Below are 57,671 nucleotides of genomic sequence, written 5' to 3' on the forward strand. Positions count from 1 at the left end.
AACAGCCCGGCCCCGTGGCGGCGGCAGGCCTCGACCATCGGGTCGAGCGAGCCGAACCCGAGGTAGGGGCTGGCCGTGAGCGCGTCGGAGGCGAGCGGCGAGGTGGGGTCGAGGTAGGCGTCCGCGTAGGCCTGGCTCGTCGAGCCGATGTCGCCGCGCTTGGCGTCCATGAGGACGAGTGCGCCGGCGGCGCGCGACTCGGCGACCACCCGCTCGAGGACGGCGATGCCGCGGCTGCCGAACCGCTCGTAGAACGCGCTCTGCGGCTTCACCACGCCCACGACGGGCGCGACCGCCTCGACCACCGTCAGCGCGAAGCGCTCGAGCGAGGCGACGTCGTCGGCGAGGCCCCACTCCTCGAGGAGGGCGACGTGGGGGTCGATGCCGACGCAGAACCGGCCGCGCTCCTCGATGGCCTGGGCGAGGCGGGTGCCGAAGGGGGTCATGCGGTCTCCTCTGGTGGATGGGCGGCGAGGGAGGCCCGGAGCCGGGCGACGGTCGTGGGGTCGTGGAGCAGGGCGGTGCCGACCTGGACGGCCGTGGCGCCGGCCTCGAGGTAGGCGCGGGCGGAGGCGACGTCACGCACGCCGCCGCAACCGATGGTGGGCACGGCCGGGAGGGCGTCGCGCACGGTCGCGACGCACCGCAGCGCGATCGGTGCGACGGCCGGTCCGCTCAGGCCGCCGGGACGACCGTCGGCGAACGCGGCCGGCACCGCGTTGCCGACCACGATCGCGGTGGCGCCTGCCTCGTGGCAGGTGCGGGCGCCCTCGACGATCCGCGAGACGTCGGGCCGCAGCTTCGCCAGGACGGGCCGGTCGGCGGGGAACTCGCGTCGGACGGCGGCGACCACGCTGGCGGCGTGGTAGGGCTCGCGCACCTCGAGGACACCGGCGCCGGCCTCGTCGGGGGCCCCGACGTTGACCTCGATGCCGGCCACGCCGGGCGCGGTGCTGAGCCGGCCCGCGAGCTCGGCGTACTCCCCCATCGTCGCCCCGGCGATCGACACGTGCACGCGCACACCGGCCCGCACGAGCCACGGGAGCTCGGTGGCGAGGAAGTGCCCGAGGCCGGGGTTGGGCAGGCCGACGGCGTTGACGAGGCCGCCGGGCACCTCGGCGAGCCGCGGCCCCGGACCGCCCGGCCGTGGATCGAGGGTGATCGAGCGCGTGACGAGGTCGAGTCCGACGAGCCCGGCAGGACCGGCGTACGGCTCCAGCTCGCGGCCGGTGCCGCCGCAGCCGGCGGCGACCATCACCGGTCCGGGCAGTGCCGCGCTCACAGCGCGTCCCAGCGGACGCGGTCACCGCGGACGACCGGTCCCTCGGTGCACGCGCGGACGACGCGGTCGACGCCGTCCTCGCCGACCACGGGCAGCGGGCACCCGTGGCACAGGCCGGTCCCGCAGGGAGTGGGCGACTCGATCGCGACCTGGCTCCAGGCACCGGCGGCCTCGGCCGCCGAGGCGACGGCGTGGAGCACGTCGTGGGGTCCGGCGGCGTAGACGACGTCGGCCTCGCTGCGCGCGACCAGGTCGGCGGCGTGGTCGGCCACCGTGCCCCGCAGCCCGACCGATCCGTCGGCCGTCAGGACCGTCACCGACCGGGCCGAGCGTCGAGCCTCGAGCGCCGAGAGCAGGTGCGCCTCGTCGGGCGCGGAGACGACGAGCGAGACCGAGCAGCCCCGCTCGCGCAGGCGCTCGGCGAGCGGGAAGAGCGGTGCCGCCGCGTAGCCCTCGCCCACGAGCAGGCACGACACTGCGTCCTTGGGCAGCGCGAACGGTCGGCCGAGGGGTCCGGTGATCGCGACCTTCGCGCCCACCGGGAGCGTGGCAAGCCGGGCCGTGCCGCTCCCCCTCGTCTCGAGGACGACGTCGAGCGTGGGCCCGAGCGCGCTGAGGGCGCGCACGCGGTGCACCCAGAACGCGCGGCGCGTGACGTGGCCGTCGACAGTGAGCGCGACGAAGCTGCCCGCGCGGAACCGCTCGGGGATGCCCGGCGCGGTCAGCGTGAGGTGCCGGTAGCCGCCGATCCGCTTGGTGGCGACCACCTCCCCCTCGACGTGCACCGGGCCGTCAGGCATCCGTGGCGGGCCCCTTCGCGGACCGGGTGCCGAGGCCCGTGACGATCCGCCGCGGCCACAGCGGACCCTCGTAGACGAAGGCGGTGTAGCCCTGCAGGAGGTCGGCACCGGCCGCGAGCCGACGGCGCGCGTCGTCGACGGTGGTGATGCCGCCGACACCGACGAGCGTGAGGTCGGGGCCGACCCGTTCGCGCAGCAGGCGTACGACGTCCTCCGACCGCCGGGTGAGCGGGCGGCCGCTCAGCCCGCCCGCACCGATCGCCCCGACCTCGTCAGCCGGGCTGGCGAGCCCGTCGCGGCTGATCGTGGTGTTGGTGGCGATGATCCCGTCGAGGCCGCTCGCCAGCGCGAGGTCGGCCACCGCGAGCACGTCGTCGTCGCCGAGGTCGGGGGCGATCTTGACCAGCAGCGGCACCCGGTGGTCGGGGCGCACCTCGTCGGCGCGTCGGCGTACGGCCGCGAGGATCGGCTCGAGCTTCTCGACGGCCTGGAGGTTGCGCAGGCCCGGCGTGTTGGGCGAGGAGACGTTGACGACGAGGTAGTCGGCGTGGGGCGCCAGCAGGCCGGCCGACTTCTCGTAGTCGCGGGCCGCCTCGTCCTCCGGCACGACCTTCGACTTGCCGATGTTGACTCCGAGGATCGTCGACCTGCCGGTCGCCCGCCACGCGGCGAGCCTGCGCGCCACGACCTCCGAGCCGTCGTTGTTGAAGCCCATCCGGTTGACGATCGCGCGGTCGGCCTTGAGCCGGAACAGCCGCGGCTGCGGGTTGCCGGGCTGGGCCTCCCCCGTCACCGTGCCGACCTCGACGTGGCCGAAGCCGAGCGCGGCGAGGCCGTCGATGCCGACGGCGTTCTTGTCGAAGCCCGCCGCGAGACCGAGCGGGTGCGGGAAGGTCAGCCCGAGCGCGTGGACCGGCGAGGACGGCACCCGGACGGCCCGGCCGGTGAGCGGGGCCGCCACCCGGATCGCCCGGAACGCAGCGTGGTGGATGCGCTCCGGGTCGAGCCGGGTCAGCGCCTGCTCGAAGAGGAGGTCGTAGGCGCGCACCGTCAGGCGTCCCCGCGGGAGCGGGCCAGTTCGGCCCAGTCCTGGAGCGAGCGGACGCCGATGTCGCCGCGCCGCATCGCCTCGAGCCCCTGCACCGCGGCGCCGAGGCCCTGGATCGTGGTGATGCACGGGATGTCGGTGAGGACCGCGGCGGTGCGGATCTCGTAGCCGTCGGCCCGCGGCGAGCCGCCGCTGGTGGCGCCGTGGGGCGTGTTGATCACCAGGTCGACCTCGCGAGCCAGGATCCGTCCGACGATCGTCGGCTCGCCGTCAGGCCCCTCGCCCTCGGACTGCTTGCGGACGACGGTGGACTCCACGCCGTTGCGGCGCAGCACCTCCGCCGTACCGGCGGTGGCGAGGATCTCGAAGCCCATGTCGGCGATCTGCTTGACCGGGAAGATCATGTGCCGCTTGTCGCGGTTGGCGACCGACACGAAGACCTTGCCCGACAGCGGCAGCGAGCCGTAGGCGCCGGCCTGGGCCTTCGCGAAGGCGGTGCCGAAGACGGCGTCGAAGCCCATCACCTCACCGGTCGAGCGCATCTCCGGACCGAGCAGCGCGTCGACCGTGCGCCCGTCGACGGTCTTGAAGCGGTCGAAGGGCATGACCGCCTCCTTGACCGCGATCGGCGAGCCGTCGGGCAGGTGCCCGCCGTCGCCGGTCGCGGGCAGCACGCCGGCCGTCCGGAGCTCGGCGATCGACTCGCCGAGCATCACCCGGGCCGCGGCCTTGGCGAGCGGCGTCGCGGTGGCCTTGGAGACGAACGGCACCGTGCGCGAGGCACGCGGGTTGGCCTCGAGGACGTAGAGCACGTCGGAGGCCAAGGCGAACTGGATGTTGAGCAGGCCGCGCACGCCGAGTCCGCGCGCGATCGCCTCGGTCGAGCGGCGGATCCGCTCGATCTCCTCGCGCCCGAGCGTGATCGGCGGCAGCGCGCACGACGAGTCGCCGGAGTGGATGCCGGCCTCCTCGATGTGCTCCATCACGCCACCGAGGAAGAGCTCCTCGCCGTCGAAGAGGGCGTCGACGTCGATCTCGACCGCGTCGTCGAGGAAGCGGTCGACGAGCACCGGCTGGCGCTCGTTGATGAGGCCGTTGGCGACGTACTTCTCGAGGTAGGCCTCCAGCGCCGCGTCGTCGTACACGATCTCCATGCCGCGCCCGCCGAGGACGTAGGACGGGCGCACGAGCACCGGGTAGCCGATCTCGTGGGCGATCCGCTGCGCCTGGGGGTACGACGTCGCGGTGCCGTGCTTGGGCGCCGGCAGGCCGGCGTCGGCGAGGACGCGACCGAAGGCGCCGCGCTCCTCGGCGAGGTGGATCGCCTCGGGCGTGGTGCCGACGATCGGCACGCCCGCGTCGGCGAGTCCCTGGGCGAGGCCGAGCGGCGTCTGGCCGCCGAGCTGGCACACGACACCGGCGACGGGGCCGGCCAGCTGCTCGGCGTGGACGATCTCGAGGACGTCCTCCAGCGTGAGCGGCTCGAAGTAGAGCCGGTCGGAGGTGTCGTAGTCGGTGCTGACCGTCTCCGGGTTGCAGTTGACCATGATCGTCTCGTAGCCGGCCTCGGCGAGCGCGAGCGAGGCGTGCACGCAGCTGTAGTCGAACTCGATGCCCTGGCCGATGCGGTTGGGCCCGGAGCCGAGGATGATCACGGCCTCCTTGCCCTCCGCGCGCGGCTGCACCTCGGTCTCCTCGTCGTAGGACGAGTAGTGGTACGGCGTCTGCGCGGCGAACTCGGCCGCACACGTGTCGACCGTCTTGTAGACGGGCCGGATGCCGAGGGCGTGCCGGACGCCGCGGATGACGTCGGCCGACAGGCCGCGGATCTTGCCGATCTGCTCGTCGGAGAAGCCGTGGCGCTTGGCCAGGCGGAGCAGCTCGGGCGTCAGCTCGACGGCGTCGATGACCTGCACCGCGACCTCGTTGATCAGCGCGAGCTGGTCGAGGAACCACGGGTCGATCTTCGTGGCGTCGAAGATCTCCTCCGGGGTGGCACCCGCGCGGATGGCGTCCATGACCTTCTTGAGCCGGCCGTCGTGCGGGACCGCGATCTCCTCGAGCAGCGCTGCCTTGTCGAGGTCGACGTACTCCTTGTGCCAGTCGAAGGGGGCGTGCTTGCTCTCCAGCGAGCGGAGGGACTTCTGGAGCGCCTCGGTGAAGTTGCGGCCGATGGCCATCGCCTCGCCGACCGACTTCATGTGGGTGGTGAGCGTCGGGTCGGCCTCGGGGAACTTCTCGAAGGCGAACCGCGGCACCTTGACCACTACGTAGTCGAGCGACGGCTCGAACGACGCCGGGGTCTCGCGGGTGATGTCGTTCCGGATCTCGTCGAGCGTGTAGCCGATGGCGACCTTGGCGGCGATCTTGGCGATCGGGAAGCCCGTGGCCTTCGAGGCGAGGGCCGACGAGCGCGAGACGCGCGGGTTCATCTCGATGACGATCAGCCGGCCGTCGGCCGGGTTGACGGCGTACTGGATGTTGCAGCCGCCGGTGTCGACGCCGACCGCGCGGATGATGTCGATCGCGAGGTCGCGCATCTTCTGGTACTCGCGGTCGGTCAGCGTCATCGCCGGGGCGACGGTGATCGAGTCGCCGGTGTGGACCCCCATCGGGTCGAGGTTCTCGATCGAGCAGACGATCACGCTGTTGTCCAGGCGGTCGCGCATGACCTCGAGCTCGTACTCCTTCCAGCCGATGATCGACTCCTCGAGGAGCACCTCGGTGGTCGGGCTCGCGGCGAGGCCGGCGCCGCCGATGCGGCGCAGGTCGGCCTCGTCGTAGGCCATGCCGGAGCCGGTGCCGCCCATGGTGAAGGAGGGGCGGACGACCATCGGGTAGCCGAGGTCGTCGGCCGCGCCGAGCAGGTCGTCCATCGAGTGGCAGATGACGCTGCGGGCCGACTCGCCGCCGAGCTGCTCGACGATCTTCTTGAACTGCTGGCGGTTCTCGCCGCGCTCGATCGCGTCGATGGACGCGCCGATCAGCTCGACGCCGTACTTCTCCAGGACGCCGGCCTTGTCGAGGGCCATCGCGCAGTTGAGCGCGGTCTGGCCGCCGAGGGTGGCGAGAAGCGCGTCGGGGCGCTCCATGGCGATGACCTTCTCGACGTACTCCGGCGTGATCGGCTCGACGTAGGTGGCGTCGGCGAACTCCGGGTCGGTCATGATCGTGGCGGGGTTGGAGTTGACCAGGACGACCCGCAGGCCCTCCTCGCGCAGCACCCGGCACGCCTGGGTGCCGGAGTAGTCGAACTCGCAGGCCTGGCCGATGATGATCGGCCCGGAGCCGATGACCAGGACGCTCTGGATGTCGGTGCGCTTGGGCATGTCAGGCGTCCTTCCTGTCGCGCATGAGATCGCTGAACCGGTCGAAGAGGTACGCCGCGTCGTGCGGACCGGCGGCCGCCTCCGGGTGGTACTGCACGGAGAACGACGTGAGCGCGCCGTCGGCGTCGCGGAGCTCGAGGCCCTCGACGACGTCGTCGTTGAGGCAGACGTGGCTGACTGCGACCTCACCGAACTCGGTGGTCGTGGTGCCCTCGAGGGGCGCGTCGACCGCGAAGCCGTGGTTGTGCGCGGTGACCTCGACCTTGCCGGTCGTGCGGTCCATGACGGGCTGGTTGATGCCGCGGTGGCCGTACTTCAGCTTGTAGGTGCCGAAGCCGAGCGCGCGGCCGAAGAGCTGGTTGCCGAAGCAGATCCCGAAGTAGGGGATGCCGGCGCGCAGGGCGCCCTGGAGCAGCTCGACCTGGCGGGTGGTCGCGGCCGGGTCGCCGGGACCGTTGGAGAAGAACAGCCCGTCCGGGGAGACCGCCTGCACGTCCTCGATCGACGCGGTGGCCGGGAGCACGTGCACCTCGATGCCGCGCTCGCTCATCATCCGGGGGGTGTTGGCCTTGATGCCGAGGTCGACCGCCGCGACGGTGAACCGCTTGTGGCCCTGCGCGGCGACGACGTAGGCCTCCTGCGTGCTGACCGCCTCGCTGAGGTTCGCGCCGGCCATCTCGCCGGACTGCAGCACGCGGGCGAGCAGCTTCTGGGGGTCGGTCTCGGTGCTGGAGATCCCGACGCGCATCGCGCCGCGCTCGCGCAGGTGGCGGGTGAGCGCGCGGGTGTCGACGCCGCTGATCCCGACCACATCCTGGTCGCGCAGGTCGTCGGCGAGGCTGCGCACGCTGCGCCAGCTGCTGGGCACGCGGGCCGGGTCGCGGACGACGTAGCCGGAGACCCAGATGCGCGAGGACTCGGGGTCCTCGTCGTTCATGCCGGTGTTGCCGACGTGCGGGGCCGTCATCACGACGACCTGGCGGTGGTAGCTGGGGTCGGTCAGCGTCTCCTGGTAGCCGGACATGCCGGTCGAGAAGACTGCTTCGCCGAAGGTCTCCCCCTCGGCACCGAACGACTCACCGCGAAAGGTGCGCCCGTCCTCGAGGACCAGCAGCGCCGGTCGGACCTGGGCTGGGGCAGGCAGAGCCATGCCGTACCTCCTTCTCCGCCTCACGGGACGGATCGTTAAAGGATGTTCGAAGCGTGCCCGACACTACCAGCGCGACCGGCTGCTGCCCGCACCGCGTCCACGCGTCGGCGAGCGCGTCACCACGGCGTCAGCTCGAGCTCCGGACCGTCCCACCGGCGCCGCAGCCACCGGTCGTGGGACGCGAGGACGACGCCTCCCGGTGCGGTCGCAAGCGCCTCCTCGAGCTCGCCGGCGAGGGCCAGCGAGACGTGGTTGGTCGGCTCGTCGAGGAGCAGGAGGTCGGGCGCCGCAGCGATCGCGACCGCCAGCCCGAGTCGCCGCCGCTGGCCGACCGAGAGGCTGCCGACCGGCGTGCGGTGGTCGCGCGGGTGCAGCAGCCCGAGGTCACGCAGCCGGGGCGGGTCGGCGAGGTGCGCCACCGCGGCGTCGTACGACGACAGCGCGGAGCGCGACGGGTCGGTCACCTCCGGGTCCTGGGTCAGCTCGCGGACGGTGCGGGCGGACACCTCGATCGAGCCGCCGGTGGCGGTCAGCCGGCCGGACAGCACGCCGAGGACCGTCGACTTGCCGGACCCGTTGGGACCGGTCATGAGCAGGTGCTCCCCCGCCGCGAGGTCCAGGCGCTCGAGACGTGCGCGGCCCCGGACCTCCAGGTCGCGGACCTGCACGAGCCGCCCGGTCGCCGCGGAGGTGAGGTCACCGCGGAGCACGAGCGGAGCCGGCGGCTTGCGCACCTGCTCGCGCTCGGCGACCTCGAGGCGGCGCTGGGCGTCCTTCTTGCGCCGGGCGAGGGTCTGCTCCACGCGCGCGCCCTTGAAGGCGTAGATGAACTTGTCGCCGTCGGTCGGGCCCCGGTCGTGCGCGACCGCACCGGTGCCGATCCGGGTGGCGTCGCGCAAGCGGCCGAGCTCCTCCTGCTGGGCGAGGTAGGTCTCCTCCCAGCGGCGGCGGGCGTCGGCCCTGGCGGCCTCGTAGTCGCTCCAACCGCCGCCGAACCTGCGGCCGCCGTGCCCGTCGGTGCCGAGCTCGCCGGCGTCGAGGTCGACCAGGTCGGTGCACACGTCGTCGAGCAGCACCCGGTCGTGGCTGGCCAGCAGCACGACTCCCGGCAGCTCGCGCAGGAAGCCGGTCAGCACGTCGATCGCGTCGTCGTCGAGGTGGTTGGTCGGCTCGTCGAGGAGCAGGCACGCCGGGCGGGTCGTCATGATCGTGGCGAGCGCGAGCCGCGTGCGCTGGCCACCGGACAGCGTGCCCACCCGGCGGGTCGGGTCGATCCCGTCGAGGCCGAGCCGGGCGGCGGCGACCTCCGCGCGCCGGTCCGCGTCCCACGCGTCGTGGCTGACGGCGAGCTCCAGCGCCCGGGCGTAGGCCGTGTCGCCCTCGGGGGTGCCGAGCTCAGCGGCGAGCCGCTCGACGTCGGCGACCGCGTCGCGCAGCGGGGCAAGCGTCCTGGCGAGCACGTCGGCGATGCTCGCGCGGTCCGGGAACGGCGCCTCCTGCCCGAGGAGCACGAGGTCGTCGGGGGCGGTGACGGTGCCGGAGACCCGGGCCCGGGACGGCAGGCGACCGGCGACGGCGCGCAGCAGCGTGGACTTGCCGACGCCGTTCTCGCCGACGAGTCCGATGCGGCGGCCGGGCTGGGCGACGAGGTCGACGCCCGTCAGGACCGTGCGGTCGGGGTAGGTGACGGACAGGCCGGTGAGGGTCAGCGGTGCGAGCGAGCCGGCGGTGGGTGCGGAGAAGGGTGTTGACATGCGGACGTCCTCGGGAGTCGGGAGGGACTCGCCGGGCTGAGGGCGCACCTGGGAGATGGGCGGTGCGCCGCCGCGGACGCGAGTCGGGTCAGTCCTGGATCCACATGGTGCGACCAAGCCTAGGCGCCGCCGGCCGCCCTGGCCAACCGATATCCAGGGACGATCTGGTGGGTCCGGCGCCCGGTTCACCCACCAGGTCGTCCCTAGGTACCCGGCTGCGGACGAAGGTCAGGCCTCGGCAGCGCGGTCGGAGTCCTGGTGCTGCCACCAGGTCGCGGCGGCCCGCACGCGCCGGTTCGACCCGCCGTGGTCGCCGAGGTCGAGCTTGTCGAAGATCGAGCGCAGGTGCTGCTCGACGGTCCGCTCGCTGAGGAAGAGCTCGCCGGCGATCGCCGCGTTGGTGGCACCTCCGGCCATGGCGGCCAGGACGTCGTTCTCGCGCGGGCTGAGGCCGGGCACGCCGGCGGTCACCGGACGGGGCGCCGGGGCGTGGGACCAGTGCTCGTAGCGGGCGAGCCCTGCAGCAGTGGCGGCCAGGACGCCGACCGTGACCACGGCGACCGCGACGATCCCGAGCGTGAGCTGGCGCTCGACCGTCGGGCCGGCGATCCCGACGCTGAGGAGCACGACGGCGGCCGCGGCCCACGTGAACGCGATGACCCGCACCGCGACACGATCCGGTGACGAGGCCGCCCACGCCACGAGAGCGGCGAGCATGCCGATCGCGACGGTGTAGGCGACGCTGCCGGCGGTCGGGTCGACGTCACCCGGGCTGCGCAGCACGGCGAGCGCGTAGCAGCACACGACCAGGCACGGCGCGCACGACGTCACCGCCGCAGCCCGGGCCAGGCGACCGCGATCGACGACCGACGCCCGTCGGGCACGCAGGGCGACAGCGACGGTCGCGGCGACGAGCGCCAGGTTCCAGGCGGCCAGCAGCACCTCGGCGACGTACGGCACCACGTGGGTCCAGGCCTCGGGTGCGGCGGTCTCGATGCCGGCGAACGGCACCACCGGACGCACGAGGAACGCGCCGGCCAGGGTCGCGACCGCGGTGCCGACGGCGAGGGTGCGCGCCCAGCGCTCGAGCCCGGCGAGGGACAGCCCGACCACGGCCAGGAGGGCGTTGACCGGCACCCACGCCACCGACCACAGGCCGGCCGCCAGGGGTGTGGGCGTCGCGCTCGCCCAGGCACCGAGGAGGACCAGCGCGGCGAGCGAGGAGGCCAGGGCGACCAGCCATCCGTGCACGGGTGCCGGGACCCGGCCCGCGAGCCAGGTGGCTCCGGTCGTCGCGAGGGCCAGCGCGAGCACCGAGACCGGGTGGGTGACGAACGTGCGCTCGCCACCGAGCCACAGGACGAGGTTCGCGCCCACTCCCCCTGCGGCCAGCAGCACGACCGACCAGCGCCACGACACGGCAGCAGTATGCCCACCGGCGGGCGCCGCGGTGGCGAGTCGACGCTCAACCACGACGCGTCACCGCCCGGAGACCGGCCCAGCCGAGGTAGACCCAGACCGCGCGCTGGACCAGGCTCAGCGCCGGCACCAGCGGGTGGTCGAAGGGCAGCGCGAACTGGGCGACGACGAGCGCGAGCACGAGTGCGGGCACCCACCACCGCAGCCCGCCCGAGACGGCGGCCCCGACGACCGCCACGAGCACTCCGAGCGCGACCAGCGCCATCGACCCGAGGACGTAGGGCACGAAGGCGTCGAGGTGGTCGTCGTACGCCGCGAAGAGCGCCCGCCCCTGCGCCTGGTCGACCACCGTGGGGTCGGCCGCCCACGCGAACGGCAGCGCCTCGGCGGTGATGACCAGCGCGAAGACGAGACCGCCGAGCAGGTGCAGCACGCAGCCGACCAGCGCCAGGACGACTCCGCGACCCGCGCCGAGGACGGCGAGGAAGACGGTCGCGGCGACGGTGCCGACGGCGTACGCCGGTCCGCCGAGGAGGACGTTCATCGGCCAGTACGCCGTCCGGATCGGCGCGATGTCGTCGAAGCGGATCTCGCCGTCGAAGGGCGGCTCCCACAGGGTGAAGGCCACCACGGCGACCTGCGAGAGCACGAGCAGCGCGAAGGTCACCCGGGCCGCCGGCACCAGGCTGCGGTCGGGTGCCCGGACGGGGCGTGGTGGGGCAGCGGTCGTCGTCATGGCGACCACGCTGGCCGAAGCCCCGCTTCCGGGGGATCCGTGCCACCACGCAACCTGCAGGTTTCCGCCGAGGACGCGCAGGGCAGCATGGCCGACATGTACTCCATGACGCCCGTCCTGTCCCGTGCCGCTGCGAGCCTCGCCGGCGCCCTCGCCGTCTCCGTCACCGCAGGGGCCGCCCTCGTCGCCGTGTCCGCCCCGGCCCACGCCGACACCGTCGTCATGGACTGCGCCGGCGGCCCCGTGACCATCCCGTCCACGCTCGACGACGTCACGCTCACCGGGACCTGCACCGACGTCCGCATCGACGCCTCCAACATCACGGTCGTCCTCCCCGCCGCGACGTCCCTCACGGTGACCGGCGGCAACCTCGAGGTCACCGCCACCGGCGCGATCGGCGTGGTGGACGTCAAGGGCGGCAACAACACCGTGCGCGCCGTCGAGGCCGGCGCCCTCCAGGTCTCGGGTGGCAACAACGAGGCGATCCTGAGCGGGACCGTCGGCTACGCCGAGGTCCGGGGCGGCAACAACAGCGTCAAGGCCAGCACGTTCGCCGAGCTGCAGCTCCGCGGCGGCAACCACGAGGGCACTGCCACGACCATCGGCACCGTCGTCATCAAGGGCAGCAACGCCACGGTCAAGGCGTCCAAGGGCGTCAAGGTCCAGGCGCGCGGCGCCAACAACACCCTGCGCTTCACCAAGCTGCGGGTGCTCACGATCGTCGGGGCCAACAACACCGCGACCGTGAAGAAGGGCACCACGAAGGTGAGCATCAAGGGCGCGAACAACCGCGTCCGCGTCAACAAGCGCGCCTGATCAGGCCACGAACACGCAGAAGACGTGGCCCTCGGGGCTGGCGTAGGCGCGCAGGGGCTCGTCCGGGTCGTCGGTCCGGTCGAACCGCAGCTCGCCGCCCAGCGCCAGCACCCGCTCGTGCGTGGCGTCGAGCGCCTCCCGCGTCGGCACCGTCGTGTCGAGGTGCGAGACCGACGGGTGCCCGGGCTCCGGCCACCTGCTCTCGGGCAGCGAGGCAACCTCCTGGATCGCCAGGCACCGCCGGCCGTCGGCGCGGGTCAGCACCAGCCAGTCCGACGTACCGGTCTCGTCGCCCGGGCGGTAGACGAGCCCGAGCAGCTCGCGCCAGAACTCGGCCTCGCGCCTCACGTCGACCGCGTCGAGGACGGTGTGCAGCAGCTGCGGGACCTCGCTCACCCTGCGACTGTACGACGACCCGGTCCCGCGCCATGATCACCTCATGACAGCGCCGACGGGCTGGACCCAGGTCTTCCTCGACACCCCGGCCGACCGGTTCGAGGACGCTGTCTCGTTCTGGTCGGCGGTCACCGGGTGGCGGCCCTCGAAGCGGCGCGGCGAGGCCGGCCAGTTCCTCACGCTGCTGCCGCCGGCGGGGCCGGCGTACGTCAGGATGCAGGCCGTGCCGGGCGCGGCTGGTCTCCACCTCGACCTCGACCACGCCGACCGGCCATCGGCCGTCGGGCACGCGCGGAGCCTCGGCGCATCGACCGCGTGGGTCGACGACGACGTCGAGGTGATGCGCTCCCCCGGCGGCTTCGCGTTCTGCCAGACGCTGCTGGACGTGGACCCCGGGACGGGCCTGGTCCGCGACGGCTCCACGATCCTCGACCAGGTCTGCCTCGACGTCCCGCAGGTGCACTGGGAGCGCGAGGTCGCCTTCTGGCGCGACCTGACCGGGCGCGAGCTGCAGGAGGCGACGGCTCCCGGCTTCGTCCGGCTCGTCGCTCCCGGCCAGGTGCGGATCCTGCTCCAGCGGCTCGACGAGACCGACGGCGCCGTGCGCGCCCACCCCGACCTCGCGACCGCCGACCGCGAGTCCGACACGACGTCGCACGTGGGGCTGGGGGCCGAGGTCGTCTCTGTCAACGCGTTCTGGACCGTCCTGGCCGCACCCGGCGGTCAGGTCTACTGCCTCACCGACCGCGACCCGATGACCGGGGTCGTCGCGCCTCGCTGAAGTTCCACGTGCTCGCGTGGAAGTCCATTGCGGCCTGAGCGTGACCGGACGTCAGGCCAGGACGCCGTCGCGGACCGTCACCCGGCCGCCGTAGACCGTGTGCACGACGCGGGCGCCCAGCTCGCGACCGTGCCACGGGTTGTTGCGCGACAGCGAGGCGGAGGCCTCCCGGTCGACCGTGACGGTGGCGTCCGGGTCGACCAGCACGACGTGGGCCGGCGATCCCGTTGCGAGCGCCTGCCCCTGGTCGGGGAGACCGGCGATCCGGGCCGGCGTCACCGACATGACACGCGCGACGTCGGTCCAGGAGAGGTCCGGCATGGCGGTGCGGACGACGCCCAGCGCGGTCTCGAGGCCCAGCATCCCGAAGGCGGCGTCGACGAACGCGTGCTCCTTGTCGTGGCGCGCGTGCGGGGCGTGGTCGGTCGCGACGGCGTCGATCGTGCCGTCGGCCAGCGCGACCCGGAGGGCCTCGACGTCCTCCTGCGGGCGCAGCGGCGGGTTGACCTTGTAGGTCGGGTCGTAGCCAGCCAGCAGGTCGGTCGTCAGCAGCAGGTGGTGGGGCGTCACCTCGGCGGTGACGTCGATGCCCTGCGCCTTCGCCCAGCGCACGACCTCCACCGAGCCGGCCGTCGAGACGTGGGCGACGTGCACGCGCGAGCCGGTGTGGCGGGCGAGCATCACGTCGCGGGCGACGATGACCTCCTCCGCGATGCCCGGCCAGCCGGGCAGCCCGAGGCGCCCGGACAGCTCGCCCTCGTGGCAGCACGCCGCCGGACCGGCGAGTGCCGGGTCCTGGGAGTGCTGGGAGACGACGCCCCCGAAGGCCTTGACGTACTCCAGCGCGCGGCGCATGACGCGCGCGTCGTGGACGCACCTGCCGTCGTCGGAGAAGACCCTCACCCCGGCGCGCGAGCGGTGCATGAGCCCGAGCTCGGCGAGCTCCTCGCCGCCGAGCCCGCGCGTCACGGCGCCGACCGGCTGCACGTGCACGAGGCCGGCCTCACGGCCGAGCTCCCAGACGCGCGTCGCGGCCTCGGCCGTGTCGGTCACCGGGGAGGTGTTGGCCATCGCGAGCACCGCGGTGTAGCCGCCGAGCGCCGCTGCCTGCGACCCGGTGAGGATCGTCTCGGCGTCCTCGCGGCCGGGCTCGCGCAGGTGCGTGTGCAGGTCGACCAGCCCGGGCAGCGCGACCAGGCCGTCGGCGTCGATCGTCTCGGCCCCGGCCGGGGCGGAGTCGACGAGGACCCCGGCGTCGTCGACGTACAGGTCGGCGGTGGTCTCGCCGAGCAGCGAGGCGCCCTTGATCACGAGCGACATCAGAGTTCCTCCCCTGCGAGCAGGTGGTAGAGCACGGCCATCCGGATCGCGAGGCCGCTGGAGACCTGCTCCAGCACGACCGACTGGGCCGCGTCGGCGGCGTCGGCGGCGATCTCGAGTCCGCGGTTCATCGGTCCGGGGTGGCAGATCGGCACGTCCGGCTTGAGCAGCGCGAGGCGGTTGCGGGTGAGGCCGTAGCCGACCGTGTACTCCCGCTCGCTCGGGAAGTAGGCACCCGACATCCGCTCGCGCTGCACGCGCAGCATCATCACGGCGTCCGCGGTGGGCAGGACCGCGTCGATGTCGTACGACGTCTCGAACCCCGCCGCGGCCGACCACGCGCCGACGCCGCTGGGCATCAGCGTCGGCGGTGCCACGACGGTGACGCGAGCACCGAGGCGGGTCAGGCACTGGATGTTGGAGCGGAACACCCGGCTGTGGGTGAGGTCGCCGATGATCGCGACGTGCCGGCCCTCGAGCGAGCCGAGGCGGCGCTGGAGCGTGTAGGCGTCGAGGAGCGCCTGCGTCGGGTGCTCGTGCATCCCGTCGCCGGCGTTGACCACCGCGGCGTCGACCCACTCGCTGACCTGGACGGCCGCCCCGCTGGCCGGGTGGCGGATCACGAGGCCGTCGACGCCCATCGCGCAGACGGTGAGGACCGTGTCACGCAGGCTCTCGCCCTTGGACGTGCTCGACCCCTTGGCGCTGACGTTGATCACGTCGGCCGAGAGCCACTTGCCGGCGATCTCGAACGAGGACCGCGTGCGGGTGGAGTCCTCGAAGAACATGTTGACGACCGTGCGACCGCGCAGCGCCGGCAGCTTCTTGACCTCGCGGGACTGCACGTCGTGCATGTCGGCGGCGGTCTCGAAGAGCTGGTGGATCTCGTCGGTGCTGAGGTCGTCGATGGAGAGCAGGTGCTTCACGAGATCGTCACCTCGTCGCTGCCGTCGACCTCGCTGAGCCGGACGCTGACCCGCTCGGCCAGGGCGCTCGGGAGGTTCTTGCCGACGTGGTCGGCGCGGATCGGGAGCTCGCGGTGGCCGCGGTCGACCAGCACGGCGAGGCGTACGGCGCTCGGGCGGCCCAGGTCGGCGAGCGCGTCGAGCGCCGCCCGGATGGTGCGCCCGGAGAAGAGCACGTCGTCGACCAGGACCACGACCTTCTTGTCGATGCCGCCGGGCGGGAGCGCGGTCTTGTGCGCGCGCCGGGTGGGCTGCGAGCGCAGGTCGTCGCGGTACATCGTCACGTCGAGCTCGCCGACCGCGACGGGCGCGCCCTCCACGGCGGTGATCCGCTCGGCGATACGCCGCGCGAGGGGCACGCCGCGGGTGTGCAGGCCGAGCAGCACGAGGTCCGTGGCGCCCTTGTTGCGCTCGAGCAGCTCGTGCGAGATCCGGGTCAGCGCCCGGGAGATGTCACGGGCGTCGAGGACGGTGCGGTCCGCCCTCACGCTGTCGGTGCCGGGGTCGGCTTCTTCGGGGGCAGGCATCTGCGCGCCGGACCTCCTTCTCCGCCTCACGGGACGGCTCGTTAAAGGATGTCGATCGGGGCCGACCCTAGCAGTGGGGCGACGGCGGGGTGGACCGGAGTAGCGTCGGTGGGGATCGGTACTTTCCGGTCCGCAGGTCAGGAACTCCACATGGGCATCGGCTACTCCGTCGCATATCGCGCACACCACACCCCGTGGGAGAAGGCCGGCCGGCAGGGCCAGCCCTTCCTCGAGCTCCTCCTCGACCGTGAGGAGGCAGAACGGCCCGACCGCACCCGACGAGCCCTTGACCTCGGCTGCGGGCGCGGCGCCCACACGGCACTGCTCGTGGAGCGTGGGTGGGACGCCATCGGCGTCGACAACGTGCGCCAGGCCGTCGACGTGGCGGTGCGGCGCAACGGGCTCGACGACGCCCGGTTCGTGGTCGGCGACGTGCGCCACCTCGTCCACTCGGGCGTCGGCACGGGGTTCGACCTGTTCCTCGACGTGGGGTGCTTCCAGGGCCTCGACCGGGACGACCGGGCCCTGGTGGCCGACAACGTCACCGCCCTCGCCGCGCCCGGCGCCACCGTGCTGCTGCAGACCGGCGGGGCCGGGGCCTGGCCGGGACGGACCACGCAGACCGGCATCGACGACGTGAAGCGGGCCTACCCGGGCTGGAGCGTGCACGCGGTCGCGGACGCGCGGTCCGGCGCAGGGACGTGGTTCCGCCTCACCCGCGGCTGAGCGCTCAGCGCTCGAGGATCGCGACCACGCCCTGGCCCCCGGCGGCGCAGATGGAGATGAGCGCGCGCCCCTGACCCCTCTGCGCGAGCAGCTTGGCGGCGACCGGCACGATCCGGCCACCGGTGGCGGCGAAGGGGTGGGCGGCTGCGAGCGAGGAGCCGTTGACGTTGAGCTTGTCGCGATCGATCTCGCCGAGCGGGGCGTCGAGGCCGAGGCGCTCCTTGCAGAACACCGGGTCCTCCCAGGCCGCGAGCGTGGAGAGGACCTGCGAGGCGAAGGCCTCGTGGATCTCGTAGTAGTCGAAGTCCTGGAGGGTCAGGCCGTTGCGCGCCAGCATCCGCGGGACGGCGTACGCCGGAGCCATCAGCAGGCCCTCGTGGCCGTTGACGTAGTCGACCGCGGACGTCTCGGCGTCGACGAGGTGCGCGAGCACGGGCAGCCCGCGCTCCTCGGCCCACTCGTCGCTCGAGAGCAGCACGGAGGAGGCGCCGTCGGACAGCGGGGTGCTGTTGCCCGCGGTCATCGTCGCGGCGGAACCCTTGCCGAAGACGGGCTTGAGGGTGGCGAGCTTCTCGACCGAGGAGTCCGGGCGCATGTTGTTGTCGCGCTCCACACCGCGGAACGGCGTGACCAGGTCGTCGTGGAAGCCCTCGTCCCAGGACCGCGCGAGGTTGTGGTGCGAACGGGCGGCCAGCTCGTCCTGCGCCTCCCGGGTGATGCGCCAGTCGAGCGCGGTCAGCGCGGCGTGCTCCCCCATCGACATCCGGGTGCGGGGCTCGCCGTTCTGCGGGATGTCGAGGCCGATGTCACCCGGCCGGATGGACCCGAGGGCCTTGAGGCGGCTCGCGGTGTCCTTGGCGGCATTGACCCGCATCAGTTTCTTGCGGAGCCGGTCGCTGACGGCGACCGGCGCGTCGGAGGTGGTGTCGGTGCCACCCGCGACCCCGGCGTCGATCACGCCGAGCGCGATCTTGTTGGCGACCTGGATCGCCGCCTGGAGCCCGGTCCCGCACGCCTGCTGGATGTCGGTCGCCGGCGTCTCGGCCGCGAGCTTCGAGCCCAGGACCGACTCGCGGGTCAGGTTGAAGTCGCGTGAGTGCTTGAGCACCGCACCGGCCACGACCTCGCCGAGGCGCTCGCCGCGCAGGTCGAAGCGGTCGACCAGTCCGTCGATCGCGGCGGTGAGCATCTCCTGGTTGGAGACGCCCGCGTAGACGGTGTTGGAGCGCGCGAAGGGGATGCGGTTGCCGCCGACGACTGCGACGGGGCGGGTGGTGGGCTGCATGTTCCTATCCTTGCCTGTGGAGGGCTCCCGGCCAACGGTGTGAGGGGCTCGTCACGAAGAATGGACTCAGAGTGTAAACCTGAGTTACATAGTCACGTCCATCCGAGCACCCGACAAGGACCTGCCACCCATGAGCGACCGCTACCAGGGCTTCGTGTCCTCCCCGATCGGCCGGCTGTTCGTCAAGAACCTCGGCCTCCCCGACCCCACCCCCCTCGAGCGCTGGACCGGTGGCGACGCGCTCGTCGACGGCCTCGTGCTGCTCGGCGGCGCAGGTCGGCTCACCGAGGTCCTGCCCACGACCCTCGACGGACTCGGCATCGCCTCCGCGCCCGGGCTCGACGACGGCGCCCGCGCCAAGGCGCTCGTCTTCGACGCCACCGGCATCACCGACCCGTCCGGACTGGTCGCGCTCCAGGAGTTCTTCACGCCCCTCATGCGGCGCCTCGAGACCTGCCCCCGCGTCGTCGTGCTGGGCACGCCGCCGGAGACGACCACCGGTGCCGAGCGGATCGCCCAGCGCGCGCTCGAGGGCTTCACCCGCTCGCTCGGCAAGGAGATCGGTCGGGGCGGCACCGTGCAGCTGGTGTACGTCGCTCCTGCCGCCGACGGCGCGATCGCCTCGACGCTCGCCTTCCTGCTCTCCCCCAAGTCGGCCTACGTCTCGGGCCAGGTCGTGCGGATCGGCGCCCACGGGTCCGCGTCGACCGACCAGGTCGACGACTGGTCGCAGCCGCTCGCCGGCAAGGTCGCCCTGGTGACCGGCGCCAGCCGCGGCATCGGCGCGGAGATCGCCCGCGTCCTGCACCGCGACGGAGCGAAGGTCGTCGGCGTCGACGTGCCCCAGGCCGCCAGCGAGCTGACGGACCTGATGGCCGAGCTCGACGGCGACCACCTCGTCCTCGACATCACCCACCAGGACGCCCCGCAGCGCATCGCCCACCACCTGCGCGAGCACCACGGCGGCGTCGACGTCGTCGTGCACAACGCCGGCATCACCCGCGACAAGAAGCTCGCCAACATGGCCGAGGACCGCTGGAGCACCGTGATCGCGGTCAACCTCACGGCTCCCGAGCTGATCAGCCGCGAGCTGCTCGACGCCGGCGTGGTCAACGACGGCGGTCGCATCATCGGCGTCGCCTCGATCGCCGGCATCGCGGGCAACGTCGGCCAGACCAACTACGCGACCTCCAAGGCCGGCGTCATCGGCCTGGTCGAGAGCCTGCGCGACGAGCTCGACCGCGGCATCACCGTCAACGCCGTCGCCCCCGGCTTCATCATCACGCAGATGACCGCGGCCGTGCCGTTCGCGACCCGGGAGGTCGGCCAGCGGCTCAACGCGATGTCCCAGGGCGGCCTGCCGGTCGACGTCGCCGAGACCATCGCCTGGTTCGCCGGCACCGGCTCGGGCGCGGTCAACGGCAACGTGGTGCGCGTGTGCGGCCAGATGATGCTGGGCGCCTGATGGCCGACCCCAAGCCCCTGACCGGCGAGCCCGGCGGCCTGTCGACCCTCGTGAGGGCCGCGCTGCCCGTCGTGCCCGGCGTGAACCGGCTCCCGGGCGTGCGGAAGGCCCCGGCCCGCGACTTCAGCGGCCTGGCCTACTCCCGCGAGGACGTCGTCGTCGAGCGCGCCCGCGTGGACGCGTACGCTGGTGTGTGCGGCTTCCCGCGCAAGGACGTCGTACCGGTGACGTATCCACACCTGCTCGCCTTCCCGCTGCACATGGCGATCATGGGCGACCCGGCGTTCCCCTACCCCGCCATCGGGATGGTCCACGTCGAGAACACCATCACCTCCCACCGCGCGATCGGGATCGGCGAGCGGCTCGACGTCACCACGTCGGTCGGCGAGCCCCGCCCGCACGCGCGAGGCGTGCTCCTCGACTTCGTCACGAGTGTCTCGGCCGACGACGGGACGGCGTGGGAGTCCACCTCGACCTACCTCCGACGCGGGCGCACGATCGACGGCGACCCGTCCGCCGGCCTCGAGGTCCTCGACCCGCCGACCGGCGGCGTGCAGTGGCGGCTGCCCGCCGACCTCGGCCGGACCTATGCGTCCGTGTCGGGGGACGCCAACCCGATCCACCTCTACCCCCTGACCGCGAAGGCCCTCGGCTTCGAGCGCCAGATCGCGCACGGGATGTGGACGCTCGCGCGCTCCGTGGCCGCGATCGAGAACCGGCTGCCCGGGGCTGTGACCGTCGAGGTCGCCTTCAAGAAGCCGGTCTTCCTCCCGGGCACGGTCTCCTACGCCTCACGCCGGGACGACTCCGGCTGGACCTTCGCGATGACCAGCCCGAAGGACGGCTCGCCGCACCTGCTGGGTCGTACGACGCCGGCCTGAGCTCGCGCGCCGGTCCGGGTCCCTGCCCCGCCGGGCCCGTCTACGCGCGGCCGTCGTGGCGACGGATCAGGCCCTCCTGGGCCACCGTCGCGACGAGCTCGCCCGACTGCGTGAACACGCGCGCCAGTGCGAGGCCGCGCGCGCCACCGGCGAACGGCGAGAACTGGTCGTAGAGCCACCACTCGTCGGCCCGGAACGGCTTGTGGAACCAGATCGTGTGGTCGAGCGAGGCGGGCTGCAGCTTCGGGGACCCGATCGTGATCCCGTGCGGCACGAGGGCGGCGCCGAGCAGGGTCAGGTCGCTGGCATAGGTGAAGGCGGCCGCCTGCACGGTCGGGTCGTCGGACAGCTCGCCGGCCACCCGGATCCAGATCCGCGCCCGGGCGGGCCGCTCGGGGTCCTCCGCGATGCCCATCCCGGTGACGCCGACGTGGCGCACGTCGAGCGCCGCCCACTCGCGCACCCAGTCGTCGGCCGCGTCGGCACCCTGACGTCGTACGAGGTCGGCGAGCGGGATCCCGTGCTCGGGGCCGGGCACCTCGGGCATGCCGTCCTGGTGCTCGAAGCCGTCCTCGGGCACCTGGAAGTTGGCCGTCATGTAGTAGATCGGCCTGCCGTGCTGGCGCGCGGAGACCCGCCGGGTCACGAACGAGCGGCCGTCGCGGATCCGCTCGACGTCGTAGACGATCGGGACCGTCGTGTCACCCGGGCGCAGGAAGTAGGAGTGGAGCGAGTGCATCGCAAAGGCGGGGTCGACGCTGCGACAGGCGGCGACCGCGGCCTGCGCCGCGACCTGGCCGCCGAAGACGCGCTGGCGCTCGGTGCGGGCCTGCTTGCCGCGGTAGAGGTCCACCTCGAGGCGCTCGAGGTCGAGCAGGTCGACGAGCTCCTCGGCACTGCCCGCCATCAGCGCTCCTCCCAGCCGCCGGCGTCGTCGCCGTCGTTCTTCGACTGGTCGTCGAGGTCGGCGAGGAAGGCCTCGAAGGCGTTGCCGATCTCCTCGCCCGTCGGCAGCTGCTCGTCGCCGGCCAGCAGGGACGAGCCGGCGGCCTCGGCCTCGCGGAAGGAGTCGTACTGCTGCTCGAGGCCGCGCACCACGTCGCCGACCTCGTCGTGGGAGGAGAGGTAGCGGTCGACCTCGGTCTCGGTGATCTCCGCGGCCTCGCGGAGGTCACCCAGGTCGATCGTGAGCCGGCCGCCGATCTCGAGGTGCTCGAGCAGGACGAGGGCGGCCTGGGGGTACTCCATCTGCGCGAGGTAGTGCGGGATGTGCGCCACGAAGCCGAGCGCGTCGATGCCCCACTCGCCGAGCCGGATCTCCAGCAGCGCCTGCGCGCTCGCCGGCACGCGCAGCTCGCCCTGCCACGGGCTCTCCCCGGGGACGAGCTCGGGGCGGTTCGCGTGCGGGGTGATCGCGATCGGCCGGGTGTGCGGCACGGCCATCGGGACGGCACCCATGCCCACCACGCGCGAGACGCCGAAGTGCTCGACGACCTCGCGGACCGCGCGCGCGAAGGCCTCCCAGCGGATGTCGGGCTCCGGGCCGGTCAGCAGCAGGAAGGGCGTGCCGCCGGTGTCGCGCAGGGCCCGCACGACCAGGCGCGGCGCCTCGTAGTCGACGTAGTGGTCGCGGATGAAGGTCATCGGCGGGCGGCGGGCGCGGTAGTCGTGGAGCGCGTCGACGTCGAAGGTCGCGACCACCTTGCCCTCGGAGAGGTCCGCGAGGTGCGAGGCGGCGAGCTCGGCTGACTTGCCCGCGTCGAGGAATCCGGTGAGCACGCAGACCATCGTGAGGTCACCGGCGTCGGCCAGCACCTCGGCGTCGTCGACGATGTGCACGAGTCTGTCGGCCATGGAGGCAGCCTAGGGGTTGGGCCCGCGTGACCGGGCACACACCCACCCCGGTGGTCAGGCCTTGTTACTGATGGGTAGCCTGAGCCCGCCCTGTCACCCGAGAGCCTGGGAGTACACCGTGCCCCGTCCACAGCGTGAGGTCGTCTTCGTCGACGGCGTGCGCACCCCGTTCGGCAAGGCCAAGGGCCAGTACGCCGAGACGCGCGCCGACGACCTCGTCATCAAGGCCATCCGCGAGCTGATGCGCCGCAACCCGTCGCTCCCGCCGGAGCGGGTCGACGAGGTCGCCATCGCCGCCACCACCCAGATCGGCGACCAGGGCCTGACCCTCGGTCGCACCGCCGCGCTCCTCGCGGGCCTCCCGCAGAGCGTCCCCGGCTACTCCATCGACCGCATGTGTGCCGGCGCCATGACCGCGGTGACCAGCACCGCGTCGGGCATCGCCTTCGGTGCCTACGACGTCGCCATCGCCGGCGGCGTCGAGCACATGGGCCGGCACCCGATGGGCGAGGGGGTCGACCCCAACCCGCGGATCCTCTCCGAGCGCATCGTCAACCCGGACGCCCTGGTGATGGGCAAGACCGCGGAGAACCTCCACGACCGCTACCCCACGATCACCAGGCAGCGCGTGGACGCGTACGCCGTCCGCAGCCAGCAGAAGACCAAGGCGGCCTACGACGCCGGCAAGATCCAGCCCGACCTGGTGCCGGTCGCGACCCGCTCCGCCGAGGCCGGCTGGGGCCTGGCCACGCTCGACGAGCCGATGCGCCCCGAGACGACCCTGGAGTCGCTCGCCGGGCTCAAGACGCCGTTCCGCTCGCACGGCAACGTCACCGCCGGCAACGCCGCCGGCATCAACGACGGCGCCACTGCCGCGCTGCTCGCCGACGAGGAGACCGCGCGCGAGCTCGGCCTGCCGGTGAAGATGCGGCTGGTGACCTACTCCTTCGTCGGTGTCGAGCCCGAGGTGATGGGCGCCGGCCCGATCCCGGCCACCGAGAAGGCGCTCCGCCTGGCCGGACTGAGCATCGACGACATCCAGGCCTTCGAGGTCAACGAGGCGTTCGCCGTGCAGGTGCTCGCCTTCCTCGAGCACTTCGGCATCGCCGACGACGACGAGCGGGTGAACCCCTACGGCGGCGCGATCGCGATGGGCCACCCCCTCGCGTCGTCCGGCGTACGCCTGATGAACCAGCTGGCACGCCAGTTCGAGGAGCGTCCCGAGGTCCGCTACGGGCTCACGACCATGTGCATCGGCATCGGCATGGGCGGCACCGTGATCTGGGAGAACCCGCACTGGAACGGCACGACCTCCGAGTCGACGGGAGACGACAAGTGACTGACATCTTCGAGCGGGCGCGGGGCATCGTCTCCGACGCCGAGCGGGTCACGCAGGCGCACCTGCGCAAGGTGAGCCTCCCGGGCGTGACCTTCGGCCTGATCAGCCTCGACAACGGCGAGGACCACACGAAGCCCAACACGTTCGGCCCGGGCTCGCTGCTGGCGCTCGACGAGGCGATCGACACCGCGCTGGCCGACGACACCATCGACGCCCTCGCGGTGACCGGCAAGCCGTTCATCCTCGCCGCGGGCGCCGACCTCACCTCGATCCAGGGCGGCGGCCCCGACGCCGTCCGCATCGTCGGCGAGCTCGGCCACGCGACCTTCCGCAAGCTGCAGGACGGCGGCAAGACGTCGTTCGGCCTGATCAACGGCCTCGCCCTCGGCGGCGGCCTGGAGGTCGCCCTGCACTGCACCTACCGCACCGTCATGGACTCCGCGCCGGCCCTCGGCCTGCCCGAGGTCATGCTCGGCCTGGTGCCCGGATGGGGCGGCGCCTACCTCGTGCCGAACCTCGTCGGCGCCGACAAGGCGGTCACGCTGATCCTCGAGAACCCGCTCAACCAGGGCAAGACGCTCGGCGGGCAGGCGGCGTACGACTTCGGGCTGGCCGACGCGGTCTTCAACGGCGCCGACTTCCTCGAGCAGTCACTTCTGTGGGCGGCCTCCGTCGTGCGCGGCGAGGTCGTCGTGGAACGGCCCGAGGTCGACCGGGGCGAGGCCTGGGACGCCGCCGTCTCGCGGGCCCGAAGCATCGTGGCCGCGAAGACCGGTGGTGCCTCTCCGGCCGCTGCGAGGGCGGTCGAGCTCATCGCCGCCGCACGCGACTCCGACCGCGACGCCGGCTTCGCGGCCGAGGACGACGCCCTCGAGGCGATGTCGCAGACCGCCGAGCTGCTCGCCTCGCTCTACTCGTTCGACCTGGTGCAGAAGCGCGCCAAGCGACCGGCGGGCGCGCCCGACAAGTCGCTCGCTCGGCCGGTGACCAAGGTGGGCATCGTGGGTGCCGGCCTGATGGCCAGCCAGCTGGCGCTGCTCTTCGTACGCCGCCTCGAGGTGCCCGTCGTGCTCACCGACCTCGACCAGGAGCGGGCCGACAAGGGTGTGGGCTACGTCCACGCCGAGATCGACAAGCTGCTCGCCAAGGGTCGGATCAGCCAGGACAAGGCCAACCGGCACAAGGCGCTGGTCTCCGGCGAGACCGACAAGCAGGTCGCGTTCGGCGACGCCGACTTCGTGATCGAGGCAGTCTTCGAGGAGATGTCGGTCAAGAAGACGGTCTTCGCCGACGTGGAGAAGGTGGTCTCGCCCGAGTGCGTGCTCGCGACCAACACCTCGTCGCTGTCGATCACCGAGATGGCGTCCGACCTCGCGCACCCGGAGCGGGTCGTCGGCTTCCACTTCTTCAACCCGGTCGCGGTCATGCCGCTGCTGGAGATCGTGAAGGGCGAGACCACCGACGACGCCACACTGGCGACGGCGTTCGCCACCGGCAGGACGCTGAAGAAGACCACGATCCTGGTCAACGACAGCCCGTCCTTCATCGTCAACCGGCTGCTGGGTCGCTTCATGAGCGAGGTCGGCCGGATCGTCGACGAGGGCACGCCGGTCTCGGTGGCCGATGGTGCGTTCGCCGGGATCGCGCCGATGCCGCCGTTCGTCCTGCTCTCGCTGGTCGGTCCGGCCATCGCGCTGCACAACAACGAGACGCTGAAGGGCGCGTTCCCCGACCGCTTCTACGTCTCCCCCGCCCTCGAGCGGATCGTCGCGGCCCGCAAGCCGGCCTACTACGGCCCGGACGGCCAGCTCGACCCGTCGGTGGAGGAGCTGCTCGAGAAGCCGGACTCCCCCGTGGTGCTGACCGCCGAGGAGGTGCGCGAGAAGACGCTCGCCGGGCTCGCCGAGGAGGCGCGCCTGATGCTCGACGAGGGGGTCGTGGCCGCGCCGCAGGACATCGACCTGGCGATGATCACCGGCGCCGGGTTCTCGTTCTGGAACGGGGGCCTGACCTTCATGCTCGACGTGAAGGGCATCTCCGAGAAGGCGACGGGCCGGCGCTTCCACTGACCGTTCTCTATTGGTTGCGCCGTTGGGCGGTGAGTGAGCCACATTCGGAGCGTCCCGAATGTGGTTGTGGCACCGCCCTTCGGCGTGGCGGCGTACGACACACCCGTGGGCGGTGAGTGAGCCACATTCCGAGCGTCCCGAATGTGGCTGTGGCACCGCCCCTCGGCGTGGCGGCGTACGACACACCCGTGGGCGGTGAGTGAGCCACATTCCGAATGTCCCGAATGTGGCTCACGCACCGCCCGCCGCACCACCCGGCGCACCACCCGGGCTCGGAGGGCCTCAGTCGCGCCGGGAGTAGTCCTTCGCCGGCTCGCCGGCGCCCTGGCCGACACGGCTGTGGCGGTAGCCGTACCCGAAGTAGATCGCGAAGCCGAGGGCCATCCAGACGAGGAACCGCAGCCAGGTCTCGGCGGTGAGGTTGAGCATCAGGAAGACGCAGATCGCGGCGGAGAGCCACGGCAGCCACGGCGAGAACGGCACCCGGAAGGACCGCTCGAGGTCGGGGCGGTTCTTGCGAAGGATCGGCACGGCGATGGAGACGAGGGCGAACGCCGACAGCGTCCCGATGTTGACCATCTCCTCCAGCTTGCCGATCGGGGTGAGCGACGCGACCAGCGCGACGACCAGCCCGATGGCGAGCGTGATCCGGACGGGCGTGCCGGTCTTCGGGCTCACGTGGGCGAACGCCGTCGGCATCAGGCCGTCGCGGCTCATCGCGAAGAAGACGCGCACCGCACCGATCATCAGCGTCATGACCACGGTCGTGAGGCCTGCGACGGCTCCCGCGGAGATGAGCGTCGCGTAGCCGTCCTTGCCCTGGTCGATGAAGGCGGTGGCCAGCGCGGCGTCGGGGTTGATGTCGTCGTACTTGACCATGCCCGTGATCACCAGGGCGACCGCGACGTAGAGGATCGTGCAGACGACCAGCGAGCCGATGATGCCGCGCGGCAGGTCCTTCTGCGGGTTGCGGGCCTCCTCGGCGGTGGTCGCGACGACGTCGAAGCCGATGTAGGCGAAGAAGACGAGCGAGGCGGCGAACAGGATGCCCGCGACGCCGTAGACGCCCGGTGCGCCGAACACCGTCTGGATCAGCGGGGTGTGCAGCCAGCCCTCGCCGGTCGTGCCGGGTGCGCTCGCCGGGACGAACGGCTTGTAGTTGTCGGTGTCGATGAACTGGATGCCCATCACGATCACGAAGAGCACGATGAAGAGCTTGAGCGCGACGAGCACGAGGTTGACCCGGAGCGACTCCTTGATCCCGAAGGCGACGAGCGCGGTCAGGATCACGACCAGGAGGAACGCCGGCAGGTCGAAGGTGTCGCCGTAGCCGAGGCTCTCGGGCCAGCCGAGCCCGATCTCGCCGAGGAACGTCTCGAAGTACGACGACCAGCCCTGCGCCACGACCGACGCGCCGAGCATCAGCTCGAGGATCAGGTCCCAGCCGATGATCCAGGCGATCATCTCGCCGAGGGTGGCGTAGGAGAAGGTGTACGCCGACCCGGACACCGGCACGGTCGAGGCGAACTCGGCGTAGCAGAGGGCGGCGAGGCCGCAGCAGATCGCGGCGACGATGAACGAGAAGACGACGCCGGGCCCGGCGTAGGCCTGGGCCACGCGGCCGGTCAGCGTGAAGATCCCGGCGCCGATGATGACGCCGATGCCGAAGACGGTGAGGTCGAGGGCGGTGAGGCTCTTCTTCAGCTTGAACTCGGGGTCTTCGGTGTCGGCCATCGAGAGCTCGATGGACTTGGTGCGCCAGATGCTCATCCCAGCAACGTAGACCCGCGACGTGCCGCTCGTCACTCTGGCCACGCGTGTTGCGAGATCGGGCGAACCATCGCGGGTGGTGGGATCGTCGGTAGTGGTGACCCGCTCCCGAGAAGTCAGGACCACCGATGCCACGACGCGATCCGGCGGCCTTCGCCGAGTTCGTCGCCGCCCGTTCGGCGCCGCTGCACCGCACGGCCTACCTCCTGGTCGGCGACCGCGGCCTCGCCCAGGACCTCCTCCAGGAGGCGCTGACCAAGACGTACGTCGCCTGGCCGCGGCTGCGCGACCCGGGCAGGGCCGAGGCCTACACCCGCAAGGCGATCACCACGACCGCCATCTCGTGGTACCGCCGCCGCAGCTGGGGCGAACGCCCCACCGACACCGTGCCGGAGAGCGTCACCGGCGGCCACGCTGACCACGTCGCGACCCGCGACCTGCTGTGGCAGGCGCTCCAGTCCCTGCCGCCGCGCCAGCGCGCCGTGATCGTGCTGCGCTACTACGAGGACCTCACCGAGGCCCAGACCGCCGCGGTGCTCGACTGCGCCGTCGGCACCGTCAAGAGCCAGGCCCACGCCGCGCTCCGCAAGCTCCGTGACGACCTGGGAGTGCACGGCGACGCCGACCTGCTCCCCCTGCACCTGATGGAGGCGACCCGATGACCGGGCTCCTGACCGACCTCATGCACGACCGCGCCGACGAGCTCGACGCACCCACCGTCGACCTGCTCGCCATCGCCCGTGAGGGCGAGCGGCGCGTGCGTCGTCGTCGTACGGCCATTGTCGGCGGCGTGGCCGCGGCGTCGGTCGCCGCGGTGCTCGCCGGGGCGGCCGCCCTCGGCCGTACGCCGTCCGACACCACCGTCGCGGACGGCACCACGGCCTCGCCGCAGGCCCTCGCATGGGTCACGGGGAGCACGCTGCACCGCGCGGACGGCTCGTCGGTCGACCTCGGCACGCACGTCCGCGCGTGGGTCTGGGTCGGGGACGCGATCGCCTTCACCGACGCCGCGCACCAGGTGCGGGTGTGGTCCGCCGGCACGTCGGAGGTCGTCGGCCGCACCTCCGCCCCCGAGGCCGACGACCCCGAGATCGTCAGCGACGGGAGCTTCGTGGCCTGGGCCGACGCCGACGGGCGGGTGGTGCGCTACGACACGGCGACGGGCTCGACCGAGCGCGCACCCCGGCTGCCCGGCGCGGCTGCGCGCGTCACCGCGGTCGACGGCGCGCTGGTGTACGTCGCCGACTCCGCAGGCGCGTACTCATGGCAGCCGTCTGCTCCCGACGGCTACGAGAGGATCAGTGACGACCTCGGTGACGTCGTGCTCGACGCGGAGTCCGGCACGGTCGTCTCGCGCGGGGCGGACCGCACCCTCCGCATCTCGCGGGCCGGGTCCACGGTCGAGGCGACGGTCGACGACTTCGCCGACCTCTCCCCCGACGGCAGGACGCTGGCGGTCGAGGCCGACGACGAGGGCCGGCTGCTCGACGCCGCGACCGCCGAGTCCGAGCCGTTCGACCACGGCCACGAGTGGGCCGTCGGCTACGACTGGCTCGACGCGACGACCGTCGCCGTGCTGGCCTTCGACCAGCTCGACACCGCCGGCGAGCAGGCGTCGCTCCTGACCTGCGACGCCGTGGCGGGCACCTGCGACGGTCCCGGCATCCCGATCGAGGGGCCGGTCGGTGCGTTCCAGCTGCCGATCGGGGTGCACTTCACGTCGTGAGCGCGACCGTCGTCGGAGGGCGGTGCGTCAGGCGGAGTGGTCGACCAGCGACAGCCCGCGGTCGAGGGCAGTGACGTCCTCGACGATGGCGCGGGCGAGGGTCTGGGCGTCGAGGCCGATGCGGGCCAGGATCGCGTCGCGCTTGGCGTGGTCGAGGAACTCCTGCGGGATGCCGTGCAGCCGGAACGGCGTCCGGACCCCGGCGTCGTTGAGCGTCTGCAGCAGGACCGCGCCGCAGCCCCCGACGCGACCGTTGTCCTCGACGCTGACCACCAGCCGGTGCTCGGCAGCCAGGGCCACGACGGCCGGGTCGACCGGCTTCACCCAGCGCGGGTCGACGACCGTGACGCCGATGCCCTGGTCGGTGAGCCGCGAGGCGACCTCGACCGCGGTGGTGGCCATGGAGCCCACGGCGACGAGGAGCACGTCCTGCTCGCCCTCGCGGACCAGCACGTCGGCCCGGCCGACGCGGTCGATCGCAGGGACGTCCGCCGGGGGCGGTCCCTTGGGGAACCGCACCACGGTCGGGGCGTCGTCGACCTGCACGGCCTCGTCGAGGAGCTCGCGGAGCCGCGTGACGTCGCGTGGCGCGGCGAGCTGCAGGCCCGGCACCACCTGCAGGATCGACATGTCCCACATGCCGTTGTGGCTGGCTCCGTCGTCGCCGGTGACGCCTGAGCGGTCGAGGACGAAGGTCACGCCGCAGCGGTGGAGCGCGACGTCCATCAGGACCTGGTCGAAGGCGCGGTTGAGGAAGGTCGCGTAGACCGCGAAGACCGGGTGCAGCCCACCCATCGCCAGCCCGGCGGCGGACGTCACGGCGTGCTGCTCGGCGATGCCGACGTCGAAGGTGCGCGCGGGGTACTTCTGGGCGAAGGCGTCGAGACCGACCGGGTGCATCATCGCCGCGGTGATCGCGACGACGTCGTCGCGTCGCTCGCCGACCTCGAGGATCGCCTCGGAGAAGTGGTCGGTCCAGATCTTGCCCTTGGGCTTCTCGGCACCGGTCTGCACGTCGAAGGGACCGGGCGCGTGGAACTGGTCGGCCTCGTGGCGCAGGGCGGGGTCGTAGCCCTGGCCCTTGCGGGTGATCGCGTGGACGATGACGGGTCCGTCGAAGCGCTTGGCGTTGGCCAGCGCCTGCTCCATCGCGGCCCGGTCGTGGCCGTCGACGGGGCCGACGTACTTCAGGCCGAGGTCCTCGAACAGGCCCTGCGGGGCGAGGGCGTCCTTCATGCCCTTCTTGACCGCGTGGAGCGCGTCGTAGGCCGCGTGCCCGACGCCGGGGACGGCGTTGAGGCGCTTCTTGACCAGGTCGAGGACCTGCTCGTAGCGCGGGTTGGTGCGCAGCGAGGTCAGCGCGGTGGCGAGGCCGCCGATCGTCGGGGTGTAGGAGCGCTCGTTGTCGTTGACGACGATCACGAGGCGGCTGTCCTTCGCGATCGCGATGTTGTTGAGCGCCTCCCAGGCCATGCCGCCGGTCAGCGCGCCGTCACCGATCACCGCGACGACGTGCCGGTCCTCGCCGCGGATCGCGTAGGCCTTGGCCAGCCCGTCGGCGTACGACAGCGACGTGGAGGCGTGCGAGTTCTCCACGATGTCGTGCTCGGACTCGGCCTGGCTGGGGTAGCCGCTGACGCCGCCCTCCTTGCGGAGCGTGCCGAAGTCGGCGTGGCGCCCCGTGACGAGCTTGTGGACGTAGGACTGGTGCCCGGTGTCGAAGACGACCCGGTCGCGCGGGGACTCGAAGACGCGGTGGATGGCGAGGGTCAGCTCGACGACGCCGAGGTTGGGCCCGAGGTGCCCGGAGTTGGTCGCGACGGTGCGGATCATCAGGTCGCGGATCTCGGCGGCCAGCTCGTCCAGCTGGTCGGCCGAGAGTCCGCGGAGGTCGCTCGGCGACGCGATCGAGTCGAGGAGTGCCATAACGCCCGAGTCTATTTCATGACAGGTCGAGGACGGCCACCGCCGGCTCGTGGAGGCTGCCCATCCACACCCGGCCGTCGTGCTCACGGACACCGGTGACCATGTGGTAGCCCGGCCCCCGCTCGGGCTGGGGCAGGTCGAGGTCGTGCACCAGCCGGCCGTCGTCGTCGTACGCCTGCACGCGGATCGTCACCTTCGGCTTCGGCTGGAGCGCCTCGGGGATCCTGGTGACCGCGCGCCGCAGCACCATCGGCGCGGACCCGAGCCGCTCGACGAGCGGGTCGACGGGACTGGCGATGGTCACCCAGATGAGGCCGTCGCTCCCCCGGCTGATGTTGTCGGGATAGCCCGGCAGGTCGGTGACGAGGTGGTCGCGCTCGCCGGCCCGCGGGCCGGCGAGCCAGAGGCGTACGACGGTGCGCCCGCGGCACTCGGCCACGGCGACGTAGGACTCGTCGGCGGCCAGCGCGACCCCGTTGGAGAACCGGAGCCCGTCCATCACCACGGTCACGGTCCCGTCGGGATCGCGGCGGACGAGCCGCCCGGTGCGGGTGTCACGGACGAAGTCGTCCTTCCACTCGAGGACGCCGTGGTGGAGGGAGGAGTCGCTGAACCAGATGGTGCCGTCGACCGCGACCGCCGCGTTGTTGCAGAACCTCATCGGCGTGCCGCCGATCTCGCCGACGAGCACCTCCACCGCGCCCGACCCGACAGACACCTTCAGCACGCCCCGCCGGGCGTCGCAGACGAGGAGGTCGCCGTCGTCCAGCAGCTCGACGCCGAGCGGGCGACCGCCGGTGTCGGCGACCCGGCGGGTGCTGCCGGTCGCGGGGTCGAGCGCCCAGATCGCACCGTCCTCGGTGCCGGTGTAGACGGTGCCGTCGGGCCCGACGACGACGTCCTCGGCACCGGGGCCGGGGACGGGGTGCACGGTGAGGCTGCCGGTGTGGTTCATGGCGCCATGCTGGCGTAGAGATCGCTGCGGAGGAAGGCCGGGACGATGGCCTCGCCGCCCTTGGTCAACGTCAGCTCGCCGACGGTGGACGGGTCGACGAAGACGATCTGGCGGCCCTCGCGGCAGTCGATGTCCTCGTCGGTGAGGTCGACCGCGGCGGCGTAGACCCACATCCGGTCCCACGTGCCGTAGGACGCACGGTGGTCGGTGGCGAAGGCGCCGACGTCGTGCAGGTCGCCCGGCTCGAGCCGTACGCCGGTCTCCTCCGCGAGCTCGCGCAGCGCACCGGCGCGCGGCTCCTCGCCGGGCTCGAGATGGCCGCCGGAGAGACCCCAGCAGTCCGGGTCGATCCGCGGGTTCGAGTCGCGCTCCTGGAGCAGGATCCAACCCCGGCGGTCGACGAGCACGACCCCGGCGAAGCCGCGCGCGTCCGGCGGCGGGACCGGCGCGTGGTCGGCCGCCCAGGCGCGCACGGCGTCGAGCGCGATCGCCGTCGAGTCGACGAGGGGCAGTCCGCCGACGGTCTCCGGGTCGACGAAGACGATCTGCCGGCCCTCGTGGCAGTCGACGTCGTCGTCGCCGAGCTCGGTCGGGGCCACGAAGACGTGGTAGCGGAAGCGCCCGTGTGGGCTGACGACCTCGAGCTCACCGAGGTCGTCGACCTCGTCCACCACGATGCCGGTCTCCTCGACCAGCTCGCGCACGGCTGCGTCGCGCGCGGTCTCCCCCGGCTCGACCCCGCCGCCCGGGAAGCACCACATGTCCGGCCAGACCGGCGCGTGCTCGTCACGCTCCTGCATCAGCAGCCACCCGCGCGGATCGACGAGGGTCAGGCAGACGTAGTCGGTGCGGACGGTGGGGTCGACCATCCCGCGACCCTAGCCACGGCCTACATGCGCACCCGGTAGCGACGGCCACGCAGCGCGTCCTCGACCAGTCCGACCTCACGACGTACGCCGAGCAGCCGGGCGTCCTCGAGCTGGAAGGTCTGCACCGCCGCCTCGACGACGGCCTGCTCGGCCACGTCCTTGAGGTCGCCGCGGATCTCGCTGAGCCCACGTCGCGTGGCGAGCTGCTGGGCCTCGACGTGCAGCACGGCGAACCGCGCGAGGACCACGACGTGGCGCCTCAACCCGGCGAAGCGCCGGTAGTCCGGCGGGCACAGGTCGAGCAGCCAGCTCGCCGCGGTGACCTCCCAGTCGGGCGCGTCGGGCGGACGCACCTGGCGCGGCCACCCCGGCGGCGCGACCCCCGCGTGCCCCTGCGGCGGCGTCGGCCGCTTGCGGGGTTGGGGGGTCGGGAACACCCGACCACTCTATCGAACACGTGTTCGATGGTCAGCCGGTGCCGAGCGCCTTCTCGACCTCCGCCAGGTCGGGGTCACGCAGACCGGTGGAGTCGTGGCGCCACCAGACGTCGGGGTAGACGACGCGACCGCTCAACCAGTCGGGGACCTCGCTGAGCAGCACCAGCTGGAAGGCCGGCGCCGGGACGCGCACCGACGGGGCCTCGAAGCCGTACGTCGCTGCCGGCTCGAAGCCGCGCCTGCCGTAGAAGTCCGGGCTTCCCTCGAGGAAGATCGCCGGACAGCCGAGCTCGCGTGCCGCCTCGACCGCCGCCGCGACGAGGGCCGTCCCGATCCCCCGCCGCTCGTGCGCGGGAGCCGTGCTCAAAGGCGAGAGCATGCAGGCCTCGACGAGCTCGCGCCGCGCGTCGATCCAGCACCGGCTGACCCCGACGTGGCCGACCACCTGGCCGTCGAGGACCGCCACCCGCTCGGCGAGCAGGTGGTCGCTGGCGCGCACGTCGCCCCAGAGGTCGGCGACCTTGACGCCCCCATCGGGGTCGTGGGCACCGAAGGCCGCCCGGACGACGCCCAGCACCGCATCGGCGTCACGCGCCTCGACAGGCCGGATCTCGAGGTCGGTCACGGGTGCCACGCTAGCTGGCGAGACGCTCCCGGAGTCCCGCGGCGAGGCCGCTGATCGTCAGCGCGTCGAAGAAGCCCCCGGCGTGGGTCGCCAGCCGGCGCCGCTTCACCGGACCCAGCCGCAGCCGCAGGTGCACGCGGGAGCCGCGACCCGTCTCCGTCACCTGCAGGCACCAGGTGAGCTCGGTGCGACCGCGACGCGACGTGTAGAGCAACAGCGCGGGTGGCTCGATGGCGGCGAGGGTGAACGTGGCGTCGGCACCACCCCAGTCGGGGATCACGTCGCCCACGTGGTGCTCGAGGAGGCGCGGCTCGATCCGTCGCAGCGCCCACCGCGACCTGGGCACCCATCGCTCGACACCGGCAGGGAGGTACCAGCCCGCCCTCCGCTTCCCCAGCTGGACCAGCCACGGCCACACCTCATGCGGAGGCGCATCGAGGTCGAACGCCCGGTCCATCACCACGTCGGCCGTCACGAGGTCGTCGCCCGGCAGGACGGCGTCGCGCTCGGCTGGCGTCGGCCGCGCCCAGTCCACCTCAGCCGTCCGTCATCCCGCCAGGAACGACCAGCGCACCTCGCGCCGGGCGTTGTCGACGTTGAGGTCGACCAGGCAGATGCTCTGCCACGTCCCGAGGGCGAGCCGCCCGTCGAGGACCGGCACGGAGCAGTACGGCGGGACGATGGCCGGCATGACGTGCGAGCGTCCGTGCCCGGGCGAGCCGTGCCGATGCCGCCACCGGTCGTCGGCCGGGAGCAGGTCGCCCAGCGCGGCGAGGAGGTCGTCGTCGGAGCCCGCGCCCGTCTCGATGATCGCCAGACCCGCGGTGGCGTGCGGCACGAAGACGTGCAGGAGTCCGTCGCCCTCGCCGCTCACGAAGTCCGACGCGTCACGGGTGAGGTCGAGGACGACCTCGTCGCCGCCGGTGCGGTAGGTGCGGGTCTCGCTGCGCACGGCTCAGTCCGCCAGCGCGTCGTTGACCCGCTCGACCTTGGCGGCGAGCTGGCCGTCGTACCCGGGCCGGATGTCTGCCTTCAGCACCAGCCCGACCCGCGGGGACACCGCGGCGACGACCTCGACAGCCTGCTTGACCACGGCCATCACCTCGTCCCACTCCCCCTCGATGTTGGTGAACATCGCGTTGGTCTCGTGGGGCAGCCCCGACTCGCGCACCACGCGCACGGCCGCCGCGACAGCCTCGGTGACCGACCCCGTGGGGTCGCTGGACGTGGGCGAGATGGAGAACGCGACGATCATCCCGCCACGCTAGCGAACTCAGGCGTTCGTGCCCTCGCCGGGGAGCGCGCCCTGCGGGTCCGGCGTACCGCCCTGGCAGGAGACGCCGAACTCGGGGGCGGTGTGCCCGTCGCCGTACTCCTCGAGGAACAGCGGGAGCCGCTCGTCGTCGGCGCCGTCGAGCTGGAGCTGGGCTCCCCACACCGTCACGACGACCGGCGAGGGCAGCCCGTCGCGGGGCGACATGATCCCGTTGTCGGGCAGCAGGGCCTCGAGCTCGGCGAGGTCGCCGGCCGACAGGTCGGGGTCGTGGGTGATCCACGTCGTGCCGTGCTCGAGGTCGTGGACCGCGTTCTCCTCGCGCACCGGGACGTCGTAGACACCGCAGTCGAGCCAGATCGGCGCGTGGGCGCCACCGGCGGGCGGGTCCTGCGGGTAGTCGACGTCGTCGGTCGTGTGGGCCCGGTCCGTGATTTCCCACGTCTCGACGAGGGCCAGGTCGAGGGCACGCTGCGCCTGCTCCTCGCCTCGCAGGGCCTGATCGATCAGCGGCGCCACCAGTGCGGCACCGAGCACCAGCACCGCGCCCACGGTCGCGAGCACCAACGGGAGGGCAGGCCTGCCACGTGGAGCGGACTCGACGACCTCGGCCCCGGCGAACCTGTCGTCGGGGACGTCCGACCCGACATCCGGCTCTGCGGATGGCCCGAGGGGCGGCTCGACGGGCGGCTCCGGCTCGACCTGGTCCGGCCGCTCGTCGTCGTTCACGGCGTCAGGCTACCGACGGGCTGGGTGCGACCCGGACGGGATGGTGGACCCGGTGGCCGGGCGGTCCTCGCCGTCCTCCCCGAGCAGCACGCGCAGCCGCGCCAGCCCCGCGTGCGTCTGCGACTTCACCGTGCCCACGGAGCACCCCATCACCCTGGCGACCTCCCGCTCGGGCTGGCCCTCGACGTGCCGCAGCACGACAGCCGTGCGTTGCCGCGGCGGGAGCTGGCCGAGCGCATCGGCCAGCACGACCCGGTCGGGCACGGACGGGTCCGTCACCGCGACCCGGAATGTGTCGTCGTCGGCGTCGGTGGTCACCTCCCTCCAGCGTCGTCGCCGCCAGCGCGTGACGTTCTCACGCACCATGACCTTGCGCACGTAGGGCTCAGGATCCCCGCTGATGCGCCGCCATGCCGGCACGCACCGCGCGAGGGTGGTCTGGAGGAGGTCCTCCGCGTCGGCGCGGTGGCCGGTCAGGAGGTACGCCGTGCGCAGCAGCGGCTGGTAGCGCGCGGCGACGAAGTCCTCGAAGTCGTCACGGTCGGGCACGGCGCCTCCAGAGGGCCAGGCCACCCACTGTGCCGACGAGCAGCGCCACACCCAACCCGGCCACGACGCGCGGGTCCACGGGGTCGGACGGCTGGACGGCGTCGACGACAGGTGCGGTGAGCAGGCCCTCGGCCCAGTCCCACGCCAGCATGGACGAGCCGCCGGTGGTGACCGGCTCCGCGTCTCCCGTGGCGACGTCGATCGACACGATCTCGTAGTCGAGCTCGTCGGAGCCCACGGACTCAGGGCCCGAGGTCGTGCGGCGGACGACGACCAGGTGCTGCGCGTCCCGCCAACCGAGCACCTGGAAGGTGCGCTCCGTGCCGGGCACCACCTGCTGCCCCAGCACGGCGTCGTCGAGATCACCGAGCGTCACCTGGTTGGGGACGCGGCCCCCGAGCCCGGGACCGCCGATCTGCGCGAGCGTTCCGTCCTGACGCAGGACGGCATTGGACCCGGCAGCGCCGCTGGAGCCGGTGAAGCCGCGGCGGGCCACTCGGCGTACGTCACCCGTGGCCAGGTCGACGACGTCGCGGCCGATCAGGAGTCGCTCACCTGCGGCCTCGCTGAACGCGTCGAGCTCGCTGAACACCTCACCCTCGAGCTGGCGGAGCTCGCCACCGCGCGAGACGTCCCAGGCCCAGCTCGTGCCACCGACGGCCGAGGACTGGTCGATCGCGGTGCCGTCGGCGCCCGCCTTCCACTGGGCGAAGGCCCCCACGAGAGTCGTGGCGTCGGCCCACAGCAGGGCCGTCGACGTGATGCCGTGCTCGGTCGCGAACTCGTGACGGACGACTGCGCCGGTGACGACGTCGACGACGGCCACCGTCGTCACGCTGGTGTTGTGGCCCTCCCTCGTGCGCGGAGTCCCTCGCGGTGTGCCCGCGAGCCAGTAGGCCACCCGGCGGCCGTCCGGCGACAACGCGATCCGCTCGGCGAGATCCCCGTCGACGTCCAGGTAGAGGTAGCGACCCGATCCCGTGATGACGCTGATCGCGTTGACCGGGCCGCCCCAGGTCTCGCGCGTGGCGAGCTGCGCTGCGACGACGGGCTCTCGCGGCATCCCGACCGGACCCCAGGCAGGGTGGTCGTAGACCCGGTCCGGAAGCGTCGGTGCACTGCTGGGGGTGACAGCTGGCTCCGGGGTAGCCGCGCGCTGGAGGGTGACCGCGGACAGGGCGATCATCAGCACCACTCCCACCGCGGCCACGACCAGCGATCCAGCCCGCCGCCGCCGGCGCCACCGTTCGCCACGGTCCCAGAGAGCTCCCGACGGTGGGGTGGGCAGATCCGCGACGGTGTCACCCGCCACGCGCTCGAGCCCCTTCAGGCCGTCCTGCAGGTCCACTGGTCCTCCTCGTCGCCGGCATCCTCACAGACACCTACGCCACGAGCTCACCGAAAGGTTGGGTCCCGACCGACGCCACTCCCTACCTACCTTCCCCTGGCATCTAGGGACGTTCTGGTAGGCATCCCACCCTCCGGACCACCCAGAACGTCCCTAGATGCCGGGCGCGGGCGGGCGGGCGACACATGACAACGGCCGCGTCCGGGAGGTCCCGGACGCGGCCGTGTCTCAGCCGGTGCGTGCGGTCAGGCGCGCAGGAGGTTGCGCAGGACGTACTGCATGATCCCGCCGTTGCGGTAGTAGTTCGCCTCGCCGGGGGTGTCGATGCGGACGGTGGCCTCGAACTCCGAGACCTCGCCGAACGACTGGTCGGTGCCGGGCGCCGGCTCGACCTTCACGGTGACCGTCTTGGGCGTGGTGCCGTCGTTGAGCTCGGTGATGCCGGAGATCGAGATGATCTCGGCGCCGGTGAGGCCCAGGTCGTCGGCCGTCTTGCCCGCGGGGAACTGGAGCGGGATGACGCCCATGCCGATGAGGTTCGAGCGGTGGATCCGCTCGTAGGACTCGGCGATGACGGCCTTCACGCCCAGGAGCGCGGTGCCCTTGGCGGCCCAGTCGCGCGACGAGCCGGAGCCGTACTCCTTGCCCGCGAGCACGATGAGCGGGGTGCCGGCGGCCTGGTAGTTGGCGCTGGCCTCGAAGACGCTGGTGACGTCGCCGTCGGTCGTCGTGAAGTCGCGCGTCACGCCACCCTCGGTGCCCGGCGCGATCTGGTTGCGCAGGCGGATGTTGGCGAACGTGCCGCGGATCATGACCTCGTGGTTGCCACGGCGCGAGCCGTAGGAGTTGAAGTCACGCTGGTCGACCCCGTGCTCGGCGAGGTAGCGGCCCGCGGGGCTGTCCTTCTTGATCGCACCGGCCGGACTGATGTGGTCGGTCGTGACCGAGTCGCCGAGCTTGAGCAGCACCCGGCCGCCGACGATGTCGGTCACCGGCTCCGGCTCGTGGGGCATGCCGTCGAAGTAGGGAGGACGCCGGACGTAGGTCGACTCGGGGTCCCACTCGAAGGTGTTGCCCTCGGGGGTCGGGAGCGACTGCCAGCGCTCGTCGCCGGCGAAGACGTCCTGGTAGGAGTCGTTGAACATCTCGGAGTTGATCGCCTGCGCGATCGTCGCCTCGACCTCGGACGGGCTCGGCCAGATGTCCTTGAGGAAGACGTCGTTGCCGTCCTGGTCCTGGCCCAGCGCGTCGTTGAACAGGTCGAGGTCCATCGACCCGGCCAGGGCGTAGGCCACCACGAGCGGCGGGGACGCGAGGTAGTTCATCTTGATGTCGGGGTTGATCCGACCCTCGAAGTTGCGGTTGCCCGACAGCACGGAGGTGACCGCGAGGTCGGCCTCGTTGACCGCGGCGCTGACCTCGGGGATGAGGGGGCCGGAGTTGCCGATGCAGGTCGTGCAGCCGTAGCCGACGAGGTTGAAGCCGAGCTTGTCGAGGTACGGCGTCAGGCCGGCGCGGTCGTAGTAGTCGGAGACGACCTTGGAGCCGGGCGCGAGCGTGGTCTTGACCCACGGCTTGCGCGAGAGGCCCTTGTCGACGGCGTTCTTCGCGAGCAGCGCCGCACCGATCATCACGCTCGGGTTGGAGGTGTTGGTGCACGACGTGATGGCCGCGATGGTCACGGCGCCGTGGCCGATCTCGAAGGTCTGGCCGTCGAGGGTGACCGACGCCGTGGCGCCCTTGTCCTCGGTGTAGTCGTCCAGTGCCTTCTGGAAGCCCTCCTGGGCCTTGCTGACCTCGACGCGGTCCTGGGGACGCTTCGGGCCGGCGAGCGACGGAACGACGGTGGAGACGTCGAGCTCGAGCTGCTCGCTGTAGCGCGGCTCGGCGCTCGGGTCGTGCCAGAGGCCCTGCTCCTTGGCGTAGGCCTCGACGAGCGCGAGCTGCTCCTCGGAGCGGCCAGTGAGGCGGAGGTAGTCGACGGTCTGCTCGTCGATCGGGAAGACGGCGATGGTCGAGCCGAACTCGGGGCTCATGTTGCCGATGGTGGCGCGGTTGGCCAGCGGCAGCGCGGAGACGCCCTGGCCGTAGAACTCGACGAACTTGCCGACCACACCGTGCTCGCGGAGCATCTCGGTGATCGTGAGGACGAGGTCGGTGGCGGTCGAGCCCTCGGGCAGCTCGCCTGACAGCTTGAAGCCGACGACCCGCGGGATCAGCATGGAGACGGGCTGGCCGAGCATCGCGGCCTCGGCCTCGATGCCGCCGACGCCCCAGCCGACCACGCCGATGCCGTTGACCATCGTGGTGTGGGAGTCGGTGCCGACGCAGGTGTCGGGGTAGGCCACGCCGTCGCGGACCATGACCACGCGCGCGAGGTGCTCGATGTTGACCTGGTGGACGATGCCGGTGCCCGGGGGGACGACCTTGAAGTCGTCGAAGGCGCCCTGGCCCCACCGCAGGAACTGGTAGCGCTCGCGGTTGCGCTCGTACTCGATCTCGACGTTGCGCTCGAAGGCGGCGGGCGTGCCGAAGACGTCGGCGATCACCGAGTGGTCGATGACCATCTCGGCCGGGGCGAGCGGGTTGATCTTGGTGGCGTCGCCGCCGAGCTCGGCCATCGCCTCGCGCATGGTGGCGAGGTCGACGACGCAGGGCACGCCGGTGAAGTCCTGCATGATCACGCGGGCGGGCGTGAACTGGATCTCCTGGTCGGGAGCGGCGCTCGCGTCCCACCCGGCGATGGCCTTGATGTGGTCGGCCGTGATGTCGGCGCCGTCCTCGGTGCGGAGGAGGTTCTCCAGCAGCACCTTGAGCGAGAAGGGCAGGCTCTCGACGTCGAGGCCCTCACCCTTCACCGCGTCGAGGCGGTAGATCTCGTAGGACTGTCCGTCGACGTCCAGGGTGCCCTTGGCACCGAAGCTGTCCTGACTGGCCATCAGCCACATCTCCTCGGGATTTCAGCGGGTTCGCGTCCATCCTGCCGTCGCGGTCGGAGCGACGGAAAGGAAGGCGAACCTTACTTGGGGGGATTCTCGGTCTCTCGACATCAAGATACACGACGTCAAGGAGTGATTCCAGCGGACGCGCGTGCCGTGCGCCGTGCGGTGCCGTCGCTCAGGCGCTCACCCGGTCCAGGTGCTGCAGCAGGTCGTGGGCCGCGAGCTCGACGTCCTTGTGCCGCCACTCGGCAGCGCGGTAGACGCAGGCGATCAGCCCGCTCCGGTGCACCCGGCGCAGGTCGCCGTACACGAACGCGTGCCGCGCCTTGGTCTCGTCGTTGGCGCCCTCGGTCAGGCCCAGGAACCACGCGCCGTAGTCGTCCCACGAGTGCCGCTCGAGGTAGGCGTTCTCCGCCTCCGCGTGCGGCTGGACCTCGCCCCAGTCGCTGTCCAGGACGTACTGCCTCGCCTCGATCAGCCTCCTCGCGTGGGAGACGGCTGCCGTGTTCACCTCGTAGGTGGCCATGCCACCCACACTCTCCTGCTACGGCGCGCGCCACAAGCGAGCCAGTCAGAAGCCGAACATCTTGCCCACAGCGGAGAAGAAGGCATCAAACGTCCTCGCGATGGGATTGCTGGCGCCGTCGGCGGTGGACTTCTGCCAGAAGAGAGGGCTGTCGCCTTCGAACTCGTCCACAACGAGGGACGTCCTCCCGCGAAAGTAGGACGTGAAGACATCGGTTCGACCGACGCTTCGATCCAGGCGGGAGTCGAATCCCATCACCAGATTTCGGTCCATCCTTGCCGTTCCACCCTCTGGATTGAGAGCTACGACGTCACCGCTCCCTTGTACGAGCAGGCTTCCGGTTCCGGCGAAGAGGATGTAACGGACCTGCCACGTTGCCAGCGACTGCATGCCCCAACTCCAGCGCGTCGTGAGGTCGGGCGTCCCGATGATGCCCACGACGTGCTTGGGATGCATCACGACTCCCGGATGGTCAGCGAAGTCGATGCGCATCAGGTACGCGTCGGGGTCTGTCGGAGCCGTCAACTTCGCCGAGGTACCGCCGTCCACGCCCGTGATCCGACTGAGACCACGTAGGCCTGACGCAAAACTGATGAATGGCGATGTCTTGTCGTAGAGAAAGAGGTTCCGGGCTTTGCCACCGACCGGCCGCACGTAGTCCGAGCGCGCCGACAGGACCTCACCTGGATTCAGGTGGATCGTCAGGGTCCGCTCTGCAGGCGCCGAACGAAGTTGTGCGTCCTGATCGAGCGACCCTGCCGCCAGTCGAATTGGTTTGGGCACCCGCGTCACCAAAGGCATCAGCACGAAGTAGCCGATGATCCGCGAGAGCGCCGGCAGGCCGAAGAGAAGAAGAGCGGTTCCCACGACCCACTTCCACGTGTGTGCCCACGTAGCGACGATCCATCCGGCCCATGAGTTCTGCCGCTCTTCTAGGCTCTCCTGTTCCGCAGTTTTCTGGTCCAGCTCGGCCTGGGAGTTGTCGATCTCCCGCTCGACGACCGACTGCCCACCGTCGGCTCCGAGCTGGTCGAGCTTCTCTGAGTCATCGAGCTCAGGGTCCGTCAGAACGGCCAACTCACCTTCCGCCTGCTCAAGGTTCGTCTCCACCGTGGTCAGTGCCCCATCGGCGGCTGCGATCGCTGCCTCCGCTTCGTCGCATGCATTTCCGGGGAAAACCCAGGCCGCCACCTCGCCTCGCCAGCCGCAGATCTCGTGCTCCTCTCGCACGCGCTCGAGGTCATCGGCCTTCTCAGAAACAGCGAGTCGGCCCTCTTCGACCTCGGCCTGCACCGCTGTGGTCACTGATTCGACGGCGTTGCTCTGGCCCTCCTCCGCGGCGGCCTCGAGCTTCTGGATATCTGTCTCCAGAGATGCGCGCTCGTCCGCGAGCGCCTCAAGACGGTCGCGATCAGCGACCGCGTCGCGTAGAGCCGGAACCGCCTTCTGGACGAGCAGCATGCCCATGAACACGACCATCACGAGCGCCACGAATACGGCGACCTTTTCCAGCGCCCACTTGAGGACAAACACGATGAGATGCACGCGCCGGATCGTAGTGATGTATTACGACATCGCGGGTCCATTCCTCGACAAGAGGGCGACGCACTCCATGTGGTGCGTCATCGGAAACAAGTTCATGGCCCTGAGCGTAAGTGCGATCTTTTGTGAGCGACTGCGCTCACGAGGCCGAATGCGCCCCTGACCTGCAGCGATGCCGTTTGCGACGTCGGGTGACGACGGCACCCCGTTGCGTGCCTTTGCGAATCAAAGCGAGCCCAATCCGAGCCCTCGCGTCAGGCGAGGGCCGACAAGCACAAAGGAACGCAGACGGGGCCCTGCACCAGCGGAGCCGCAGGTCTCCGGGCGCTACACACCCCCGCCGACGAAAGGCCGGGTCAACGGGGCGCCAGCACGTAACTGCATCATCCGGCACGGGGTCGCCTCGGGATTGGCCGGGACGCGCGAAGGTATGGCCCGACGAGGGAGATTTGAACCCGAACCCTCTGGCTTCCTGCCGCCGCTACGGAAACGTTCCGAAGATCGTGGATCTCCTCGGGTTTACACGGGAAGACCTCACAGTCCACTACGGAGTGGATCGGGTGAGCACGGGGCAGGTCGGACCCGTAAGTGGCCAGTTTCCGCCAGCGATCGAATCGCTCTCACCCCTCCTTAGGCACTGTGTATCGCATGCGGTATGTGTCGACGTCGCGATCGATCTTGCCGTCCATACACAGCTGCACAGGGTCGATGAGTAGGTCCATCGCTGCCGGCGCGGCAGATCCCGGATCACGACGGACGGCGAGGACCGCGTACGCGGCGCGCGATGCGTCCGTCGCGCGCATTCGCTCAGCTCGGTCCCATTCGCCGCTGGAGAAGAAGAACGAGCCGGCAGCCGCCTTGACCTCCAGCGCGATCGGGTAGCCACCATCTGGCTCTGAGTCGTCGAGGATCCACCCCAGGACATCGAATCCGAATCCGTCGGCGAACGCTGAAACGTGAAGGAACTCGGTGAGCCGGTCGATGACGTCTTCCTGGTCGAGGTCGGCCTCGGTGGCGGCGCGGGCGAATCCATGGACTCGCTCTGTGGCGGTGCCCGTGAAGCCGTAGCTGTCGAGCATGGAGTCGATCGCCTCGATCGCCCGACGACGCGTCGCGTTGTCGAGGTCGAGCAGAGTCTTGGTCATGGCGGTGACCGCCCAGGACTCCGCCTCGTTGCCGATCTGCTTCTTGCGCCACTCGACCTCGACGCTGACCGTTCCAAGTGCCACGAACTTCCGCCCCTTTGACGGCATCCTCGGCGGCGGCGGAGGCGCCAGCTCGACGGGCGTCGTGACCTGGACGCCGCTGTCAATGAGAGTTCGGCTCTGGTGGGTGAACACTGCAACGCGTTTGCTCTGCTCGCGCCGGAGCGTCGCCAGCACCTGCTCGGCCGCCGCGCCAGGGAGCCCATGCCGCTCCGCCAGTGCGAGGATTGAGTGACGATCAGGTGGTTCGCCGGGGAGATCATCGACCAACAGCGTTGCGAGTACCCCGCGGAGCGCCTCGAACTGCTCCCCCGCCAGAAGCTCGTCCAGCACCTGAAGCAGGGCCGACGGTGATCGTGGCCTACCGAGCACCTCGTCGATCTGCCGGGCCTCGTCGCGGATCACGGCAGCGGATGCACCGCTGGTCCTGGCCAGGAGTGAGAGCAGTTTGATCTCGCGTGCCCACTTCTGGGCGAGGTCGGCCAGGCGAGCTGCGCGGGCCTCGTCGTCGTACAACTCGCGGACACGTTGGTCCAACTCGGCTCGTTGCCAACCAAGGGCTGCGGCGATCGCTTGCGGCGCGTCGAGTTCGAGGGCGACTGCCTCCAAACTCAGCCCGTGACGATGAAGCAATGCCACAACGGCGGCCAGGTATTGGCCGGCGGTGGGCTCCAGAACGAACTCCAAGTCGGCGGCCGCGGAGACGGCTGCTACCTCAGCCTTCGCCGCACCTTCGTCGACACCGTTGTGGGCCAAGGCTGCCACCAACCGCTGCGCATGTCGGTCGCACCAGTCCTTGAGTCGTTCGGCCGCCACCCCGATCGAGAGTCGGGGTTCGTGACGTTGCTCCAAGGCGGAACTGAGTGCCCCGAGGTCCACACCGTTGGCGTCCAGGGTCCGGATCACGGCACCGCGTCGGTCACCGGGCCTGTCCGCCGCGATCCCGTAGGCCACGGTTTCCGCGTCGGCACGCTCAAGGCCCGCGTCGCCGAGAGCAGTCGTCAGAGCTTCGTGATCCAGCACGTCTTGGGCAGTCGGTGCGGGGTGGCCCAGCACATCGAGCACCGCCCCCAGCCAGTTGGTCGTGCGTGCGTGGTCCGTGTCGGTGAAGATCCCGAGTTGGGACCGGATCTGCTGAACGTGCTCTGGCAGCACTCCCCAAGAGCGCAACAGATCCTCGCGGTCGTGGTCCTCGGCCGTCAGGAGGAGTTGGAAGGTATCGGAGTAGGCGCCTGCAACGTCGCTCAGAGTTGCGAGGTGGCCCGCGAGCCGACGCGAGAGGCGCGCTCGCCAGCCTTCTCCGTCGATGTCATGGAAGATCACGGGCCTGCCAGCGCGCCCGGTGTCGAGGTAGCTCTCGTCCCTGGTGGAGTCCCCCACAACCTCACGAACGGCCGGCATACCCACGACCGCGACGACGAGGACGAGGTCATTCAGGCGGCGCACTCGTAGGTTGCGGAGGCGATTCGCACGTTCTCTGAAGGCATCGCCGGTGGGGTCCAGCGGGTTGGTTCCACCGGCGTGGTGAACCATGACGGCGAGCAGCTCTGGGATTCGGTCGGTCAGTTCGTGACGGAGCTGTTCAGTGATGTCCACGCCCTCGTCGCTGCCTTGGCGCTCCACGACGACGTCGAACGCCGAAACTCCCAGGCCGCGAGCCACGGCTGTCTTGTCCCGCGCGAGTACGACGAAGGGCACACGACCGGCGAACCGCGGGCGGTGGGCAACATGCCGCCCATCATCATGCCGGCACAGATCCGGCCGGCGGTGTACGAGGGCGGTGCCGAACTCGCAGAGAACCTCGAGATCGTCGAGGAGTTCCGGATTCCTCTCCTTGATGCTCAAAGCCTCGTAAACGAGGCGATGCAGCCCGACGAAGGACTGCCTCGCACTTCGCGCGTAGTGCTCTGGAGACCCCTCTAGCAGCGTGCGTAAGGCGGAATGCAGTGCAACAAGGCGGGCTGGTGGGGCCTCGTCCAGCGTCTCGAGTCCACACAGTTCGCGCAGTGCGGGAGCCCAGTCGGATGCGTCGACCAGTGGCAGGTGTTGAAGCGGGCTGGTCCTCATCGTGTGGAGATCGAGGCCCCGGAGGTCGGCCCAGGCATCGTCGGCGGGGTGCCCGTCGGCCGGCACGCCGCCAACCGTCGTCGGCAGCCAGGCTTGCCTGTTGAGCTGCAACGCCAAGGTGCTAGGACGCCCCTCGCCGGGGTTCGTCCGATAGCGCTTGGAGTGGTAGTTGCCCGCGGGGGTCGTGCATCCGGGGCAGAAGGCTGAGGATCCGGCGAGGGACGCATACAGGGCGGAGCCGTCAGCGACGGCTCGCGACATCAGTTGGCGGAAGTTGTGATCTGCCCGTTCGAGGGGCCACCTGAATCGTGCGTCTTCGGCGACTGTGATCTTGCTGTGACCGGTGCCTCCCCAGTTCCAGGACTCGAAGTTCCATTCCTGCGGGTCCGTGTCGCGTGCCATCCCGTCGCGGACTTCCGGCCACGGCCAACTCTTGTCCGGGTCCGCGCGACCTGTCTGATGCCCTTCGACCGGAAGGATCTCCCAACACCCGAGGCGGAGGAGGAAACCGAATTGCTCGAGTGCTCCGCGTTCAGTGAGGGTGTCGAGTCCAGCGCTGGCCGAGCCTGGATCTGCGTCATCGGGGGGTGTGTGTTCAGCACCCTCCGCCTCTTCTGCCTCCTCGTCGTCAGCACCTTCCTCGCTTGGGAACTCATCGGCAAGGTTCTCGAGCGACGTCAGCGGCAGGTACTCAAGCACGACATCTGGTGCGGCGAGGAGGGACCCACTGCCCGGCGCCAACTCAGCCAGTCGGCGCATCGCTGCGGAGCGCCTCGCGGCGTCGGCATACGGCAGGTTCGTCTCGACCCAATCTGCCCAGTCGGCACCGAAGGTCAGGTGTGTTGCGGGTCTCCACGTCCCGTCCGCAGCGGGCAAGTGCACATGGGCCAAACTCCGCTCCCGTCGCTGCCGTTGCTGTTGACTGACGTCCGCCCTTGCCCGTCCTGGGACGAGCCAGAACCAGCGGTAGTTTGCGTAGGTCAAGGCACGCTCACTGCTGGCGAGCGTGCTGAAGTCGGATCGCCGCTCTCTGGCCAGCAAGTTCCATAGGAACCTGAGCAGCTCGGTCCGGTCCCTCTCATCAAGTCGCGCGCCAGCGGTGGTGAGCCTGTCCAGGACGGCATCAACGGTGAACGGGCGGACACCCAGGATCTCGGATCTGGCGCGTGTCTGCTCGTCGAGCAGACCGTCCGCCACGAACTCGACGTCCAGCGACCGCGGTGGCGTGAGCGGGCGCCTGCTCGCTTCACCGAGTCGGGCCATCACTGCGATGCCGCGCGCTCCCGGCTTGGAGCCGTCCGGGTCGGGAACGGGGACCAGAGCCCGGAGTCCATCAGGTCGCGTCACCGGGATCAGACAGGCCTCGTCGTCTCCGGTCAGGTTTCCGATGAGCTGGCCGCCCCGGAACGGATCCATACGCTTGACGGCGTCGAGGAGGTCGAGCAGCGACAGGAAGTGTCCGTCGGCGACGGCATCCGAAGGCCACGGCGAGGACGGCCCCGGTCGCAACAGCTCGTGAAGTGCTTCCCATAGCGTTTCCGAATCTTCGCGCCTCTCTTCAAGGAACCTGTGGACTTCGACGGCGAGGTCGGGGTGAGCGATCTCGCAGCCGGTTCGTGTGCGCAGGTAGTCCACAGGGAACGTTGCAAGCAGTGATGCGGTGACCTCCCTGTTCCCCGGGAGGAGGGTGACTGGGGCGACGCGTCTCGGTGACCCGGGCGCGCCGGGGAGCCATGCGACATGATCGAGGCCGGCCAGGACACGCGTATTGAAGTGCTTCGCGAGAGGCGTCTCTGGCGCGGGCGCAGTGGCAACGAGTTCGGCGAGGGCGAGGAGGTCCAGGCCCTCGTGGGTTTCGGTCAGGTGATCGACGGCTTCGATCACTAGGTCGGCGAGGGCGTCCATGATCACTTGGTTGGCTTCCATGGACCCGGCGTAGAAGCCCGTGCGGGCTGCGTCGACCTCGAAGTAGCCGTGGAGCAGGAAGGGCAAGCCGGAGCCGATCCGAGTCGGGAAGAAGAGGTGGAAGGGCGACGAAGCTTCTGGATCGTCGTGAGCGGCAACGGGCACCCTCGGATCGTCCTCGTCCAGGCGGAACGCGCTCGTGACCTCGGAAGCAAGGTCCCCGTTGTCCTCCAACTGCCGGTGGTAGCGCACCCAATTCGAGCTCGTCATTCCATCGCGTCGGATCGAGATCTGCTCGACCAGCATTCCGTGGACCGCGCTTCGCGAGTCGATGGACATGGAGATGTCCTGAACAGTGCCCGCGATCCGGTCCTCGATACGGATGCTGTCGAAGATTCTCAGAAGCACGAGGATCTGATCGCTGATGTCGTCCATGGATGCACGAACCTTGGCGACCCAGTTCTCCCGAGACCCGAGAGCTGCCGAGTGGCCGAGACGGACGACGGTGTCGTAACCCTCTCGGCCAAGCTCGGCGACGAGCCCGGGCACGTCCTCAACCCAGTCGGGGTAACGGAGGATCGGGACCGCCTGCAAGGGGGCAGCTTGGAACTCGCGTTGCTGGGCAACCCACTCGTCCCATATCGGTGACTGGGCTCGAATCGTGTCCCGGGCCTGCTCCGCGTCGAAACGGACCGCGAGTTGAGGTGACCCTTGGGAGAAGTCCGAATAGATCTCGGGGTCGGCAGAGATTTCAAGAGTCGACTTGAAGCCGATCCCCTTGTGTCCGATGGCCTCGCCCGCCTCCTTGGTGGACAGCCCGATCTGCCCCAGCGACTCGAGCACGACGGAGGCAGGGAACGGCCCCCCACGATTGGCCACCACCAGCGCGGGAGAGTCGTCAAGCACCACGACGAGGTCACACATCGAATCGCCCGGGTTCACCTTGCGCCAGGCGTCCGCCGCGTTCTGGAGCAACTCGATCAGAAACCGACCGTGGTACTCCTTGCCCAGCAATCGCTCCGCCCGCGCGAACGACCACGTGTCCTGCGCGCGAGAAAGCGACGGATGCTGCGCCCGTTCGAGAACCGTGTCCTCGGTCAGCGTGCGTGGGTCAACCACTCCCTCAGGGGCCACTCGTTACGTTCCTCTCCCGGCTTGCGCTGCTGTCCTCAGCCGCGAGCAGACCGACTCGAGCGTGCTCACTCGGCGTAGTAGTTGACGGCGAGGTCGGAGTTGTAGAACCAGTCGACCGTCTGGCCGCCCTTCTTGATGCCCTCGCGAACGTCCACGTCCTTGAGATTGAGTTTCTTCATCACATCGCCGATCTTGCTGAGCGCCTCGATGCGGTGAAACGTGTCGCCGTGCTCCTCCGCGAACGCAGCGAGTGCCTGGAGCTTCACCAAGGAGTCGTCGAGGTGGTGGCCGTGCGGATCGACGATCGACGCCTTGGCTTGGCCGTCGACCTCGTGGAAGAACACGAAGTCTGGGTGCATGGAACGCCAGTTGCCTGTCGTCTCGTCGCGGTACGCGATGCCGAGCGAGTCGGCCGTCTGGCGAGGCGGGTTGCGGTACCAAGCCAGCGCGCCGTCGCGGCCGATCTCGTGCTTGACGACCTCGCCCTCCCAGTCGTTGAGCTTCGTGATCGGGGCGTCGCCGTTCTCGTCTGACATGAGGTGCAGCTTCACGAGTTCAGCACGGCCGAGCTGGCCGTCCTTCTCCTCCACGTAGTCCTCGATGCGCGTCCGCGGACGACCGAGCCGGTCGATCTGCGGGGTCACAGCGAGCGCGTTGATGTCGCGGTACTCCTGCTGGCGGTCGTCGGGCAACTGCTGAATCGCGTCCGCGTGCTCGTCGAACAACCCCTGAGCCATCTGATCGGACTGCTTGTCGATCGCCTCGCGCACCTCGGGGACGCAGGCGAGAGCGGCCGCGCGCACATGCGCATCACGCAACGCATCGTCGCTGCCGTCGCCGTCAGTCAGGTGATCGAGGTATCCGTTCGCGATGTCCGAGCCGAACGCCTTGCGGGCGTCCTCGAATGCGTGGCGGATTGCGCGCTCGTCGGCCTGCTCAACGACGTCCACGTACTCGACGCCCTTGCCACCGAACTTCGCTGAGATCTCCTGGAGGCGCACGGCCAGGACCTCAGTGGTGGCCTTCTTCACGCGCTGGGCGTAGGTCACGGCAGCCTCGTCGAGCACGCGATGCATCCGGTCGGCAACCTCCTCCAGCGCTGCGTCCCGCACACCGTCGGTCGACAGCGCAAGGGCGAGGGACGCGAGGCGCTTCACGGGGGACGTGCCGCGCTGGGGAATCGTCATGGACGGCACCTCGTCCCAAGCCTTCCAGACGAAGTCTGGAACGGACTTGTTTGGCGTCATGACGCACTCTTCGAGGATCACCTTGCGACCGGACGGGTCCGGCACGCCGTCGATCTGAGCAGTCAGCAACTTCACGACGTCGCCCGCCGTCTTCCGGTCGAAGAACGGGAGCAGGCAATCAACGGAGTTGAGCTCGTCGTCGCCGGGCACCCTTCGTGCCAGGGGCGTACGGACCATGCGACCAAGCAACTGCTGAATGTGATCGTGGTCCTTCGCAGGGCGGAAAGAGACCAGCACCTCCGCGCGTGGGCAGTCCCACCCTGTCGAGATCGCATCCTTCGCGACGAGGATCCTCACGTGCGTGCGGTCCTCGACCACCTGAGGCTCGATCCAGTCGACTTGGTGCGCCCCGAATATCTGGGTTGAGTGCTCGCCGAGCACGTGCCGGATGGAGTCGGATCCGAGCTCCGGCAGCTCCTCGAAGATGACGTTCAGCGCTTCACCGATCTTGTCGTGATCCGGCGTGTTCGGCGCCTGCAGAACAAGGAGCGGTTTCACAACGTCGGGCAACCCCTGCGACTCGCAGTACTCCTGCCAGCGATCGGACGAGTGCTTCAGCTTCTTCGCGGCGCGCCGCACTAGCACCATGTCGATCGCCTGTGCCTCGGCAGGGATGTCTACCTTCACGAGGTCCTTGACCAGGCCCGACTCCTGCACCTGGAAGCCATCGACCTGGACCGGCGGCAAGTAGCGCCGGTCCCCTGAGACGTCCGCGTCGTCCATCGCCTCCTTGAAGTCGCTGATGGTTGCGGAGATGCCCCACACGACCGGAATCGGCGGCAGGCCAGCGTGACCGTTGACCAGCCGCTGAACGATCGTCGACTTGTCGCGTGTCGCCTTCGTGCCGAACCCTCTGTGCGCCTCATCGACGATCAGGTACAGAGTCAGGTCAGGGTCATCGATCGTGTTCGCGATGGTCTGCCAGATCGTGTAACCCTGAAGGTCGGGCTGGACCGAGGTATGCATGCCTTCAAGCACGTCGTCCTCGGCAACCACTTCATGCCCGCGAGTCAGCAGCGACGACTTCGACAACTTCTGCGTGTTGAGGAAGTACACCTTCCCGGCCTCGAGCTTCGGCTTCGAGAACGGCGGCTCGATGGTGACGAGGTCCGTCGACACGACCTGGTCGGACGCCTCCATGATCCGGAACCTGGTCTGCTCATTCAGGTTTGGGTCATCAGAGAACCAGATGACCACGGCACCTTCATCCGGCTCGAACTCGAAATCGTCGTTGCCGTAGAAGAGCGACTCGATCACGGCCGACGCGATGACGGTCTTTCCCGCACCCGTCGTCGCGGAAAGCGACACGGAGGTGGGCGACGACTCCCGCTGGTAGATCGTCTTCGCGCGGTCGAGCGACGCCAGCATGTCCTCCAGTGCGGTTCGCTGGTACGGCTTGAGAGTGAACTTCATCGGGCAGCCGCCCTTCCTGCCTCGATCTCAAAGTTGCGAAGGTACGACGAGTAGAGGCGGACTGGTTCGACGTGCTCAGGCAGTTGGCGAACCATCGCCTCGAAGAGTCGATCCTCGTCCGTGACGATGAAGGCGTGGGTCAGGCCATCCTCCGCCTCGACAGCCTTGATGAACTGCTCGCTTAGGTCCAGATTCGCAATGACGCCATAGGCATCCGCCACGTCCCATCCGGTCGAGATGTCGTCGATACGACGCCCCTCCGACCCTGCTCGCAACCAGAGGAACGGCGCGATCTTCGAGAATTCGCGGTGACTCGACACCCGCATCGCGGACTCGTATGTGAGCGTGAAGAACTCTGCGTTCTCCTCGAATCCAGTGGACATTGGGAAGTCGTCTATGAACCGGTAGTCACCGTTGACTGGATCACCGTCGGGCGTGACGCCGGTGATGGCGGCCTCAATTCGCGGCTTGGTGACGAAATCGCAGATGCCCCACTGCTCCCACCCGGGATCCCCTGGTCGCAGCCCCTCCGCTCGCAACCCCCTTTGCTCAGCTGCAGATACCTCGTTGTTCGTTACCGAAATGGACCTACGACGACCCCCGTCCTGCCTGTTCAGCCGCATGACAGCATGCGCTGTTGTTCCCGAGCCAGAGAAGAAGTCGACGATCGTGGCGTTCGGCTTGCCAGTCACGAAGAACCGAAGGGTGTCCTCGACGGCGAAGAGTGACTTCGGAAATGGGAACTTGCGCTCGGGAAGGAACCGGGAGAGAAGTGCCGTGCCATGTGCACTGGCGTCGTGGGACGGCATGAGCCACATCGTTTTCGCTTTCCGCGTGGCCAATGCCGTTGGCAAGACGTTCAACTTCCCTTCTGCGTCTCGACCATCGACCTCGAATGCGCCCGAGCGCACCAGCGCAAGGTCGCCACCCTTCAGATAGACGATTGACGCCGCGCCGATGGCTTCATCGGCACTACGCAACGCGGCGGTGCCCTCTTCGAGTTGCTCCCTGAGACGATCGGGTGAGACCTGCCACCTCCCCTCCTCGCGCCGGGGGTCCAAAGGCCAAGCAGCCCAAGTGCCCTCCGGCGGCTCGACCGTCTCGCGATCCTGAGCGAGAGGAATCGGGTCACCAACCGAGTGGATCGTCCCGTGCGCCACCGAGATGAAGATCGGGTAGAAGCCGTTTGGGCGGTGTGATCGCTTCCAGTCAGTGCTGCCGCGGCGCCGAAGACCCTGCCATGTGACTGTCGCAAGCTTGGTGTCCCCGTCGGCGTCCCTGAGCATGTCCGTCGTGCTGGTCGCCGGGTGACTCTCGCCAAACATCACGAAGAAGATGAACTCCTCCACACGGGAGAATTCATCTCCACGCTGTGAGCCTGAAGGCTTGATGGAAGACGTCACCATCTGAATGTTCGCCTCGGAGAAGCACTGCTCAAGCAGCAGCCCTAGGCGCAGGTATTCTTTCTCATCGATGGTGACGATCAGGACGGAATCGTCTGGGTTCAGCAGCTCCTTGGCCAAGAGAAGGCGGCGCTCCATCATCGCGAGCCACTTCGAGTGACGGTAGTGGTCGTCCGACTCGACGTAGTCGTTGTTGTACTTCCAGTCCTTCGCCCCTGTGTTGTAGGGCGGATCAATGTAGATGGCGTCGACGGCACCCCGGTGGGTGTACAACAAAGCCTGGAGAGCGTGGTAGTTCTCGGCGTTGATCACAGTGTGGAAGGGCTTGTTTCCCCCCCGCTCGACCTTCCCGGTGGAGACGAGGCCCGGGTAGATCGGGTCGCGGAACTCGGCGACCACGACGAGGTCCTCGACCGCAACGGACCAGCCCTCCTCGGGGTCGTCCACTGCCTCGACGTCCGCCCACATCGTCCCGTCTTCTGAGTAGGTCTTGATAACGCGAAAGAGGCGCTCGTCTTCCTGCTTCGGCGATTCGCCGCGGTCCGGGAGGACGCGCACTTTGTCGTTCTTGCGCACGGGACGACCGGGCAGCTCGACCGCCTCCGGAGTGTGCCGCTCGAAGTTGAGGCCGAACGCGCGACGATCCGCCAGCGCGTCGGTTTCGCGCTGCAGGTCCTTCGCGAGTTGGGCGTCCTTGTTGGCGACTTGACGGATGAGGTCGTTGAGGCGAGACACAGGTCGATTCTTTCTTAGGGGGTTAGGGGGACCGTAACGGTCCCTCGCGCGAACGAGGCGAGGATGCGCTGGTGGGTCTGACGCGGCAGATGCCTGTTCCCCGGTTCGCCGTACGGTGTACCCGGCCTGGCCGGTGCCTCTTGGAGCAGCTGGTCCAAGCCCGGTCGGGACAGCATGAGGAGCCCGTGGGTGGCACGCGTGCAGGTGACCGCCAACCGGCCGAAGTGGGAGTTGAACTCGTTGAGGTCCGCTGCGCCGGTGAGGGGGTGAATGGCGACCGTGATGCCGTTCGTCTGCCCCTGCCACGAGTCGATCGTTGAGGCCGTCAGGTCCTTTTCGGTCAGTTCGTGCTCCTTGCTGAGTCGCTCCACGGCGTCCCTCGCGTCATCGACAGCCTGGTTGCGGCTCGCGAGGATCGTTACGAGGGTGTCGTCTGGTTCGTCACCCGGCTTGACCGTTCGGGTTTCCCCGGTGGGCGTGCCGGTGCCGTCTCCCATGGCGGCCCACTCGAGCTCAAAGTCCGCTTCGAACAGAGCGTCGAGCAGGTCAGCTGCGAAATCGACGAGATGCGTGTCGACGTCGGCCGCTTCGGCGTCCGGTAGGCCTTCGACTTCGATCAGTGTCGGTATCCCTGTGGCGACCTGGTTCCAGACTTCCTTGGCGATCCCTTGGAGTCCGCCGAGCCTGATCCGCTTGTCACCGGGAGCGAAGATGCAGTTCAGCGACTCCCATTCCGGGTAGAATGCACGCCAGAGCCCGAGCTGTTCGCCGGTCGGTCTCCAGACGGCTGGCAACTCGATCTCTACGGTCTCGGGATCGCCGTAAAAGTTGGTGGGCCAGGCGCGGTAGGGGTTGAATCCAGGGTCGCCGCGCCACGGGTTCGTGCCGATCTCGAGCGGCGGGAGTTGGCCCACATCGCCGACGCCGACGGCAATCGGCGCTTTGTTCTCTATCGGGTCGAACAGGTGGTGGGGCAGCTGCCACGCCTCGTCGACGAAGAGGACGTCGAACGGCGCTGTCCCGTTCCGCGCGGGTCCGAGGTTCTTGAGCGTGCGGCCGTAGTCGCGGCCCAGCTTGTGTGAAGTCGAAACCACGACCCTGGTTTCGGGGGGGATGGCCGACTCGGTTTCGACCACGGTTGCCGCCGCGTGCACATCGTCCGGGACGAGCTCCGACTTGCCCTTGGCCGTCAGGAGCGTGACGCTCTCCTGTCCGAGGAGCGAGCCCAGATCTCGCGCGAGAGGCCACAGTTGGCGGTTCTGGAACGCGACGACTGCGACGCGCTGGCAGTCGACGTGGTTGACGGCGTCTTCGACAAGAGTCTTGAGGACGTAGGACTTGCCGGCCCCGGCGGCCGCCTTCAGCAGAATCCGTTTGATTTCGGTCTCGCGCGACAGCGCGGCACGGAGTTCGCCCTTGGCCGTCTCGGCGACGGCGGCGTTGCCGGCTGCGGCGCGGTCGTGGTGCTTGGCGTCCTGAATCGTCGGCGCCACGGGCGGGTTGAAGTCGATCGCCATGTCAGTCCAGGTCGTCGATCGTCAGGTTGTCCGGGACCGGCTCGGGAGCGGCTGCACCGGGGTCGCCCTGAGCTGTCCCGGTCGGTGCGATGTCGAACGCGTCGGCGTCGACGATCGGCGGCCAGACATCGGGGTTGAGGTCGCCGTTCTTGCGTCGTTCAGCCAATGTGTCGGACCACTCGGCCTCGATGTCGTCGTGCGGGCGGCAGCACCAGGCGTGGCCCACGGGGTCGTCACCCCAGCTGCCGAGCTCGCACGAGGCTTTCGGCGCCTGGTTCTCGTCGAACTTGAACTCGGCGACCGCCGTGGCCGTGTTGCGTGCGAAATTTCCGAGCCACGCGAAGTCAGCAACGACTACCTGATCCCCGACATCCAGCGTCGGAATGTTCGCCGGGTCCCAAGTGAACCTCCGAGGCTCATCGTGCCCGTCCGACGACAGCGGACCGATCGCCATCCCGGTGATCTTTCCGTAGCGGTCGAATCCGATCTCGGACCCCTCGACGCACGGCTCGCCGTTGCAGTGCAGCAGCACGATCCGCGACTCGTGCACGATCCTGCGTGACTTGATGTCCAGCACCAACGGCTCGGTCGTAACCACCGTCGCCATCGCCAGTTCGCGGGTGCCTGCGTCCTGCGCAGCGTCGGCGGCGACTTGCGGGTTGCCAAGTGCGCGGAGCTGGCGAACTGCCTTGTCGTCGGCCTCGACCACGTCCACCAGCTTGCGACGCCACTGACGGTTGGTGCGGCCGAACCGAACGAGATCGGAGGCACGAAAGGTCAACCGGCGGTACCAAATCTCCTGAGCCTTGCGCTCGGCCTTGCGGTGAAGAGCCGCAAGATTCGACTCCGGGAAGGTGGCCAGCACGTCGATCACTGCGGTGAGCACGTCCTGCTTGTAGGCCAGCTCGTCGAGCACCAGTCGCTCGTACTCCGCCGCGTGGGCGGGCCGAACCTCAGCGGTTCCGTCGCCGACGTACGACCGGTGGATTTCGTCCGACCGCGCGTTGCTAAGACGTGCACCCGGCGTGTGGACGAGCTTCTCGATCTCGTCAGAGAGTTCCCGGTGATTGATTGGTCGCTCGCGGGTCGCCTTCGCCCATGCCACTTGGTAGTCGAGTCGGAAGGCGTTGACGGCTGGGCCGCCAGGTACGACGTGTCGGGCAAGCACCGTGCGCGCGTCGACGATGGGGGTGCGCAACTGGAACGTGCGGGCTCGATCTTCTTCTAGGAGGAACGAAACCGCGGTGCGCTGCACCTCGCGCAGGATCGGCGGGACTTCGGCTGGCTCGCCGTTGAAAGTGAGCGCGGGACGCCCCATCTCCTTGTCACGATGCCAGCGGAGCCTGCTCAGTTCGATGCCTGCCATGTTGTCGGCGATGGAGACGAGCAGGTCGGCTGTGCCCTTCTCGGGGACGACCATGTGAATCGGGTCGGGCGCGTCGGGATTCAGGCGGCGCGCTTCGGCGAGAGCGGCAGTGAACTCCTTGCCGAGGATTGTCATGAGTGATCGACGAGTGTCGGCACCCATCGGATTCGAGAAGGCCGTGGCTTTCCACTCAGTCGGCCCGTCGGCGGTGATCCGCTGGACAGCCACACCGTGGACGCCCAGCGCGGCGCTGTCCGACTTGGCGATCACCACGTTGACCGTGCCGGGCTTGCCGATCGGATCGATTCGGTACTGCCCCGTCCGCTCTGCCACGCCCTCGGTTGTGGCCACGATGAGGGCCTGCAGCGAGCGCTCGAGCGGTCCGATCTCACCCGTGCCGTCAACGAGCCCGACGGCGTGTGGGCGAACGTCTGCGGGAACGCCGAGCTCGATCAGCAGGGCCGTCGAGTCGGAGGAAGTTCGAAGCTCGCTTCGGCAGTACGAGAAGAGGGTGCAGGTG

Annotated in this window: 45 protein-coding genes (2 of these 45 running past the window's edge); 9 read left to right on the top strand and 36 right to left on the bottom strand. The window is 70.2% G+C overall.

The genetic code is table 11. From position 1 onward, the window contains the following. From pyrF to EUA93_RS16890, 9 genes are all read right to left on the bottom strand, one after another. A protein-coding gene (gene pyrF, locus EUA93_RS16850) for an orotidine-5'-phosphate decarboxylase (RefSeq protein WP_129401470.1) crosses the window boundary here: on the bottom strand, window positions 1-446 show its 5' portion. Its footprint begins 379 nt before the window's first position; only the first 446 of its 825 coding nucleotides appear in the window; its start codon is at window positions 444-446; the stop codon falls past the left edge of the window. Continuing rightward, window positions 443-1,282 carry a beta/alpha barrel domain-containing protein gene (locus EUA93_RS16855; RefSeq protein WP_129401471.1) on the bottom strand — a complete coding sequence of 280 codons (840 nt, stop codon included), beginning with the start codon at window positions 1,280-1,282 and terminating at the stop codon, window positions 443-445. Before EUA93_RS16855 ends, pyrF begins: the two co-directional genes overlap by 4 nt. Then, on the bottom strand, window positions 1,279-2,082 hold the full coding sequence (locus EUA93_RS16860; RefSeq protein ID WP_129401472.1) for an iron-sulfur cluster-binding protein: 804 nt from the start codon (window positions 2,080-2,082) through the stop codon (window positions 1,279-1,281). Before EUA93_RS16860 ends, EUA93_RS16855 begins: the two co-directional genes overlap by 4 nt. Then, the gene (locus EUA93_RS16865; RefSeq protein WP_242497470.1) at window positions 2,075-3,130 is read right to left on the bottom strand and encodes a quinone-dependent dihydroorotate dehydrogenase; all 1,056 of its coding nucleotides are present in this window, start codon (window positions 3,128-3,130) and stop codon (window positions 2,075-2,077) included. The genes EUA93_RS16860 and EUA93_RS16865 overlap by 8 nt, the downstream gene beginning before the upstream one ends. A 2-nt stretch (window positions 3,131-3,132) precedes the next feature. After that, entirely contained in the window at window positions 3,133-6,459 is a 3,327-nt protein-coding gene (gene carB / locus EUA93_RS16870) for a carbamoyl-phosphate synthase large subunit (protein WP_129401473.1), read from the bottom strand. Between the two features lies 1 nt (window position 6,460). Next, complete coding sequence (carA, locus tag EUA93_RS16875; RefSeq protein WP_129401474.1) at window positions 6,461-7,609, bottom strand: glutamine-hydrolyzing carbamoyl-phosphate synthase small subunit; 1,149 nt, start codon at window positions 7,607-7,609, stop codon at window positions 6,461-6,463. A 116-nt stretch (window positions 7,610-7,725) separates the two neighbouring features. Then, window positions 7,726-9,363 (bottom strand): ABC-F family ATP-binding cassette domain-containing protein, encoded by a 1,638-nt coding sequence (locus tag EUA93_RS16880; protein WP_129401475.1) that lies wholly within the window; start codon window positions 9,361-9,363, stop codon window positions 7,726-7,728. A 228-nt stretch (window positions 9,364-9,591) separates the two neighbouring features. Beyond that, a complete protein-coding gene (locus EUA93_RS21835) occupies window positions 9,592-10,782 on the bottom strand; it encodes a LuxR C-terminal-related transcriptional regulator (protein WP_207208809.1) in 1,191 nt (396 codons plus the stop codon). A gap of 46 nt (window positions 10,783-10,828) precedes the next feature. Further along, on the bottom strand, window positions 10,829-11,518 hold the full coding sequence (locus EUA93_RS16890) for a hypothetical protein (RefSeq protein WP_129401476.1): 690 nt from the start codon (window positions 11,516-11,518) through the stop codon (window positions 10,829-10,831). Window positions 11,519-11,557: 39 nt separating this feature from the next. Between EUA93_RS16890 and EUA93_RS16895 the strand changes: the two genes are divergently transcribed. Continuing rightward, window positions 11,558-12,334 (top strand): hypothetical protein, encoded by a 777-nt coding sequence (locus EUA93_RS16895; RefSeq protein WP_129401477.1) that lies wholly within the window; start codon window positions 11,558-11,560, stop codon window positions 12,332-12,334. Here the strand turns inward: EUA93_RS16895 and EUA93_RS16900 are convergent, their stop codons facing one another. Then, on the bottom strand, window positions 12,335-12,730 hold the full coding sequence (locus EUA93_RS16900) for a VOC family protein (protein WP_129401478.1): 396 nt from the start codon (window positions 12,728-12,730) through the stop codon (window positions 12,335-12,337). A gap of 43 nt (window positions 12,731-12,773) precedes the next feature. Between EUA93_RS16900 and EUA93_RS16905 the strand changes: the two genes are divergently transcribed. Then, window positions 12,774-13,511 carry a VOC family protein gene (locus EUA93_RS16905; protein WP_129401479.1) on the top strand — a complete coding sequence of 246 codons (738 nt, stop codon included), beginning with the start codon at window positions 12,774-12,776 and terminating at the stop codon, window positions 13,509-13,511. 51 nt (window positions 13,512-13,562) lie between these two features. Here the strand turns inward: EUA93_RS16905 and EUA93_RS16910 are convergent, their stop codons facing one another. The 3 genes from EUA93_RS16910 to pyrR are packed head-to-tail and all read right to left on the bottom strand — an operon-like array spanning window position 13,563 to window position 16,323. Beyond that, complete coding sequence (locus EUA93_RS16910) at window positions 13,563-14,831, bottom strand: dihydroorotase (RefSeq protein WP_129401480.1); 1,269 nt, start codon at window positions 14,829-14,831, stop codon at window positions 13,563-13,565. Next, entirely contained in the window at window positions 14,831-15,757 is a 927-nt protein-coding gene (locus EUA93_RS16915; RefSeq protein WP_129401481.1) for an aspartate carbamoyltransferase catalytic subunit, read from the bottom strand. The genes EUA93_RS16910 and EUA93_RS16915 overlap by 1 nt, the downstream gene beginning before the upstream one ends. Continuing rightward, on the bottom strand, window positions 15,754-16,323 hold the full coding sequence (gene pyrR / locus EUA93_RS16920; protein WP_129401482.1) for a bifunctional pyr operon transcriptional regulator/uracil phosphoribosyltransferase PyrR: 570 nt from the start codon (window positions 16,321-16,323) through the stop codon (window positions 15,754-15,756). Before pyrR ends, EUA93_RS16915 begins: the two co-directional genes overlap by 4 nt. Before the next feature lie 150 nt (window positions 16,324-16,473). On the opposite strand from pyrR, the gene EUA93_RS16925 reads away from it, so the two are divergent. Beyond that, on the top strand, window positions 16,474-17,049 hold the full coding sequence (locus EUA93_RS16925) for a class I SAM-dependent methyltransferase (RefSeq protein WP_165355204.1): 576 nt from the start codon (window positions 16,474-16,476) through the stop codon (window positions 17,047-17,049). A gap of 4 nt (window positions 17,050-17,053) precedes the next feature. On the opposite strand, the gene EUA93_RS16930 is transcribed toward EUA93_RS16925, so the two are convergent. Beyond that, a complete protein-coding gene (locus tag EUA93_RS16930) occupies window positions 17,054-18,334 on the bottom strand; it encodes an acetyl-CoA C-acetyltransferase (protein WP_129401484.1) in 1,281 nt (426 codons plus the stop codon). Window positions 18,335-18,464: 130 nt separating this feature from the next. Here EUA93_RS16930 and EUA93_RS16935 point away from each other — a divergent pair, with 130 nt between their 5' ends. Both EUA93_RS16935 and EUA93_RS16940 read left to right on the top strand, forming a co-directional pair. Beyond that, window positions 18,465-19,799 (top strand): 3-oxoacyl-ACP reductase, encoded by a 1,335-nt coding sequence (locus EUA93_RS16935; RefSeq protein WP_129401485.1) that lies wholly within the window; start codon window positions 18,465-18,467, stop codon window positions 19,797-19,799. Next, window positions 19,799-20,680 (top strand): MaoC/PaaZ C-terminal domain-containing protein, encoded by an 882-nt coding sequence (locus tag EUA93_RS16940; RefSeq protein ID WP_129401486.1) that lies wholly within the window; start codon window positions 19,799-19,801, stop codon window positions 20,678-20,680. The genes EUA93_RS16935 and EUA93_RS16940 overlap by 1 nt, the downstream gene beginning before the upstream one ends. A 40-nt stretch (window positions 20,681-20,720) precedes the next feature. On the opposite strand, the gene EUA93_RS16945 is transcribed toward EUA93_RS16940, so the two are convergent. Together EUA93_RS16945 and EUA93_RS16950 are read right to left on the bottom strand one after the other, a co-directional pair. Further along, the gene (locus EUA93_RS16945; protein WP_129401487.1) at window positions 20,721-21,587 is read right to left on the bottom strand and encodes an acyl-CoA thioesterase; all 867 of its coding nucleotides are present in this window, start codon (window positions 21,585-21,587) and stop codon (window positions 20,721-20,723) included. Beyond that, a complete protein-coding gene (locus EUA93_RS16950; protein ID WP_129401488.1) occupies window positions 21,587-22,534 on the bottom strand; it encodes a PAC2 family protein in 948 nt (315 codons plus the stop codon). Before EUA93_RS16950 ends, EUA93_RS16945 begins: the two co-directional genes overlap by 1 nt. A gap of 118 nt (window positions 22,535-22,652) precedes the next feature. Here EUA93_RS16950 and EUA93_RS16955 point away from each other — a divergent pair, with 118 nt between their 5' ends. Then, window positions 22,653-23,873 (top strand): thiolase family protein, encoded by a 1,221-nt coding sequence (locus EUA93_RS16955; protein ID WP_129401489.1) that lies wholly within the window; start codon window positions 22,653-22,655, stop codon window positions 23,871-23,873. Beyond that, the gene (locus EUA93_RS16960) at window positions 23,870-25,942 is read left to right on the top strand and encodes a 3-hydroxyacyl-CoA dehydrogenase NAD-binding domain-containing protein (protein ID WP_129401490.1); all 2,073 of its coding nucleotides are present in this window, start codon (window positions 23,870-23,872) and stop codon (window positions 25,940-25,942) included. Before EUA93_RS16955 ends, EUA93_RS16960 begins: the two co-directional genes overlap by 4 nt. Before the next feature lie 282 nt (window positions 25,943-26,224). Here the strand turns inward: EUA93_RS16960 and EUA93_RS16965 are convergent, their stop codons facing one another. Continuing rightward, complete coding sequence (locus tag EUA93_RS16965) at window positions 26,225-27,712, bottom strand: amino acid permease (protein WP_129401491.1); 1,488 nt, start codon at window positions 27,710-27,712, stop codon at window positions 26,225-26,227. 128 nt (window positions 27,713-27,840) lie between these two features. On the opposite strand from EUA93_RS16965, the gene EUA93_RS16970 reads away from it, so the two are divergent. Together EUA93_RS16970 and EUA93_RS16975 are read left to right on the top strand one after the other, a co-directional pair. Further along, window positions 27,841-28,374, top strand: coding sequence for a SigE family RNA polymerase sigma factor (locus EUA93_RS16970; protein WP_129401492.1), 534 nt, complete (start codon window positions 27,841-27,843; stop codon window positions 28,372-28,374). Continuing rightward, window positions 28,371-29,438 (top strand): WD40 repeat domain-containing protein, encoded by a 1,068-nt coding sequence (locus EUA93_RS16975; protein WP_129401493.1) that lies wholly within the window; start codon window positions 28,371-28,373, stop codon window positions 29,436-29,438. Before EUA93_RS16970 ends, EUA93_RS16975 begins: the two co-directional genes overlap by 4 nt. 27 nt (window positions 29,439-29,465) lie before the next feature. Here EUA93_RS16975 and dxs read toward each other — a convergent pair whose 3' ends face one another. The 19 genes from dxs to EUA93_RS17075 all read right to left on the bottom strand — a co-directional run. Continuing rightward, entirely contained in the window at window positions 29,466-31,364 is a 1,899-nt protein-coding gene (dxs, locus tag EUA93_RS16980; protein ID WP_129401494.1) for a 1-deoxy-D-xylulose-5-phosphate synthase, read from the bottom strand. A gap of 16 nt (window positions 31,365-31,380) precedes the next feature. After that, window positions 31,381-32,319 (bottom strand): SMP-30/gluconolactonase/LRE family protein, encoded by a 939-nt coding sequence (locus EUA93_RS16985; protein ID WP_129401495.1) that lies wholly within the window; start codon window positions 32,317-32,319, stop codon window positions 31,381-31,383. Beyond that, on the bottom strand, window positions 32,316-33,188 hold the full coding sequence (locus EUA93_RS22080; protein ID WP_129401496.1) for an NUDIX domain-containing protein: 873 nt from the start codon (window positions 33,186-33,188) through the stop codon (window positions 32,316-32,318). The genes EUA93_RS16985 and EUA93_RS22080 overlap by 4 nt, the downstream gene beginning before the upstream one ends. A 20-nt stretch (window positions 33,189-33,208) precedes the next feature. Continuing rightward, window positions 33,209-33,625 (bottom strand): hypothetical protein, encoded by a 417-nt coding sequence (locus tag EUA93_RS16995; RefSeq protein ID WP_207208810.1) that lies wholly within the window; start codon window positions 33,623-33,625, stop codon window positions 33,209-33,211. A 31-nt stretch (window positions 33,626-33,656) separates the two neighbouring features. After that, entirely contained in the window at window positions 33,657-34,250 is a 594-nt protein-coding gene (locus tag EUA93_RS17000) for a GNAT family N-acetyltransferase (protein WP_207208811.1), read from the bottom strand. A gap of 10 nt (window positions 34,251-34,260) precedes the next feature. Further along, the gene (locus EUA93_RS21850; RefSeq protein ID WP_207208812.1) at window positions 34,261-34,785 is read right to left on the bottom strand and encodes a hypothetical protein; all 525 of its coding nucleotides are present in this window, start codon (window positions 34,783-34,785) and stop codon (window positions 34,261-34,263) included. 12 nt (window positions 34,786-34,797) lie between these two features. Beyond that, complete coding sequence (locus tag EUA93_RS17015) at window positions 34,798-35,202, bottom strand: YjbQ family protein (RefSeq protein WP_129401498.1); 405 nt, start codon at window positions 35,200-35,202, stop codon at window positions 34,798-34,800. A gap of 3 nt (window positions 35,203-35,205) precedes the next feature. Further along, entirely contained in the window at window positions 35,206-35,505 is a 300-nt protein-coding gene (locus EUA93_RS17020; RefSeq protein ID WP_129401499.1) for a thiamine-binding protein, read from the bottom strand. Window positions 35,506-35,523: 18 nt separating this feature from the next. Next, the gene (locus tag EUA93_RS17025; RefSeq protein ID WP_129401500.1) at window positions 35,524-36,252 is read right to left on the bottom strand and encodes a DUF3105 domain-containing protein; all 729 of its coding nucleotides are present in this window, start codon (window positions 36,250-36,252) and stop codon (window positions 35,524-35,526) included. Between the two features lie 9 nt (window positions 36,253-36,261). Next, window positions 36,262-36,801 carry a SigE family RNA polymerase sigma factor gene (locus EUA93_RS17030; protein ID WP_129401501.1) on the bottom strand — a complete coding sequence of 180 codons (540 nt, stop codon included), beginning with the start codon at window positions 36,799-36,801 and terminating at the stop codon, window positions 36,262-36,264. Then, window positions 36,788-38,011: a hypothetical protein gene (locus tag EUA93_RS17035; RefSeq protein ID WP_129401502.1), complete on the bottom strand. Its 1,224-nt coding sequence runs from the start codon at window positions 38,009-38,011 to the stop codon at window positions 36,788-36,790. The genes EUA93_RS17030 and EUA93_RS17035 overlap by 14 nt, the downstream gene beginning before the upstream one ends. A gap of 383 nt (window positions 38,012-38,394) precedes the next feature. Then, entirely contained in the window at window positions 38,395-41,088 is a 2,694-nt protein-coding gene (gene acnA, locus EUA93_RS17040) for an aconitate hydratase AcnA (RefSeq protein ID WP_129401503.1), read from the bottom strand. A 178-nt stretch (window positions 41,089-41,266) separates the two neighbouring features. Beyond that, entirely contained in the window at window positions 41,267-41,617 is a 351-nt protein-coding gene (locus EUA93_RS17045) for a hypothetical protein (RefSeq protein WP_129401504.1), read from the bottom strand. 45 nt (window positions 41,618-41,662) lie between these two features. Beyond that, entirely contained in the window at window positions 41,663-43,162 is a 1,500-nt protein-coding gene (locus tag EUA93_RS17050) for a hypothetical protein (RefSeq protein WP_129401505.1), read from the bottom strand. A 617-nt stretch (window positions 43,163-43,779) separates the two neighbouring features. After that, on the bottom strand, window positions 43,780-49,470 hold the full coding sequence (locus tag EUA93_RS17055) for a sacsin N-terminal ATP-binding-like domain-containing protein (protein ID WP_129401506.1): 5,691 nt from the start codon (window positions 49,468-49,470) through the stop codon (window positions 43,780-43,782). Window positions 49,471-49,535: 65 nt separating this feature from the next. Next, window positions 49,536-52,130: a DEAD/DEAH box helicase gene (locus EUA93_RS17060; RefSeq protein ID WP_129401507.1), complete on the bottom strand. Its 2,595-nt coding sequence runs from the start codon at window positions 52,128-52,130 to the stop codon at window positions 49,536-49,538. Continuing rightward, window positions 52,127-54,268: a site-specific DNA-methyltransferase gene (locus EUA93_RS17065; RefSeq protein WP_129401508.1), complete on the bottom strand. Its 2,142-nt coding sequence runs from the start codon at window positions 54,266-54,268 to the stop codon at window positions 52,127-52,129. The genes EUA93_RS17060 and EUA93_RS17065 overlap by 4 nt, the downstream gene beginning before the upstream one ends. Window positions 54,269-54,282: 14 nt before the next feature. Further along, a complete protein-coding gene (locus EUA93_RS17070; RefSeq protein ID WP_129401509.1) occupies window positions 54,283-55,785 on the bottom strand; it encodes an AAA family ATPase in 1,503 nt (500 codons plus the stop codon). A 1-nt stretch (window position 55,786) separates the two neighbouring features. Further along, a protein-coding gene (locus tag EUA93_RS17075; protein WP_129401510.1) for a hypothetical protein crosses the window boundary here: on the bottom strand, window positions 55,787-57,671 show its 3' portion. 842 nt of this gene lie beyond the right edge of the window; 1,885 of the gene's 2,727 nt are visible here — the last part of the coding sequence; its start codon lies off the right edge, out of view; the stop codon is at window positions 55,787-55,789.

This window comes from Nocardioides oleivorans (assembly GCF_004137255.1).
Lineage (GTDB): Bacteria > Actinomycetota > Actinomycetes > Propionibacteriales > Nocardioidaceae > Nocardioides > Nocardioides oleivorans.

Coding starts and splice junctions, on each gene's coding strand:
- EUA93_RS16860 (WP_129401472.1), bottom strand. CDS start 2,082: ATGCCTGACGGCCCGGTGCACGTCGAGGGGGAGGTGGTCGCCACCAAG.
- carB (WP_129401473.1), bottom strand. CDS start 6,459: ATGCCCAAGCGCACCGACATCCAGAGCGTCCTGGTCATCGGCTCCGGG.
- carA (WP_129401474.1), bottom strand. CDS start 7,609: ATGGCTCTGCCTGCCCCAGCCCAGGTCCGACCGGCGCTGCTGGTCCTC.
- EUA93_RS16880 (WP_129401475.1), bottom strand. CDS start 9,363: ATGTCAACACCCTTCTCCGCACCCACCGCCGGCTCGCTCGCACCGCTG.
- EUA93_RS16890 (WP_129401476.1), bottom strand. CDS start 11,518: ATGACGACGACCGCTGCCCCACCACGCCCCGTCCGGGCACCCGACCGC.
- EUA93_RS16905 (WP_129401479.1), top strand. CDS start 12,774: ATGACAGCGCCGACGGGCTGGACCCAGGTCTTCCTCGACACCCCGGCC.
- EUA93_RS16910 (WP_129401480.1), bottom strand. CDS start 14,831: ATGTCGCTCGTGATCAAGGGCGCCTCGCTGCTCGGCGAGACCACCGCC.
- pyrR (WP_129401482.1), bottom strand. CDS start 16,323: ATGCCTGCCCCCGAAGAAGCCGACCCCGGCACCGACAGCGTGAGGGCG.
- EUA93_RS16925 (WP_165355204.1), top strand. CDS start 16,474: ATGGGCATCGGCTACTCCGTCGCATATCGCGCACACCACACCCCGTGG.
- EUA93_RS16930 (WP_129401484.1), bottom strand. CDS start 18,334: ATGCAGCCCACCACCCGCCCCGTCGCAGTCGTCGGCGGCAACCGCATC.
- EUA93_RS16935 (WP_129401485.1), top strand. CDS start 18,465: ATGAGCGACCGCTACCAGGGCTTCGTGTCCTCCCCGATCGGCCGGCTG.
- EUA93_RS16940 (WP_129401486.1), top strand. CDS start 19,799: ATGGCCGACCCCAAGCCCCTGACCGGCGAGCCCGGCGGCCTGTCGACC.
- EUA93_RS16945 (WP_129401487.1), bottom strand. CDS start 21,587: ATGGCGGGCAGTGCCGAGGAGCTCGTCGACCTGCTCGACCTCGAGCGC.
- EUA93_RS16950 (WP_129401488.1), bottom strand. CDS start 22,534: ATGGCCGACAGACTCGTGCACATCGTCGACGACGCCGAGGTGCTGGCC.
- EUA93_RS16965 (WP_129401491.1), bottom strand. CDS start 27,712: ATGAGCATCTGGCGCACCAAGTCCATCGAGCTCTCGATGGCCGACACC.
- EUA93_RS16970 (WP_129401492.1), top strand. CDS start 27,841: ATGCCACGACGCGATCCGGCGGCCTTCGCCGAGTTCGTCGCCGCCCGT.
- EUA93_RS16975 (WP_129401493.1), top strand. CDS start 28,371: ATGACCGGGCTCCTGACCGACCTCATGCACGACCGCGCCGACGAGCTC.
- dxs (WP_129401494.1), bottom strand. CDS start 31,364: ATGGCACTCCTCGACTCGATCGCGTCGCCGAGCGACCTCCGCGGACTC.
- EUA93_RS16985 (WP_129401495.1), bottom strand. CDS start 32,319: ATGAACCACACCGGCAGCCTCACCGTGCACCCCGTCCCCGGCCCCGGT.
- EUA93_RS22080 (WP_129401496.1), bottom strand. CDS start 33,188: ATGGTCGACCCCACCGTCCGCACCGACTACGTCTGCCTGACCCTCGTC.
- EUA93_RS17020 (WP_129401499.1), bottom strand. CDS start 35,505: ATGATCGTCGCGTTCTCCATCTCGCCCACGTCCAGCGACCCCACGGGG.
- acnA (WP_129401503.1), bottom strand. CDS start 41,088: ATGGCCAGTCAGGACAGCTTCGGTGCCAAGGGCACCCTGGACGTCGAC.
- EUA93_RS17045 (WP_129401504.1), bottom strand. CDS start 41,617: ATGGCCACCTACGAGGTGAACACGGCAGCCGTCTCCCACGCGAGGAGG.
- EUA93_RS17060 (WP_129401507.1), bottom strand. CDS start 52,130: ATGAAGTTCACTCTCAAGCCGTACCAGCGAACCGCACTGGAGGACATG.
- EUA93_RS17070 (WP_129401509.1), bottom strand. CDS start 55,785: ATGGCGATCGACTTCAACCCGCCCGTGGCGCCGACGATTCAGGACGCC.